The organism is Flavobacterium sp., from assembly GCF_035292545.1.
Classification (GTDB): domain Bacteria; phylum Bacteroidota; class Bacteroidia; order Flavobacteriales; family Flavobacteriaceae; genus Flavobacterium.
Window position 1 is genome coordinate 1 of sequence record NZ_DATDPV010000040.1, and the last position, 57,671, is coordinate 57,671.

A 57,671-nucleotide genomic window follows, 5' to 3' on the forward strand; every position below is an offset into this window, starting at 1 on the left:
GGGCTTAATGAAATTAAAATCGGAATTGGAGGTGTTTTCGGATACTTAATCATGATGTTCATTATTATTTATGGCAACATGGTCATGCGAAGTGTCATCGAAGAAAAAACCAATCGTATTGTCGAAATCATCATTTCCTCGGTAAAACCATTCCAATTAATGATGGGTAAAATCATTGGAACATCATTAGCAGGAATTCTTCAATTTGTAATCTGGGCAATCATCGGAATGACCTTAATGCTTGCCGCTTCCATATTTTTTGGTGTAAATATTGGACCAACAGCTAAAATTCCGCCAGAAGTAATGCAATCAGCGCAACAAGAATTAGCCGGGACAGCCCAAATGTATATTAAAGAATTATGGAATTTACCCATCGCAACATTACTCATTTGTTTTGTGATTTATTTCATCGGAGGCTACTTTTTGTACAGTTCATTCTACGCTTCTATTGGTGCCGCAGTTGATAATGAAACCGATTCGCAACAATTTCTTTTGCCTATCATCATGCCATTAATTTTGGGAGTTTACATCGGATTTTTTACAGTAATGAACGATCCGCACGGAACAATCGCCACCGTATTCTCTATGATTCCGCTTACATCACCTATTGTCATGCTGATGCGAATTCCGTTTGGCGTGCCTTGGTGGCAGCTGGCACTTTCGATTTCCATACTTTTCGGAACCTTCTTTTTTACGGTCTGGTTTGCCGCAAAAATATACCGTGTAGGAATCTTAATGTACGGTAAAAAACCAACTTGGGGCGAATTATACAAATGGCTGAAGTATTAGGAGCGAGTGGCTTGGTTTTTGTCAATAAATCATTTTCCCGCTTTCCGCTACAATCTTTTTGTCCGCCTTTTCGGCAGACAAAAAGGATTTTCACTGCAATCGGGGCTAAAAGAGGAATCATTCGAATTTTTAGTAATTTTGCAAAACAAAATAAACGAGAGTTCTTTAGAATGATAGACGAATGCTAATTAACGAATTTTGTTTTTCAAAGTTCAAATCTTAAACTTACAAAAATGTCAAGAATACTAATCATAGAAGACGAAGCTGCAATCCGACGAGTACTCACAAAAATACTTTCCGAAGAAAGCGACACGTACCAAGTAGAAGATGCCGAAGACGGTGCTGCCGGACTTGAAAAAATAAAAAACAACGATTACGATTTGGTATTGTGCGACATCAAAATGCCAAAAATGGACGGAGTAGAATTACTCGAAGCCGTCAAAAAAATAAAACCAGAAATCCCAATGGTCATGATTTCCGGTCATGGCGACATGGAAACGGCCATCAATACGATGCGTCTCGGAGCTTTTGATTATATTTCAAAACCACCGGATTTGAATCGGTTGTTGAATACGGTTCGTAACGCTTTAGATAAAAAACAACTCGTTGTCGAGAACAAAATCCTAAAGAAAAAAGTCAGTAAAAATTACGAAATGATTGGCGAAAGCGATGCCATTAACCACATCAAAATAATGGTTGATAAAGTCGCCCAAACCGAAGCACGAGTTTTAATCACCGGACCCAACGGAACGGGAAAAGAACTGGTTGCGCATCAATTGCACGAAAAAAGTGAAAGAGCTAATTTCCCATTAATCGAAGTGAACTGTGCCGCCATTCCATCAGAATTGATAGAAAGCGAATTATTTGGTCACGTGAAAGGGGCCTTTACCTCTGCAGTAAAAGACCGTGCAGGAAAGTTTGAAGCTGCTGATAAAGGAACCATTTTCTTAGATGAAATTGGCGATATGAGTCTCTCGGCACAGGCCAAAGTATTGCGTGCCTTACAAGAAAGTATGATTACCAGAGTAGGAGCTGATAAAGATATCAAAGTCGATGTTCGCGTCATTGCAGCAACCAACAAAGATTTAAAAACCGAAATCGCCGAAGGCCGTTTTCGTGAGGATTTATACCATCGTTTGGCGGTGATATTAATCAAGGTTCCAGCATTGAATGACAGAAGAGATGATATCCCGTTATTGATTTCTCATTTTGCCGAAAAAATTGCTTCCGAACAAGGAAATGCAGTAAAACATTTTTCTGAAAAAGCCATCGATTTGTTAAAAGAATACGATTGGACCGGAAACATCCGTGAACTTAGAAATGTCGTAGAACGTTTGATTATCCTGGGCGGAAATGAGATTTCTGAGAATGATGTAAAACTGTTTGCCTCTAAATAAATTTAATGATTGAAAGATTGAAAAATTCAAAGATTAATACAGAATCGAATCTTTGAATTTTTCAATTTTTTAATCTTATAATAAAAAATATGAAATTAAAAAAATTAAACGAAAAGTTACAACAAGCGTTAATTGAAAACGGTCTAACCGAAGCGAATCAGTTGCAGGAAGAAACCTTTTCAACCCTGAAAAGTGGCGCCGATTGCATTATTATTGCTCCAAAAGGAAGCGGAAAATCAACCACCATTGTGCTGAATGTGATTCAACAATTGGTTTCCGAAGGTGAAGAATCACCACGCGCTTTGATTATTGTGGAAGACAAAGCCAAAGTATTGGCAATGGAAGAACTTTTCGAAAAGTTAGGCAATTATACCGATTTGAGAGTGTATGGCGTGCATGACAAAGGCGATACGGAATATGATAAGAATTACATCTCTACCGGAATTGATGTGCTGATTGGTACACCCAATAAACTTAGTGAAATGTTTACTACAGCGGGTTATAATATAAACCGCCTAAAAATGTTTATTCTTGATGATGCGGATCCAATTTTGAAACTGCGTCATGAAACCAAAATGATGCGTATTTCGAACAGTATTACCAGAACACAACGTATTATTTTTTCGGAACAACTTACAGAAAGAATAGAAATTCTTGCTGAAAAAATGCTTGTGGAACCCTTTTTGTTTGAAATCGAGGATTAAAAATAATATAAAAAATTACAACATGGGATTAATGAAAATATTTTCAGGCAGCGAAATTTTAGCGCAAGCGTTGCAACAAAAAATCGAAGCCATTGGTGTAGAAACCGTTTTAAAAAATAACATACAATCGGCTCGACTAGCTGGTTTTGGAACTTCCGGTCAGGCAGTGGAAGTATTCATTCAGGAAACAGATTTTTCAAAAGCCAATCCGGTGATTGAGGAATTTAGGTTGAGTATTTAGGATTTTATTCTTCTAACTTTTAGCCTTTTTTATTTCTTATCTTTGCACCTTCAAAAAATCGATTGTCTATTAATCGAAAAATATAACAATACATAATAATGATTACAGTTAACGATATCTCCGTTCAATTTGGCGGAACTACTTTATTTAGCGATGTTTCTTTTGCGATAAATGAAAATGACAAAATTGCCCTAATGGGTAAAAATGGAGCAGGAAAATCAACACTTCTTAAGATAATTGCAGGTCAAAGCAAACCGTCAACCGGAAACATATCGGCACCAAAAGATGCAATCGTGGCCTATTTGCCTCAGCATTTGTTGACTACAGACGGCGCAACGGTTATGGAAGAAACATCAAAAGCCTTTGGTGAAATCTTCAGCATGAAAGCAGAAATGGATGAAATCAACGAACAGTTGACGATTCGCACCGATTATGAAAGCGATGCCTATATGAAACTGATTGAAAGAGTTTCCGATTTAAGCGAGAAATTCTATGCAATCGAAGAAGTGAATTATGAAGCCGAAGTAGAGAAAATATTAATTGGTTTGGGTTTTGTTCGCGAAGATTTTACACGCCAAACTTCAGAATTTTCCGGAGGTTGGAGAATGCGAATAGAACTGGCCAAAATACTTTTACAAAAACCGGACTTGATTTTGCTGGATGAGCCAACCAATCACATGGACATCGAAAGTATCCAATGGTTAGAGGATTTCCTGATTAATTCTGCCAAAGCGGTTGTGGTGATTTCGCACGACAGAGCCTTTGTAGATAATATTACCAACCGTACTATTGAAGTAACAATGGGGCGGATTTACGATTATAAAGCCAAATATTCCCATTATTTAGAGCTACGAAAAGACAGACGTGTGCATCAGCAAAAAGCCTATGACGAGCAGCAACGAATGATTGCGGATAACAGGACTTTTATCGATCGTTTTAAAGGGACATTTTCTAAAACTGATGCCGTTCAATCCCGTGTTAAGATGTTGGAAAAACTGGTTATTGTTCAGGTTGACGAGGTCGACACTTCGGCTTTGAAATTAAAATTCCCACCTGCTGCTCGTTCTGGTCAATATCCGGTAATCGTAAAAGATTTGTCGAAATCCTATGGTGACCATGTAGTTTTTGCAGATGCCAATATGGTGATTGAAAGAGGCGAAAAAGTAGCTTTCGTAGGGAAAAACGGGGAAGGAAAATCGACCATGATCAAAGCCATCATGAAAGAAATTGAAATCAATGGCGGAAGTTTAGAAATTGGCCACAATGCCCAAATTGGTTATTTTGCACAAAATCAAGCGTCTTTATTGGATGGAAACGCAACTATTCTCGAAACCATTGATGATATTGCCGTTGGTGATGTCCGAACAAAAATTAAAGATATTTTAGGCGCTTTTATGTTTCATGGTGACGATGTGACCAAGAAAGTAAAAGTACTTTCTGGTGGCGAGAAAACGCGTTTGGCAATGATTAAATTATTGTTGGAACCTGTTAATTTATTGATTCTTGATGAGCCTTCAAATCATTTGGATATGAAAACCAAAGACATCATCAAAGACGCTTTGCGTGAATTTGACGGAACATTAATCTTGGTTTCTCACGACCGTGATTTCTTGGACGGATTAGCGACCAAAGTTTTTGAATTTGGAAACAAACGCGTAAAAGAACATTTTGAAGATATTACCGGTTTCTTAGCCCACAAGAAAATGGAGAATTTAAGAGAAATTGAGAAATAAAAAACAGCTAAACTATTTTTAGATCATAGTTTTAAATATTGTTCATATTGATTTTTAATCTGAGTTTAAAATGGATTCTTCATTAGAACTCTTTGTTTATAGGTAAGATTGCATTTCAATAAAATATAAAAATATAATTTTAAAAATACATTTAAAGTACTGGTAATAAGTATTTTAAATGTATTTTTTTTGTACCTTAGTGAGCCTGTTTATTATCAATGTATAAAATTTAAAGTCATGAAAAAATTAATTTTATCCATGATGGTCATAGTGACTAGTTTGTTAAGTTTGCCTCTGTTTTCTCAAAACAACAATGAGCCTATAGCTTTAGGTTTGCCTGGAGACAATCTTAATTTGTATGCCGTATTGGAGGTTTTTCAAAAATCGCCTACATTGGAAGCTTTTGAAAAAGCAATTAACGATAAAGACACAAAAATCAATAATCTGGATTTGAATAATGACAATGCCATAGATTATATTGAAGTAGTTAGTTATAAAGATGGTGATTCACATTCTATTGTGCTTCGAGATGCAATAAACAGCAAAGAATATCAGGATATTGCCGTTATAGAAGTCGAAAAAAATAAATCGGGTAAAATTATTGTCCAGATTATCGGTGATGAAGATTTGTATGGTAAAAATTATATTGTAGAACCAGCTGTTATAAATATTTCAGAAACACCAAATCCAGGTTTTACTACTGAAAGAACCGTAATTATAAATAACAGTTATTCCATTACAAATTTAAATGGCAATGGCTTTCTGTATGTCAATGATTGGCCTGTAATTGTCCACTTGTTTTCTCCGGTATTTTCAGTTTATATCTCTCCTTGGCATTGGGGTTATTATCCGCCTTATTGGTACCCATGGCAACCAGTATATTATTATAATTATTGGGATTATCATAACCATTATTATAGAAATCATTTTTATCGCAGAGCGGTTTTTGTAAGAAATCCAGTTCGCTATTCTCATTATATCAGAAGCAGAAACAGTTCTCCAACAGTTCTCCAAAACAGAAGAATTGGAAGATACAATCCAACTTATCAAGGAAGAACTTATAGAAGACCAGAAACGGTACGTCCATCGAGCCCTTCAACAAGACCGGTGACTCCGAGAAACAGGCCAACGGCACCGACCACGAGACCAGTTTCGCCTTCGACAAGACCTATAGCTCCAACAACGAGACCAGTAGAACCATGAGCAAGACCAATGGCACCTTCAACCAGACCTGTAGCTCCGTCAACAAGGCCGGTAGCACCCTCATCCCGACCAACGAGAGAATTTAATGCCCCTTCGAGAAGAGACAGATGATAGCCTTATAAAAGAGTTGAAAACAAACTTCCTAGATTTCTATTATATTAAAACAAAAAAGAGATTGTAAAATAGTACAGTCTCTTTTTTTATCATGAAATTCTTGGACGGGATTTTTTTATTTAATTAAAGTCAATTTATAAATATTGGCTTTCAATTCATCGGTATCATTGTCATCACAAAGCAGGAATTCAATTTTTTCATTTGAGTTTTTAAATAAAGCCAATCCTTCAAGTTTATGGGTATCGGTTATTTTTTTGGTGAAGTCAATTTTCATGGTTTCGATGTCGATACAACCAATAAAGCTTCCCAAAACTTCGCCGTCATCATAGGTAGAAGTGGTGTCTTCGGCGGTGGCCAAAAAGTAAATTTTATTTTCGACTAAAACAGCATCGGTAAAACTGGCCCGTACTCCTTTTATTTTGGGTAGTTTATAATCGTTAGAAAGTATATTGAATTCGTTGGTTAAGTTTTTTGCATGAATGGTAAAAATGATATTTTTATTTGCCTTTCCGTTACCACGATTGAACAAAAACCAAGTTTCTCCATTGTAAATCGCTCCTTCTATATTGAAATCTTCGGGTTTTATTTTTCCGAAATTTTGCATAACCAAATACAGATCGGTTAAATCCGTTGTTGCAATGATTTCTTTGGTTTTTGGATTGATTTGTACCATTTTGTTCCGATTTTCGGTAGAGCCCGAGCCAAAAATATATAAGTCATCTCCAAAACGGGTTATTGCTTCAAAATCAGGTTTGTCTTTTTTGGGAATGTTTTCAGAGGCATTTTCAATTAATGGATGACGATTCAAATCGGATGTGTCGATATTGTATTCATAAAGGAATCCGCTGTTGTCACCGATGATAAAAAGGGAATTGTCTTTGTAAACCAATCCTGAGGCAGAACCAATTCCGATAATTTGAAAAAGCAATTCTAAGGTGAATTTTTGCATGATTTTATTTGGATAAGGAGATGCCCTAGCCCAGATAGCAGTGGAAATCCTTTGCTTGCTTTTTTAGCAAGGAAAGATTGCAACGGATAGCTGGAAATAGCTCCTAATAATTATTTATATTTGAAGATGTAAATATAAAATATTTCCTATGAAGTCTATTAATCCCGATGATTTTAAAGTTGTAAATGCAATTCAACTTTCTGAAATGCCTACGTTGCTTGATGTTGATGGCGATGATGAGGAACAGGAAGATAAATTGGCGAAGGTAAGAACCAAACTCAGCGAAATTCAGGAAGTGATGTATGCGCACAACCGTTATGCTGTGCTGATTTGCCTGCAAGGCATGGATACTTCAGGAAAGGACAGTTTGATTCGTGAAGTTTTTAAGGAAACCAATGCCAGAGGGGTTGTGGTGAATAGTTTTAAAACACCTAATTCAAGTGAACTGGAGCATGATTATTTGTGGCGTCATTATTTGGCTTTGCCGGAAAAAGGAAAATTTGGAATTTTCAACCGATCGCATTATGAGAATGTGTTGGTTACTCGGGTTCATCCGGAATATATCCTATATGAGAATCTGCCCGGAATAGAAAAGGTGGAAGATATTACGCCTAAGTTTTGGAAAAAAAGAATGAAGCAGATCAATAATTTTGAGAAACACATTGCGCAAAATGGAATAATTGTGTTGAAATTCTTTTTGCATTTAAGTAAAGAGGAGCAACGACAACGCCTATTGCGACGATTGGAGGAAGACAAACACAATTGGAAATTTTCGACTGGCGATTTGAAAGAAAGGGAACTTTGGGACGATTATATGCATTATTATGAAGAAGCAATAAATAATACTTCTACAAAAAATGCGCCTTGGTACGTGGTTCCTGCCGACGATAAGGAAATGGCGCGTTATATTGTAGGCAAAATTATTTTGGAAGAAATGCAGAAACATTCCGATATTCATCAACCCGAATTGGATGATGATATTAAAGCTAATATTGAAATGTATAAAGAAATATTGAAGAAAGAATTATAAAAAAAAAATGCTCTGAAGTTAATCAGAGCATTTTTTGTATGTAATAGAATGAATCTACAATTCAAAACCGTAAGCTAAACGCAAAGCGATTTGGTCTGTATCATATTCTGTGTAAGATTCGTAACGTAAACTAAGATCGAAATTTTTGTTAGCATATCCAATACCTGGAGCCCATAAATAAGTATCTTGTTTGTAATCATTTGTAACTGCAAAACCACCACCTAGTTCACCAAGAACATAGAATTGATCTTCCCAAACAAAAGCTTTGAAACCAACTTTTACTGGAATGAATCCTAAATCTTTCACGTCATTTTGAATGAACAAATTAGTAAAACCTGTTGTTAATACTAAAGACGTTCTTTTTGTTAAATCATATTGAAGTCTAACATCAGCACCTAAAGAATAATCGTAAACATAATCATTTGCTGGAACACCACCATTCAAACCAAATCCTAAACGGAAACTTTGATCATAATTTGTTGCTTTTGTTTCTGCAGTTTCTTGAGCAGAAACATTACTTGCTGAAAAAATTGAAATGGCTAATACTAATAATGCTTTAATCTTCATAATAAATAATTTTATTGTTAAATGTGATTTTTGGTTATATGATACTTTGATACCATCAAAAATCCGAGTGCAAATGTAAGCCAATATATCAGGTAAATGTTACACAATTATTGCGATTTGTTACATAATTATGTATTAAGGAAAAAAATTACAGTAAAAGAAAGTTTATTAATCAAATAATAAAGAATCAATCAAAAGCTTCTACTTACCTTTGCGGACTTAAAAAAACAACAAAGTGAATTTTTCTCAATACACTAAAGAATTTTCTTATAATTTAAAACTAGCTTACCCTGTAATTCTGGGAATGCTGGGTCATACCTTAATTGGAATTGTAGATAACATCATGGTTGGGAATCTTGGTTCTACAGAATTGGCTGCGGTTTCTCTTGGGAATAGTTTTATTTTTATTGGCATGTCAATTGGAATTGGTTTTTCAACTGCCATAACACCTATTATCGCAGAAGCGGATGCAGAAAATGACGATAAAAAGATTCGTACCACCTTTCACCATGGTTTGTTATTGAGTACAGTTTTAGGAGTTATATTATTTATTTTGATTGTTTTATCAAAACCGATAATGTACCTGATGCACCAGCCCAAAGAAGTAATCGATTTGGCCTCGCCTTATATTGATTGGGTTGCTTTTTCGCTAATTCCGGTTATCATCTATCAGGGCTACAAACAATTTGCTGATGGTTTGTCAAAAACCAAATATTCTATGTACGCCATTTTTATGACCAATGTGGTGCACGTTTTTTTTAATTATGTATTGATTTATGGGATCTGGTTCTTTCCTAAATTAGGAATTCTCGGTGCGGCATTAGGAACCGTGATTTCAAGAATTATGATGGTGGTTTTTATGCATTACCTGTTAAGGAATGATAAAGAAATAAGACGTTATTTTAAAAATTTCAGTTTCAAAGAAATACGAAAATCAGTCTTAAAAAAGATAATTGATTTAGGTATTCCTTCGGCTTTGCAAATGTTATTTGAAGTGGCTTTGTTTACAGCGGCAATCTGGCTGACGGGCTCTATCGGTAAAACCAGTCAGGCGGCCAATCAAATTGCACTGACATTAGCAACAACTACTTTTATGTTTGCAATGGGGCTGAATGTGACTGCCATGATTAGAGTAAGTAATCAAAAAGGCTTAAAGGATTATAAAAATCTGATAGTGGTTGCAAGATCAATTTTTTTATTGGCTATTATCGTTGAAATCATATTCGCCTTACTGTTTGTGGTTTTACATAAAGTGCTGCCTCACTTTTTCTTAAATATGAATGATACGGCACAAGCACTCGAAAATAAAGAAGTAATCCTGATTGCCTCCAAATTATTATTGGTGGCGGCTGTTTTTCAAATTTCAGATGGAATCCAAGTGGTTGTTCTCGGGGCTTTAAGAGGATTGCAAGATGTGAAAATCCCAATGTACATTACATTTGTGGCGTATTGGGTAGTAGGATTTCCGATTTCATTTTATCTTGGAAAATACACCAAATTAGAATCAGTGGGCGTTTGGATTGGACTTTTGGCGGGGCTAACAGTTGCTGCTTTATTTTTGTATATTCGCTTTCATAAATTAACAAATAGGCTCGTTAGAAATAACAGTTAATTTAACAACCTATAAATAGAGTCATTTTACATATAATTAATAGTATTACTATAATAAATCATCAAATTAACAATACATGGAATTACCAAAATTTTTACTAGGCGACAACACCGATTTTCCGGAAGATATTTTCATCGTTCATTTGGATTATCCTCGATTCATCATCAATCTAAAAGACGATGAAGTAGAATTTATCGAAGAAGCCGAAGATCTTGATGAGGCAGAATTAAATGTTGAAATGGAAGGACTTATCGAACAGGCAAATGCTTTTTACGATAGGGAAATGGAGCGTTACGAGAAAGAATAATTTTATTTTTTAAAATACTTTTCCAATAATAACTGAGCAGCGGCAAACGGTGAAATTTCATTGTTTTGCACTGCTTTTTTATTTTCTTCCAATAATTTATGGATTTCTGGATCATTGTAAAAGTTCAATTTTAATTGTTCATTGATGGTTTCTAACATCCAGTATTGGTTTTGTTCTTTTCGTTTTTCAAAAAAATATTGATTGTCTTTGGTCAGTGTTAAAAACTTCAAAATCGTTTCCCAAATAGCACTGATTCCTTCGTGAGTAATAGCACTACAGGTCGAAGTTGTCGGCGTCCAGCCAGATTTTTTAGTAGGAAATAAATGCAGTGCCCGATTAAATTCGGTTTTTGCCAAATTGGCTTTTCTGATATTATCACCATCGGCTTTATTGATAACAATCGCATCGGCCATTTCCATAATGCCGCGTTTGATGCCTTGCAATTCATCACCGGCACCAGAAATTTTCAATAATAGGAAAAAGTCCACCATACTGTGCACAGCAGTTTCGCTTTGCCCGACACCAACAGTTTCTATAATAATCGTATCAAAACCACAAGCTTCACAAAGCGTGATGGCTTCCCTGGTTTTTCGGGCGACACCGCCCAATGTTTCTCCCGAAGCCGAAGGTCTAATATAGGCATTTTCGTCTTTTACCAATTCCTCCATTCGGGTTTTATCGCCGAGAATACTTCCGTGTGAAATCGTACTGCTGGGATCAACGGCCAAAACGGCCACTTTTTTTCCTAAACCAGTCAGATATTTCCCAAAAGCTTCTATAAAAGTACTTTTTCCAACACCGGGAACACCGGTAATTCCTATGCGAACCGAATTATTGGCATGGGGCAAACACGCATTAATCACTTCATTGGCTTTTTCCAGATGCGATACCTGAGTGCTTTCCACCAAAGTAATGGCTCTGCTCAAAGCGGCAATATTTCCGGCTAAAATTCCTGAAATCAGTTCCTCCGACGAAGGCTGATGCTTCTTCAGATTTTTTATGTGTGCCACCGAAGCCGAGCTGATAATTTCAGGAGATGTAATTCCGGCTTTTTCGTGAAGTGCAGACTGTTTTTTCTTGTTGTTTTCCAAAACTTAAAATCGTTTGAGTAAAATTAGTATTTAAACATGAATTACGCTAATTGACATAAAAATATTAAATCCGAATTCTGATGTTATTAAAAATTTAAACACAGATTTCACAAACTTTCACAAATAAATCTGTGCAAATTTGTGAAATCTGTGTTCCATAAATCAACAGGAATAAATTAATAAAAATTAGTGTAATTCATATTCTCTTTTAATAGTACTTTTGCATAAAAATCACGCATAATGAAAGTTGCAACAGATATAAATGACCCAATTGAAAACCACGATTTAGCCAAAAAAACGGTCTATTCCATACTTTTTTCCATTGCTTTTGCTCATTTATTAAACGATTTGTTACAGGCAGTCATTCCGGCAGCCTATCCGATTTTAAAAGAAAATTTTAATTTGTCTTTTACGCAAATCGGATTAATCACTTTCTCCTATCAAATGGCCGCTTCCATATTGCAGCCTATCGTGGGATTGTATACGGATAAAAGGCCAAAACCATATTCCCAGATTTTCGGAATGTTATTTACCATGTCAGGAATTGTGATTTTATCTTACGCTTCCAGTTTTTCTATGATTATCATTTCGGTAATTTTCGTCGGAATAGGTTCTTCCATTTTCCATCCCGAAGCTTCCCGGATTTCATTCTTGGCATCAGGCGGAAAACGTGGCTTGGCACAGTCTATTTTTCAATTGGGAGGCAATGCCGGAACCGCTTTGGGACCCTTATTAGTAGCCTTAATTGTAGTTCCAAACACACAATATTACATTATTTGGTTTGTCGCAGTCGCCATTATCGGATTGATTGTTTTGAGTCGAATAGCGCTTTGGTATCAAAATCATTTAAGTCTTAGGTCTACCAAAAAAACAGTTATAAATTTGCCTGATTTATCACAAAAACAAATCATTGTTTCAGTAATAATTTTAATGGTTTTGATATTTTCGAAATTCTTTTATATGGCGAGCATGTCCAGTTATTTTACGTTTTATCTAATGGAGAAATTTGCACTGTCTGTTCAGGAAGCCCAGTTTCATCTGGTTTTATTTCTGGCTTCATGTGCCATCGGAACGTTAATCGGTGGTCCTTTAGGCGATAAATTTGGCAGAAAATATGTCATCTGGTTTTCCGTTTTAGGCGCCGCACCATTTACCTTATTATTGCCTTACGCCGATTTGTTTTGGACCGGGGTTTTATCCGTCATCATAGGGACCATAATGTCATCAGCTTTCCCGGCTATCTTGGTATTCGCACAAGAATTACTGCCCAAAAAACTCGGAATGGTTTCCGGACTTTTCTATGGATTTGCCTTTGGAATGGGCGGCTTAGGCTCCGCTTTATTGGGGAATTTAGCCGATCATACCAGCATAACTTACGTGTATTATTTATGTGCTTATTTACCGTTGATAGGAATTGTCGCCTTCTTTTTACCCAATTTAAAAAAGAAATAATTTTTTCAGGAGCTGTTTCCCGCTATCCGTTGCAAATGAAATTCACTGAACTCAAATGAAAAATAAAAGTATAGTGAAGTAATCTTTTCTTTTTTAAAGAAAAAAAGAAAAGGATTTCCACTTCTATCATGGCTAGGGCATTCCGGTAAATAATAAATTTTCGGTTTCTAAAATCATAAATTACAATAGAAATATACTTCTACTATTTCATTTCCATAAAATATTTATTTCAATTTTAACTTTAGTTTTAATATTTTATTACGGTTAATTCAATACCTTAGAGTGTTAATAATCAATAAAATAATATTACCATGGCAACATTACGATTAGGAGATATAGCTCCGGATTTTGAAGCAGAAACTACACAAGGTAGAATAAAATTTCACGATTGGTTAGGCAATTCTTGGGGCGTATTATTTTCGCATCCCGCCGATTTCACACCGGTTTGCACCACCGAATTAGGAACTGTTGCCAATTATTTCAAAGAATTTGAAAAAAGAAACACCAAAGTCATTGCGCTGAGCGTTGACGGATTGGATTCCCATTTTAAATGGATTAAAGACATCAACGAAACCCAAAATACAACAGTCAATTTCCCGATTATCGCTGATGAAAACAAAAGAATTGCCGAGTTGTATGATATGATTCATCCCAAAGCAAATGAAAATTTTACGGTTCGTTCTGTTTTTGTGATTGCTCCTGACAAAAAAATAAAACTAATGATGACGTATCCTGCCTCAACCGGACGGAATTTCGACGAATTGTTGCGCGTTATCGATAGTTTACAATTGTCAGCAGAATATAAGGTTGCCACTCCGGCAAACTGGAAAGAAGGCGAAGATGTTGTTATCGGACTATCGGTAAAAGACGAGGATATTCCTTTGAAATTCCCAAAAGGATCCCGAAGAATAAAACCTTATTTAAGAATGACACCGCAACCAAATAAATAGTATTTTTGAGGAATATTTGTATCGAATCGGTACTTTATTCTTGAATTTACTTTTATGAAATATACTATATTAAATAGCGAAATGATTGCCCAACTTGAAAGAATTGTAGGGCAGTCATTTCTTTTTTTAGATCAGGAAACCCGCAATCATTACGGTCACGACGAAACCGAAGATTATGTTTTTCCGCCCGCCGTCGTTTTGAAACCGGGAACTCCAGAAGAAATTTCGGCTATTTTGAAAGTAGCCAATCATTATAAAATTCCAGTTACTGCGATTGGCGGACGAACCGGTCTGAGCGGAGGCGCTTTGTCCGTCCATCAAGGCATCGGACTTTCGATGGAACGGTTCGATAAAATCCTTCATGTTGATGAGCAAAATCTACAGGTAACAGTTGAACCTGCCGTAATTACTCAGGTTTTACGAGAAATCGTATCCGAAAAAAATCTTTTTTATCCACCAGATCCAAGCAGCCAGGGCAGCTGCTGGATAGGAGGGAATGTAGCAGAAAATGCTGGTGGCGCTCGAGCTGTAAAATACGGTGTGACAAAAGATTATGTGTTGAATTTAGAAGTCGTTTTGGCCAATGGCGAAATCATTTGGACCGGAGCCAACACGCTCAAAAATTCTACAGGTTACAACCTGACACAACTCATGGTGGGTAGCGAAGGGACATTGGGTATTATCACCAAAATTGTCATGAAATTGTTGCCAAAAGTCACCAATAATATATTAATGTTGGTTCCGTTTTATTCCGCGAAAGAGGCCTGTGAAGCCGTTTCTGCTATTTTTAGAGCCGGTATTGTACCAAGTGCTTTGGAGTTTATGGAGCGCGATGCGATTGATTGGACTTTGAAATTTGTTGAGGGTATTAATGTTCAGATTAACGACGGAATTCAGGCCCATCTTCTGATAGAAGTTGATGGCAATTATCCCGATATTCTTTTTGCGGAAGCGGAGAAAATAATGGGTGTAGTAGAGCAATTTCAAATTGACGAGGTGCTGTTTGCCGATACCGAGGACCAAAAAAATGCCCTTTGGAAAATGCGAAGAGCCGTGGGTGAAGCCGTAAAATCAAACTCTATTTATAAAGAAGAAGATACCGTGGTACCAAGATATGAATTGCCCACATTGTTAGAAGGGATTAAAACGATTGGCGATAAATACGGTTTCAAATCGATTTGTTATGGTCACGCAGGCGATGGGAATCTGCATGTGAATATTGTAAAAGGCACTATGTCTGACTCCGACTGGAACACAGAAATTCCAAAAGGCATTCGGGAAATTTTTGAACTGACCGTTTCTTTAAAAGGAACTTTATCCGGAGAACACGGCATTGGTTTCGTCCAAAAAAATTATATGGATATTGCTTTCAATACAGCACAATTACAGTTGATGAAAGGAATAAAAACGGTTTTTGATCCCAATGGAATTTTAAATCCAGGCAAGATTTTTCCGGATAATTTGTAATTCTATTAATAAAAAGAAACTCCGAATCTATTTCGGAGTTTTTTGTTTTATAAAATATAGGTTGAACTTATTCTTGTTGTGATTTTGTAATAAAATCTTTAAGTATCTGATCCGGATTTTTAAAGGTTGGCGGTTGTTCGGTAATAGTTGCCAATCGTTTTTTATTCAGTTTCATTGTAATATCAGCTTCGGTGGTAAACAATAAACCCCACATAAATGGATTATTGATGTACGGCACCAACTCGGTTTCCAGATCTTCCAGTTCAATAATTTTTTCAATTTCCTCTAAACCGTCTTTATAAATTTTAAAAGTAAGAGATAATTTTAAGATATCATCTACCACAATTGTTCTCACATAAATATTTTGTAATTCAGGCTGACCAATAGTTTTGGTTAAGGTCAGTTTTGCAAAAGTACCCTCATGGATACTTGTTTTTACTTTATTGAAAAAATTAGAGTAAGTGGAACTGTTTGGCATTCGGTGTTTATAAAGTGAATAATTGTGTGATATTATTTTGCAAAATTAGCCTTTGCCTTTTAACATCAAGTATATTATGGAATATTTTTTAAATTTTTTTCAGAATCTTGCCTAAAAAGAAAACCCTTTCAAAGTTTTTAAACTCAGAAAGGGTTAGTTATTTAATCTCTTTTAGGTGTATTTTTCTTTTCTCTTTTTTCCTCTTTCTTTTCCTTTGCGGTTTTAAGAGGTTCTTTTTTTTCAGTCTTCTTTGCGTCTTGACTTTTTGCCATGATATTTGATTTTAAAGTTTTATTTTCAGTTCTTAATTTAGGTAAATGTAAAAATTATTTTCTTTAATAGGAAATAGATCTCTTTAATATGTATAAAATTTCCCTGTCATTTTTTATAAATGAGGTTTTTGTTTAATCCATAGCTTTTTCTTCATTTTTATTACCATCATTCTGCATAACTGAAAACACAAAATAAACAATAATGAAAAGGGTCACAATTCCTGTTAGCATAAACGTTACACTTGCTCCAAATTGATACCAAATCAGTCCGGCTAAGGAACTGGCCAACATGGTACAAATGCTTTGAAAACCCGAGTACATTCCGATTGCTGTTGCCGTGTCTTTTTTGTCAGTAATGTTGCTAATCCATGCTTTCGAAATCCCTTCGGTTGCAGCGGCATAAATTCCATAAAGTAAAAAGAGTCCGGCTATAACGTAACTGTTCGTGCTTAAACCCATTCCTAAATAAACTATTGCAAATAATGACAGTCCGTAAATAAACATTTTTTTTAATCCAATTTTGTCTGCAAGTATACCTATTGGAAATGCACATAAAGCATAGATCAAATTGTAAAAAATGTAAAGGCCAATAACCATAGTATCACTGAGCCCCGATTGTTTTGCTTTCAATAACAGAAAAATATCTGAACTATTAAATAGTGTAAAAGCCAATAATCCAATGACCACTTTACGATAAATTTCAGGACTGCTTTTCCAATAGTTTAAGGAAGAGAAAAAAGAGGTTGGTTTATTCTTTATCGGAATTATTTTATTTTTGTCCTTGAGCAAGAACGAAGCTAAAACTGCCAAAAGCCCCGGAATAAAAGCAACATAAAAAAGTGTTTCATAATCTTGCGGATGAAAGTATAGGTAAAGCAAAGCCAATGAGGGTCCCAAAACCGCACCTAAAGTATCCATGGAGCGATGGAAACCAAATATTTTTCCTTTTGTTTCCTGTGTGGCTTCGTCTGAAAGTATCGCATCTCTGGCGCCCGTTCGTATTCCTTTTCCAAAACGATCCACCGTTCGTGCAAAGAAAACCCAAATCGGGTAAATGAAAAATGCCATCATGGGTTTAGAGATCGCACTTAAAGTATAACCAATTTTTACAAAAGGAACCCGTTTACCTGAATTGTCGGAAAGTTTGCCAAAATATCCTTTGCTAAGTCCTGCCGTAGCTTCTGCAACACCTTCAAGAATACCGATGAGCACAATAGAAAAACCAATCGTCTTCAAATAAATAGGCATGATTGGATAAAGCATTTCGCTTGCCATATCAGTAAACAAACTGACTATTGATAAAATCCAAACCGTGCGTGTGATGTATTTCAAATTGAAGTTTTTTGTTTAATGGAATATCATCTTTTACTAAAGTTTATTATTTAAATATAGCTTATTTTAAGCAATCTAACCTTCTGAACGGTAAAGCATTTTTGAGCGATCTATATCTATAATGCCATTATCAGGAATTTCCAGAAAATAGTCCAATTGCCATTTCTGGGTTTTCTGTGCTTGCTTACTTGTAGTTATATCCCACGGCGGATAAACCCGAATGGCACGTTTACCTTCTTTAGCATTATTTGATATTATACCCTGTTCGCAAAGAATGGATTTTGGAAAAATAAATTGTCCGAAAAAGTTGTCTTTTCGGGTGCTGATAATAAATAAATCTACCGAGTCTGAAACATCATAGGGTTGAATAGGGCCTTTTCCATTTCTCTTCCATAAAGTAACAAATTGTCCTGTCTTTGTTGGAGTGATTTTAGCAGTACGAAATTTAACAGATTGACCATTAAGACCGAATTCATATGCTCCGTATTCAGCGCTTTCGGCTTCCTTTAAGGGTTGTGTACAATCAAAATTGCATATATCATAAACAAGTTCCTTCGCAGCAATCAGGTCACTGTGAATTAGATTAATGCTATCCATGGTGTATTCATTTGAAAGTGGTTGTAATTTGGAATATTTAATTGAATCAAATATAAAAAAATCCCCAACTACTTTCGTTATTTAGGATTTTTGATTCTTATTTTTTAAATCGGATATCGAATTTACGTAAAACGGAATTCAACCAGCCTGTAGTCTCAGGGGCATGAGTTCCAACGCGTCCCATTGTATCATAAAAATAGATTTTTCCATTTGCATCATACAAATAAACTGCCGAAAATGTTCCCTCTGCAAAGTATCCAAAATATAAGAATTGCTCATCCTTACTTTCAATTTTTTCTAAAAGTTCATTCTCATTAACAATCTTGAATTTGCCAGTAAAATTCTCTTTTATTTTATCTTCGCTAAATTTAGCTTTTTCTTTTTCATTAGCCAAAGCTGGTATGTCTCCTTCCCAAAGCAGTAGTGTTTTATTAGCTATAGATTCTTCGGTATTGTAGATTTTTTCAGAGTCCTTACCATTTACTTTTAGTTTTTTTAAATTTTCATTTAAAATCAATTCAGCTGTATTGTTTAATAATTTGATGTATGGAATTATTTTTGGTGAACTTAAACCTTTTTGATCCATACCAGCATAACAAATAACCATCCAATTTGCAATGGTATTAAATTTTCTTCCCACACCTCCCATTTGAATTGAAATTACTGTTGATCCATAATTAGATACATAAGTTTGAGTAAAATCCGGTGAAGTATTAGGTGTAAAAGTGTTATTTGCAACCATCTTGTATGGAGCTCGATCAGTCGTATGACTTTTGTGGGTATAAAAATCCAAAGATGCACCTACATACTGGACGTTGTGATTAAAAGTAGACACTAGTAGGAATGAATTTGCATCACTGGATTTATATTGGTCTAAATCTTTATAACTAATAAATTCGTAAGGTGTAATTTTCCAATTTTCTTCTACAGCCTTTTTAATATACTTATTAAAAGGTTCGTTATCTTCTGTTAAAACAACATAGGTTTTAGTTTTTTTTAATTTTTGAATTCCCTCAATACCATACGAGCTAAATTGAGCGTTTACAGTTAAAAAGTTTAGTATTAAGAATAGAATAATTGATATTTTTTTTTTCATTTTAAATTTAGTGATACTTTGTTTGTAAATAAAAAAAATTCTCCAGTTAATCAAACTGGAGAATTTTTAAATTAAGTTGAATTTATAAAACAACGTTCTGATTTTTATTCATTCACGATAACCCATTCTCCTGAAGCCAATAGACTTTCAGCTTTTTTGAATTTCATGGTTTCGGTTTTGCCGGTAGCAACCTGTTTAATCGTAACATTGTCATTACGGTTAATCTTTGGCATGTCTCTCACGATAGTTTCCGTAATCTGACGTGGTTGCGTTTGTCCCGCTTCACGGTTTTGTTCTGCTAATTCATCAGAATTTAAAACTTCGTCTTTAGATATTTTATAATCTTCTTTTTGACGAATTTCTTTTGCTTCCTGAATCGTTGGTGCATTTTGTTGTGGTAAATCCCCTTTGAATAAGAATGAAATCACTTCTTTGTTTACACCATTTAACATGCCGCTAAACAACTTGAATGCTTCAAATTTATAGATAAGCAAAGGATCTTTTTGTTCGTGAACGGCCAATTGAACTGATTGTTTCAATTCGTCCATTTTACGTAAGTGTTTTTTCCAAGCTTCATCAACAATAGCTAAAGTGATGTTTTTCTCGAAATCGGCGATTAGTTGTTTTCCTTCGGTTTCGTATGCTTTTTTCAGATCAGTAACCACGTTCAATGATTTTACACCATCGGTAAATGGAACTACAATACGTTCAAACTGATTGTTTTTATCTTCATAAACATTTTTGATGATAGGCAAAGCTTCTCTGGCACTACGGTCTGTTTTCTCAGCGTAATATTGAGATGCTGCTTTATAAACCTTACCGGTCAATTCTATTTCTGTCAATTTACCGAAATCACTTTCCGTAACCGGAGACGTGATAGAGAAATAACGAATCAATTCGAATTCAAAGTTTTTGAAATCATTTGCCATTTTATTGTCACCCACGATTAGTTCGCAAGTGTCATACATCATATTGGCAATATCCAGTTTTAGACGTTCTCCGTGCAAAGCATGACGACGACGTTTGTAAACCACTTCACGTTGCGCATTCATGACGTCATCATATTCTAATAAACGTTTACGAACACCATAATTGTTTTCTTCTACTTTTTTCTGAGCACGTTCGATAGATTTGGTCATCATAGAATGCTGAATTACTTCACCTTCTTTCAATCCCATTCGGTCCATTACTTTTGATACCCTTTCAGAACCAAACAAACGCATTAAGTTATCTTCCAAAGAAACGTAGAATTGAGAACTTCCCGGATCTCCCTGACGACCGGCACGACCACGTAACTGACGGTCAACACGACGTGAATCGTGACGTTCGGTACCGATAATGGCCAAACCACCGGCTGCTTTTACTTCAGCAGATAATTTAATATCCGTTCCACGACCAGCCATGTTGGTTGCGATAGTTACCACTCCCGCTTTTCCTGCTTCTTCAACGATTTGCGCTTCTTGTTTGTGCATTTTTGCATTCAATACGTTGTGGGCTACACCGCGCATTTTCAACATTCGACTTAATAATTCAGAAATCTCAACAGATGTGGTACCAATTAAAACTGGTCTTCCTGCTTGTGATAATTCCGTTACGTCTTCAATAACGGCGTTGAATTTTTCACGAGTCGTTTTATAAATTAAATCTTCTTTGTCTTTTCTCAACATTGGTTTGTTGGTAGGGATTTCTACTACATCCAATTTGTAAATTTGCCAAAGTTCACCCGCTTCTGTAACTGCTGTTCCAGTCATACCGCCTAATTTGCTGTACATTCTGAAATAATTCTGCAAGGTTACGGTAGCAAAAGTTTGCGTAGCGGCTTCGATTTTTACATTTTCTTTTGCTTCAATCGCCTGGTGTAAACCATCTGAATAACGACGACCATCCATAATACGACCGGTTTGCTCATCAACAATCATGATTTTGTTGTCCATGATCACATACTCGACATCTTTTTCGAATAAGCTGTATGCTTTTAGCAATTGCGTTAAGGTGTGGATCCTTTCACTTTTGATGCTGAAATCCTGAAATAATTTTTCTTTTTCTTCCGCTTCCGCGTCTTTGTCTAATTTTTTCTTTTCGATGGCAGCAATTTCAGTTCCAATATCCGGAAGAACGAAGAAATTGTTGTCGGTTGTATCCTGAGAAAGGAATTGGATTCCGTTATCCGTTAATTCTACCTGATTGTTTTTTTCTTCAATTACAAAATACAAGGCTTCATCGGCAATATGCATATCGCGTTTGTTGTCCTGCAAATATTGATTTTCGGTTTTTTGAAGCAATTGTCTGATGCCTTCTTCACTCAAAAATTTGATTAAAGCTTTATTTTTTGGTAAACTTCTGTAGGCTCTCAATAAATTGAAACCACCTTCTTTAGTATTTCCTTCTTTGATTAATCTTTTAGCTTCCGATAAAAATCCATTGGCTAATTGTCTTTGTAAAGCAACTAAATTTTCGATTTTCGGCTTCAATTCGTTGAATTCGTGACGATCCCCTTGTGGAACCGGACCAGAAATAATCAATGGCGTTCTGGCATCATCAATCAAAACGGAATCGACCTCATCGACAATAGCATAATTGTGTTTTCTTTGAACCAAATCCGATGGTGCATGGGCCATGTTGTCTCTCAAATAATCAAAACCAAATTCGTTATTTGTTCCGTAAGTGATATCAGCTTCGTAGGCTTTTCTTCTTTCGTCAGAATTCGGTTGGTGGTTGTCGATACAATCTACGGTCAAACCATGGAATTCGAATAAAGGCGCTTTCCAGGTACTATCCCTTTTTGCCAAATAGTCATTCACGGTTACTAAATGCACGCCGTTTCCGGTTAAAGCATTTAAATAAAGAGGCAAAGTAGCTACTAATGTTTTTCCTTCCCCCGTTTGCATTTCGGCAATTTTTCCGTTGTGAAGTACCATACCACCAATCAGCTGAACATCGTAATGTACCATGTCCCAAGTGATTTCTTTTCCGGCAGCACTCCAGGAATTGGCCCAAACTGCATGGTCGCCATCAAGTGTGATGTAGCTTTTTGAAGCAGAAAGTTCGCGGTCCTTTGCAGTCGCTGTAACTTTAATTGAAGTATTGTCTTTGAATCTTTTCGCTGTTTCTTTCACCACCGCAAAAGCTTCAGGAAGAAGATCACTTAATGTCTTTTCAGAAATTTCATAAGCTTCTTTTTCCAGCGCGTCAATAGCAGTGTAGATGTCTTCTCTTTTATCGATGTCCTCAATGCTTTCCACTTCGAGTTGCAATGCGGCAATTTTCGCATCTTTATCAGCGCGGGCTTCTTTTATTTTCTCTTTGAAATAAGTGGTTTTTGCTCTCAATTCGTCGTGAGACAATGATTCCAAGGCACTCTCAAAGGCTCTGATTTTAGTGATATTTCCTTGTAAAGCTTTAACATCTTTTTGAGACTTGTCTCCAACGAAAACTTTAAGGATGCTGTTTATGAAACTCATAATATATTTTTCTATTTCTATTTATAATAATCTAAGCAAATTTAACCAAAAAAAAAGCCTCTGATGAGACTTTTTCATTGGTTTTATTTTTTAATATTCATCCTCGTTCCAAAGATAATCTTCGTCCGTAGGATAATCTGGCCAAATCTCTTCCATCGATTCATATATCTCTCCTTCGTCCTCTATAGATTGTAGGTTTTCTACCACTTCTAGCGGAGCACCAGCTCTAATAGCGTAGTCGATAAGTTCATCTTTGGTCGCAGGCCACGGTGCATCACTTAAATAAGATGCTAATTCTAATGTCCAATACATTTGATATCGATTTTAGTTTATGCAAAAATAAATTTTTTACTGAAAAAGTCAAGTAAAAAATGATTTATTTTAAAAAAAGTTAAGAACGTAAGTTTTTGTTTAAGGTTTAAAGTTTGAAGTTTAAGGGTTTAACCAAAAAATGAGACTAAAAATGGCCTTCTGTTAACTGAATACTGAGCTGAAATTACTGCTTCTCAGGTATCCATTTTACTTCTTCGGCGTTCAGGTCATGCGACAACTTTCGTGCCAAGACAAAAAGGTAGTCAGAAAGTCGGTTGAGGTACTTAATGACGAACACATCTGTAGGTTCCATGTCATTTAAATGTACCGCCAAACGTTCTGCACGACGGCAAACGCAACGGGCGATATGACAATATGACACGGTAGTATGACCGCCCGGAAGCACAAAATGAGTCATTGGCGGTAAGGAATTTTCCATGTCATCGATTTCATTTTCAAGCAATTGAATGTCGCCTTCGATTATTTTCGGGATGTTTAGTCTTGGTTTTCCGTTTTTTAGTATTTCTTTTTCTGGCGGAGTGGCCAAAATTGCGCCAACGGTAAACAGTCGGTCTTGCACCTGAATGAGAATTTCCTTGTAATGGACATTCATTTCCTGATCGCGGATTAAACCAATGTGCGAATTAAGTTCGTCTACGGTTCCGTAACTTTCGATGCGAATGTGGTGTTTTGGAACGCGTGTGCCGCCAAAAAGAGCAGTGGTTCCGGTATCTCCAGTTTTAGTATATACTTTCATTTCTAATTTATTTGGGTATTCGTTTATTTGGTTATTCATTGAATTGAACACCAAAAAACATGTTTATTTTATTAATTCTAACATCGATTCGACAAATCTTTGAGGCGAACCTTCGCTTAAATCGAAATATAAATCGGGTTCGATGCATTCGATTTCCATTAAATACAATTCATTTTCGATGACAATTCCGTCAACTCTGGCATATAATAGTTCCTCCTTGAATGTATTTACTATTTTTTGCGCTTTTTCTGTTAATTCTAAACTAGGTTCTATTAAGGTATATTTTCCTCCAAATTGTACTTGTACTCGAAAATCACCATCCATTGGTTTCTTATTGATACAATGGGAGAATTTTTTATTGAAAAAGATGAAAGAAGTTTCGCCTAATGTTTGAATTTCAGGCATGAATTCCTGTACTAATAACTCCTTTTCGGAAGCAATCGTTTTATATTCCTGATTGATTTTTTCAATATCAGAAACCTCGAAAACAGCCGTTTGATATGAACCTCCTGAAAATGCAGGTTTGATAACCGCTTTTTTCCAATGAGAAGGAATGAGTTCCGAAAGATTAAGATTCAGTCTTTTATCAATAAAAACAGTCGGAATAATTTGTATTCCGTTTTGCTGCATTTCACGCAAGTAGAATTTGTGCTTGTTTTTTTTGATGACTTGAATTAGATTTAGGGTTTTAATGCCTAATTGTTCCATTTGGTCAAGCCAAAGATTGAATTCGGATTCTTTTTCGAAATAATCCCAGGTATTGCGGAAAACTAAATAATCAAACTCGTTCCAATTAATCCTTTTATCATCCCATATCACTGCTTTTGCAGTGATATTGTGTTTGGCTAATTCCGGAATTAAAAGTTGGTCTGCGGGAGTTAATTCAGGCAGTTTTTCGCAAGTCAGTAAAGCTAAATTCATTTTGTTTGAATTACAAAGAAACGAGTTCATTTTCAACAACGTTTTTGGTGTCACTTTCAATCAAACCATCACGTAAACGGATAATTCTATGAGCATGTTTCGCAATTTCTTCTTCGTGGGTAACTACAATAACCGTGTTGCCATTGGTATGAATTTCGTTAAATAAATTCATGATTTCTACAGAGGTTTTACTGTCTAAATTTCCTGTAGGTTCATCGGCTAAAATGATGGATGGGCTGTTTACCAAGGCCCTTGCAACAGCCACACGTTGTCTTTGTCCGCCGGAAAGTTGGTTGGGCTGATGATCCATACGGTCAGCCAGGCCAACTTGGGTCAGAACTTGTTCGGCTCTCGTTTTTCGTTCGGATTTTGAATATCCGGCATAAATCATGGGAAGCGCCACATTATCCAGAGCGGTAGTTCTGGGTAAAAGATTGAAAGTCTGGAAAACAAAACCTATTTCTTTATTACGGATTTCGGCCAGTTCGTCATCTTTCATCTGACTGACATCTTTTCCATTTAATATATAGGTTCCGGAAGTTGGCGTGTCTAAACAACCCAAAAGGTTCATTAAAGTTGATTTTCCGGAACCGGAAGGCCCCATTAAGGCAACATATTCTCCTTTATTTATTTCTAAATCAATGCCTTTTAGGACATAAACGATTTCATTTCCGAGAATAAAATCTCTTTTTATATTGGTAATTTTTATAAGTGGTGTGGTCATTTTTTTTATTTGAGATAAAAGTAAGTGTTTTTTTTAAATTTTTATAAATAAAATTTCTAACGTAAGTGTTATATAATTCCTTTATTTTATTTTATTATTGTCACATTTTTTGATAATTTTCACTTAAATATTAAATTATTATTAATTTTTTAGGTTAAATGTTGTTTACAAAACAAAATTAACTACTTTTACTTGAATAATATTTAAAAACCCAGAATTATGAAAAAAAGAAATTTGTTTTTAGGACTAGCGGTAATCGCTGTAGGATTTACATCTTGTAAAGATGAAAAAGAAACACAAGCAGAAAAATCAGTAGATACATATGTAGTATATGTAGACTCTTTAGGAAATGTTGCTGATGCAGACGCTAAAGCAAACTGGGAAGCAATTGATGCTTCATACCAATTGAGAGTTAGCGAAGCAGAAGCTGCTTTAGAAAATTTAAAAGATAGAGAAAAAGCGCAAGAAAGAATAAATGCAAGTAGAGCCAAATATGAAGCGTTAAAAGCTAAAATGGAAGCTGACATGCAAGCTGCTGCTCCTGCTGCTCCAGCAAACCCTAAGCAACAATTGAGAAACGCTTTGTTTGGTGAAGGAAAAATTGGTGACGACATGAATTTTGACTGGGTAAATAAAGACAACATCCATAGTGTTTACCAACAATTCATCCATACTGCTGAAAATAATAAAGACAGCTATACTCGTGAGGATTGGGATGAAGTAAAATTAATGTATGAAGCATTAGACAGCAGAAAAAATACTGTAGAAAAAGAAGGACTTTCTTCTGATGACAACAGAAAAATCGCTGCTTTAAAATTCAAATTTGGGCCAATGTTAAAAGCTAACAGAATGGGTGCTAAAACTGAAGAAATGAAAGAAGCTAAAGAATAAATAATTGTTAATTCAAAGTGAGAAATGACAGTCAGTAATGGCTGTCATTTTTTTATGTCCTAATTATAAAATGCTCTTTTTTCTGTTCGTATCTGAAAAACACCAATCCCCATTGAAAAGTATCGATGGTAACGGTAACTTTTGGATGCTTTTTTATTAATTTCCAAGCGTCCTCCATTTCGGATGACCAATGAATATCATCGAATATCCAAACTGTTTCGTTGGTTATCGTTGGAAGTAATGATTCGAAATAATCGAGTGTCGCTTGTTTTTGATGATTGCCATCGAAGTAAATGAGTTTAAAGTTTGAAGTTTGAAGATTATTCAAATAATTATTGAATTCTGTCACTTCTAAATTTATATTGGTTAAACCAAATGATATGAATTGCTTTTGAGCAATTTTTGCCGTTTCCGGACAACCTTCCAGCGTCGTAATTTTAGCTTTTGTCCCGACACTTCGGGATCCCAATGATAGGGCAGAAGTCGCCAATCCTAAAGAAGTCCCAATCTCTAAAAGACTTTCCGACTGAAAATAATTTGTGATTCTGAATAATAATTCCGCACGTTTCGGAGAAATACCAGCGGTTTTAGCGATCTTAGAAATTTCTCGGGTATTGGATTTAAAAACTTTCGAACCCGCACCAAAATCAGTGACTTCAATTGTTTCTTTGTTTTGTAAAAGCGAGTTTCTGTACTTTTTTAAAATAGCATATTCCGGTTTTAATTTTTTGTCATAAAAACATTTCGTCAACAAACTAAATACAAACGGCGAATGTACCGCATGCTCATTTTTAGAGTGCCAAAGAAATTGCAGGTAAGATTTTATTTGGAATAACATAAAATTCAAATAGGGTTTGTCAAATGACTGCGAATATACAAAGATAATATTGAGAAGTAAATAGCGAGAATTCGGGTATTGTACTTCTCATAATTTTACGATTCACATTTCACTTTTAACTTTAAAACTTTAAAGACTATATTTGCGGCCTTGGAATTTATACCAGAAACAATACCCGTTTTTTATGATGATGAAGGAAGAAATAGAACTTAATATTGCAATAACTTCGGAAGAAATTGATAGATGCATCGCTATTTTAGCACAATTGAATACCGATACAGACCAAATATTTGATATCCCAAAAGACCAACGAACGGCCTTAATCAAAGCGGCAGGAATGTTTTCCCGACCCGACCGTGACGAGCTTTTCCGTAGAAAAAAAGACGGAAAAGTAGCTGCCAAACGCAAAATGGAAAAACGGGACAGAACCGCCCGAAAGGAAACCGGAATCCGTTATGCCCGTGAAGCGAGTGTTTTTATGGCACCCAAATTATTAGCTTTTAATGATCTCGCTATTAAAGAACAATTAGAACTGGAAACTCCCAGAAATTGTTACGTTTGTAAAACAGAGTTTACCAAAATGCATCATTTTTACGATACAATGTGTACGGATTGTGGCGATTTTAATTATGCCAAACGTTTTCAAACCGCAGATGTAAAAGGACAAGTGGCCGTTATTACTGGTTCTCGCCTAAAAATTGGTTATCACATCACTTTAATGCTTTTGCGCGGAGGCGCTACAGTTATTGCAACGACTCGTTTTCCGGTGGATTCGGCCTTGCGTTTTTCTAAGGAAGAGGATTTCATGGAATGGGGGCATCGCCTAAAAATTCACGGATTGGATTTACGACATATTCCCAGTGTGGAGATTTTTTGCAATTTTATCGAGCAAAAATACGAACGTTTGGATATTCTGATTAATAATGCGGCACAAACCGTAAGACGTCCTGCGGGTTTTTATACCCATTTAATGGAAAATGAAGAGCGTCCGATAGCTTCTTTACCCAAACAAGCACAAGATTTATTACTGGATCATACCAATTGTCTGGATGAATTAAAAGAATTGACCGCCGGAGCTTCCTCCAATCAAAATATGCCGGTAACCTGGCACGGTCCTGAACCTGGAATAGGTTTAAGAGCTTCTGCCAAATTATCCCAAATTCCGTATTCGTTTGATAATGCACTGGTGGCGAATGAAGTTTTCCCGGAAGGGGAACTCGATGCCGATTTACAACAAGTAGATTTGCGAAAAACCAACAGCTGGCGTTTGCGATTAGGACAAATTGAAACAACCGAAATGATTGAAGTGCAGCTCGTGAATTCGGTGGCGCCTTTTGTATTGTGTAATCGACTTTCGGAAGTCATGAAGAAAGACAACACCGGACAAAAACACATCATTAATGTTTCGGCTATGGAAGGGAAGTTTCACCGTTTTTTTAAGGAAGACCGCCATCCGCATACCAATATGGCCAAAGCCGCTTTGAATATGCTGACGCACACTTCCTCAGGAACTTTGGCAAAGGACGGTATTTTTATGAATGCGGTAGATACGGGTTGGGTAACTGATGAAGATCCGGCAGAATTAGCCAAAAGAAAACAAGAAGAGGAAGATTTTCAACCGCCATTAGACATTGTGGATGGTGCTGCAAGGGTTATGGATCCGTTGTTTGACGGAATCAATACGGGAAAACATTGGTGCGGGAAGTTTTTAAAAGATTACAATCCGATTCCTTGGTAAAACCTGTAATTTATAAAAATAAAAAACCACAACAGAATTATATTTTGTTGTGGTTTTTTTGTTTTAGGTCATATCGTTTCGGACAAGAGCAGTGAGTTCACAAAGACAGTAAAAATCAATGTAGACATTCATCCGAAATTGTGGATATCTATTTTAGGAATGGTGGATTTATTTTTCTTTTAAATCTATCTTTGACTTCCTTAAAAAAAATAAAGATGAGCACAACTTGGTACGAATGCAAAGTAAAATATAGAAAAACAAATGATACTGGAGTACAAAAGATTACAACAGAACCTTATTTGGTAGATGCTTTATCCTATACGGAAGCAGAAACCAGAATTAATGAAGAGATGTCTGCCTATATCAGTGAAGAATTTAAAATCACGAATATAAAAGTGGCCAATTATGCAGAGATTCATCCCTTCGAAAATGCGGATCGTTGGTTTAAATCAAAAGTTTCTTTATTGGCTTATGACGAAGAAAGCGGCAAAGAACGAAAGTCGAATATGTATTTATTAGTGCAGGCCAACGATGTAAAAGAAGCTTTTGATAACACGACCAGTGTAATGAAAGGTACCATGGGTGACTATACCATACCCGCTATTTCGGAATCTCCGATTATGGATGTTTTCCCTTATTTCAGTGGCGAAGAAGGAGAACTGGAACAATTAGAAAAATTTAATGCGCTCAAAGGTTCTAAACCTGAAACAAGTGAAGGAGCAGAAATAGTAGATCATATGGAATTTGATACTGCTATTGTAGGGTAACTTTAAGTATTTAATTTCCATTGTTTGCAATTAATTTTTAATTTAAATTATTCATAAAAAATGGAAATTACCGCACTTTTTTAGCCAGCCTATTTTCCATAGCGATAATAATAAGAAATCCTACAATATAAGTTAGGAAATCAATCCAGGAGAACGAATTCCCGAGGACCACATTGGCCAATTTTGATTTTTCCAAGCCGATTTTTGCAACGATATTAAATCCCTGCAGTATTTCAATAAGAAAGGCCACAGACAAAACAAATAATGCCACGGGAAGAACTGGCAGATTCGCAAAAGATTTACAAAAGCAATACATTAAAATGACAACCAATACATCGCCAATATAAGGTCTTATAAAAGCATCATGAACAAAAAGTGCAATTAGCACTTCCGTGAAAAACAGTAAGATTGTCAGACCAAAATAGTTAATGTTGAATTGGAGCATGATGTTTTAAAAGTTGTGTTTTTATTGTTATTTTGAACAAGACTATTGAAATTATTTAATAATTACTGTTGTAGTATGCAAGGGAAAATCGCAAAGCTAGCAATCTTGAGACACGATTAGTCAATCATGTCCCCAAGGTCACTCACACCTAACGTGAACCAGATAATGACGATGCCTAAAATAATTTTTACTGCCAGCGGAATTGAGAAACCACACCTTTTCTTGAGAATCTCATTTACCGGTGGAAAGTAAACAAGAGACAGAAGAATGCAAATGACTCCCGGAACGGCGTGTACTAAAAATAAATTCAAAACGCCGATAGCAAAAACAACCAGGCCAAATAGCCAGCTGATTATAGATGATGTGATGTTGTCTTTCATGGTTTTTCTGTCTAAGATCCGGCGAAAGGTGTCCCGAAAAGGCCGACTGCAAGTTCAGCCCAAATAAGAAAGAGCACTGCGAGAATAACTGCAATGATACCGATTCGTTGCCCGGTTTTGGTTGCCTTCCTCATTACAAACTCACACAGGAGGCCTGTGCCGAGCAACAGGATACCCGCGACAACAAAATCGGACAGGGTCCAGTTCACTTCAGCTGTGAACTGCATCGCTATTAAAGGGATGCACAATAGAAGTGCTACTGTGATCACAATGCCGAAAAGTCTTTTCTCTTCCATAATCATAATTTTTTTTGTTATTAATAATTTGTTAGTAAATATCCGAAAGTATAGTTCTTAAATTTTTAATAAGTTTCATTCCGGATTTTTGTTTTACAAATATACATAACTTTGAAATACAAAGTACTTTTGATTTGTGAATTTTTAGTAACTTTGCAAAAAAACAATTTTACTTATGCAATTATTTGTCGAAAAAAAATCGGTAGTTAGGAAAATCTGGGGCAAGAGCGACACCGTACTTTTTATTTTTGCGGGTGCCGCTGCTGAATTTGCCCTTAATAAAGCTGTGGACTGGCTTTACTTTACCGGCAAGTTGCCTTCCGATCCCTTAGGCAGGCTGTTCTCCACGGTCAGGTATGCTAGAAGGATTGTTTTTTCGTCAATGGATGAAGCCAATAAAGCTATTGACACCATGCGGCAAATACATAGTACGGTTGAACAAAATCGTGGCGCAACAATACCAGACTGGGCTTACCGTGATGTGCTGTTTATGCTGATACATTATTCCATTTCCGCCTACGAACTGCTCGAAGAAAAATTAAGCAATGAAGAAAAGGAAGAAGTATACAATGTTTTTTATCGTGTTGGCGCGAGGATGGGATTGGTAGAGTTGCCGCTTACTTATATCGAATGGCTACCCGTGCGACAGGCACATTTATTGGAAGACCTGCAAAAGAGTGAATACACAGCCGATCTTTTTAAACAATATAAAAAGCACCTTGGCGTCCTACGATTTAAGGTGTTGATTGAAGGTCAAAAATTAGTGGTTCCCGATAGAGTAAAAGACCTATTGCATTTTAGAGATTTTTCCTTGCTTACACCTTTAATACCGTTGTATAAAATCAGCAGGCTAATGAAGATGGACTGGTTGCTAAAAAGTATCTTGCTCCCTTCGGATTATAAAGACCAAATAAACGAACTGGATGTGCACTCGGATTAAAAAGCTAATCTCGACATCGTCTGATGCAATATTTAGACTCTCAGTGAGCCGCGAAATGCCCTGGCAGCATAGTAAGATTCCGCACCGTTATGATACACGAAGACAGTGCCATAGCGGTAGTCAGCAAAGATGGCACCACCAAGTTTTCTAATCTCAGAAGGTGTTTTCAACCAGCTCGATGTTTTCGTATCGAAATTTCCAAATTGCTGCAACCCTCTATATTGCTCTTCCGTTAAAATTTCAATGCCCATTGCAGTAGTCATATCAATTGCGTTATTTGCAGGTTTATGTTCTTTCCTTGATTTCAGCGCTTCATTGTCGTAACAAACACTTCTGCGGCCTTTAGGGCTTTCCGATGAACAATCATAAAAAATGTATTCGCCCGTTTTTTTATCATGACCTACAACATCCGGTTCACCTCCAGTCCTTTCCATTTCATTGAGCGACCACAGTTTTTCAGTATTAGCTTCCAGCTTTGCTTGTATTTTATCCCATTCAAGGCCTTTGTGGCGATCCATGTTTTTCTCAAAACGACCTTTTAATACTCTGAGCAGTTCTTCAGGTTGCTCTGACGACAACTCCTTTTTATTTCCCATTGTCATAATGTGTTATAGTGATTTACGTACAATTTTAAGTTTGTTTTATCTCAAAAATATATAAAAGAAACTAAAAATCATCAAAAAACTATATTTCGGCTTTTCGTATCATTTAGAATCTCTTGTTTTTTATCCAAAAATCAACCCCAACATTTTCAGCATTACACTAAAAAACATTGGGGTTGTAAATAATAAAACTAGATTTCTCCTTCGTCGAAATAACACGTTATCCTTCTATCTTAGCAGAAAGATCAAACCAGCGTTCTTCTTTCTCTTCAATTTTAGAGATTATATTTTGCAATTCATTTGCTTTTTTCTCAATATCGGCATCCGAAACAGTTCCGTCAGAAAATAATTGTTCGATAGCGATTTTCTGAACCTCTAAATCTTTGATTTCCTTTTCGATTTTCTGAAATTCTTTTTGCTCGTTGAAAGTCAGATTTCCTGTCGGATTATTTTGCTTCCAGTCTTTTTTCTCGGCTTTGTTTTCCTCTTTCTGCGCTACGTCGGCACTATCTTCATAGGCTCTGAAATCGGAATAATTTCCTGGAAAATCTTCAATAACCCCTTCGCCTCTAAAGACGAATAAGTGATCCACAATTTTATCCATAAAGTATCTATCGTGCGAAACCACCAATAAACAGCCTGGATAATCCAAAAGGAAACTTTCCAAAACATTCAACGTCACGATATCTAAATCGTTCGTTGGCTCATCGAGAATTAAAAAGTTCGGATTTTGAATCAAAACTGTACATAAGTACAAACGTTTCAACTCACCACCGCTCAATTTTTCTACAAAATCATATTGTTTTTTGCTGTCAAAAAGAAAACGCTCCAATAATTGCGAAGCTGAAATGATTTTTCCTTTCGTCAATGGAATGTATTCTCCGTATTCCTTAATCACGTCAATGACGCGTTGTCCCGGTTTCGGATTAATACCGCTTTGGGTATAATAGCCCATTTTTATGGTTTCACCAACCACCACTTTTCCGCCATCTAAAGGAATAGTTCCTGTTAATAGATTCAGGAAAGTTGATTTTCCGGTTCCGTTCTTTCCAATAATTCCGATACGTTCACCACGTTGAAAATCGAAACTGAAATTATCTAAAATCACACGGTCTTTAAACTTTTTGGAAATCTTGTGAAGCTCAATAATTTTGCTTCCCATGCGTTCCATGTTAATCTCCAGTTCCACTTTGTTTTCACGTCGGCGGCTTTGTGCTTTTTCCTTAATTTCATAAAAATCGTCCTGACGCGATTTACTCTTACAAGTTCTCGCTTTCGGCTGGCGGCGCATCCATTCCAATTCTTTCACAAACAGGTTTTGGGCTTTGTCCACACTCGAATTTTCGGATGCGATACGTTCCTCTTTTTTCTCTAAATAATAAGAGTAGTTTCCTTTGTATTGGTATAATTTCCCGTTGTCCAATTCAATGATTTCGTTACAAACACGCTCCAAAAAGAAACGGTCGTGCGTTACCATAAACAACGTAATGTTTTCTTTGGCAAAATAACTTTCCAGCCATTCAATCATCTCCAAATCCAAGTGATTCGTAGGTTCATCCAAAATCAATAGATCCGGACGATTAATCAAAATGATAGCCAGTGACAAACGTTTTTTCTGTCCACCCGAAAGGTTTTTTACTTTCAGTTTAAAGTCTTCCAACTTCAATTTAAACAAAATTTGTTTGTATTGTGTTTCAAAATCCCAAGCATTATGCTGGTCCATTCCGTCAAAAGCTTTTTGGTAGGCTTCAGCATCATCAGGATTTTCCAATGCTTTTTCATAGGCCTCAATCACTTTCAGCGTCTCGTTATCCGAAGCAAAAATGCTTTCTTCAATCGTCAATTCGTCCTGAAGGTTGCCTACTTGCGACAAAAACGCCATTTTTATGCTTTTTCTCAGAATCACTTGCCCGGTGTCGGGTTCGTCAAAACCATTAATGATATTCATGATTGTCGTTTTACCAGAACCATTTTTGGCGATAAAAGCGATTTTCTGGTCTTTATTAATTCCAAACGAAATGTCTTTAAAAAGCGTACGCTCACCAAAAGATTTCGAGATATTTTCAACAGATAAGTAATTCACAAGAAGTAATTTTTTGCAAAAGTAAGCTATTTAAATTATGAATTAAAAATTACGAATTGCGAATTGTTTTTGAAGCGAAAAGTTTGGGATTTATTTAGGAATCTTTTTCCCGCTTTCCACTACAATCTTTTTGTTCTTAAAGAAAGAACAAAAAGGATTTTCACTGCAATCGGGGCTATTTAATAAATGTCTTTTGTGTTTTACATTTTGCTGCTCAGAACCTTTGCAACTTTAATACTTAAAATATATCTTTGAAAAATGCAACTATCCGTCATTATTCTCAACTATAACGTTCGCTATTTTTTAGAGCAGTGTGTTTTAAGTGTCCAAAATGCACTCGAAACTATTGACGGCGAAATTATTGTAGTCGATAATAATTCTTCGGATGACAGTTGCGCCATGATGAAACAACGATTTCCAAACGTTAAACTCATCGAAAACAAGCAGAATTCAGGTTTTCCAAAAGGCAATAATATTGGTGTTGCTATTGCCAAAGGCGAATACATTTGCATTCTTAATCCTGATACTGTTGTTGCCGAAGATACTTTTACAAAAGTGCTGGCTTTCGCTAAGCAACAAACCGAATTAGGAATTGTAGGCTGTAAACTCATTGATGGGACGGGAAATTTTCTTCCAGAAAGTAAACGCGGCGTTCCGACACCTTGGGTAGCTTTTACCAAAATCACGGGTTTATATAAAGCTTTTCCAAAATCAATTCTTTTTAATAAATATTATGCTCAATATTTAGACGAAAATGAAACGGGTAAAGTCGATATTCTGGTGGGTGCTTTTATGGTCATGAAACGCGACTTATATCTCGAAGTAGGCGGATTCGATGAAAATTGTTTCATGTATTCCGATGATATTGATTTGTCCTATACCGTGTTGCAAAAAGGAAAATCCAATTATTATTTCCACGAAACTTCGGCGATTCATTATAAAGGGGAAAGCACGGTAAAAGACGGAACCTATATGAAACGGTTTCGCGAAGCAATGCATTTTTTCTATCAGAAACATTTCCATGTATCGTTCCTGTTTGATGTTTTCATGCGATTGGGAGCCTTCTTTTTTGCCTTAATAAAGAAAAATCAGGCGAAACAAATCCATTTAAGTATTGATGAATATGTCTTGTACTCTTCGGATGAGAATCTAAAAAATAAAGTAGAAAAACAGTTGCAAAAAAAGCTTCATTGGGTAACAAACATTGATGAAAATACGTTATTTTCGCATTTAAATTCAAAAGGAAAACAAATTGAAATTTTGTTGGATAACAACAGTTTTTCATTCAAAAAAATCATTGCTTTTCTGGAAAAAAACAGAAGTCAGTCCCGAGAATTCGGGATTACGTTTAAAATTATTCCTCAAAATACTTCTTTTATGATTGGAAGTAATAGCAGTAATGATAGAGGTGAGATTATTAAAATTGATTAAAAAATTACATTTTGTGGAATTATAATTTAAAATAATTAGTAATTTTGCAAACCAAATACGAAAAAACAACTTTAGTTTAAAGATATGGCAAAGTTTGAATTGAAATTACCCAAAATGGGAGAAAGTGTTGCAGAGGCAACCATTACCAACTGGTTGAAACAAGTAGGTGAAAAAATTGAAGCCGATGAAGCAGTACTTGAAATCGCTACTGATAAAGTAGACAGCGAAGTGCCATCGGAAGTATCGGGTATATTAACTGAAATCCTTTTCAATATAGATGATGTGGTACAAGTAGGTCAAACCATTGCAATCATTGAAACAGAAGGCGGTGCTGTTGAAGCTCCTGCAGCAGCAACTCAAGCGGTAGAAACAATTGCCAAAACAGTAGAAACTGCTAAAGACGCAGTTGCTGTTCCGGTAAATTTTGCCGATTCCGAAAAATTCTTTTCACCATTAGTAAAAAACATTGCTAAAGAGGAAAATGTTTCTGTTGCCGAACTGGAAGCTATCAGCGGTGCAGGAAAAGACGGAAGAGTGACCAAAAACGATATATTAGAGTACGTTAAAAATAGAGCAAGTCAACCAGTAGCAGCAACGCCAGTTGCGGCAGCTCCAAAAGCAGCTTCAGCTCCAGTGGCTCAAAAAGCGGCTCCGGTTTCTGTAAACGGGGGTGACGAAATCGTGGAAATGGACAGAATGCGTAAGCTGATTGCCGGTTACATGGTAGCGTCAGTTCAAACTTCGGCTCATGTACAGTCATTCATCGAAGTCGATGTGACGAACATCTGGAAATGGAGAGAGAAAAATAAAAATGCTTTCGAGAAAAGAGAAGGTGAGAAATTAACTTTCACGCCAATCTTTATGGAAGCCGTGGCAAAAGCCTTGAAAGATTTCCCGGGAATGAATATTTCTGTAGATGGCGATTACATCATCAAAAAGAAAAATATCAACTTAGGAATGGCAGCTTCATTGCCAAACGGAAATTTAATCGTTCCTGTTATTAAAAATGCAGACCAATTGAACTTGGTTGGTATGGCAAAAGCAGTAAACGATTTAGGAAGCCGTGCAAAAGCAGGTAAACTAAAACCAGACGATACACAAGGAGGAACTTATACTGTGACTAACGTTGGGACATTCGGAAGTGTTTTCGGAACGCCAATTATCAACCAGCCACAAGTGGGGATTCTGGCTTTGGGTGCGATTCGTAAAGTACCGGCGGTTATCGAAACACCGGAAGGGGATTTCATCGGAATCCGTAACAAAATGTTCTTGTCGCACAGTTATGACCATAGAGTTGTAGATGGTGCGCTTGGAGGTTCATTTGTGAAACGCGTAGCGGATTATTTAGAAGCTTTTGATGTAAATAGAGATTTCTAAAATCAGATAAAATTATTTAAAAAATGACCTCAATTTGAGGTCATTTTTTTTTGTAATTAATTGATTGTCAGTATTTAAAAAATCGTAAATTAGTAGTTATCAAAAGAATAGAAATCATGAAAGAAATTATACCTTTTTTTTTAGTTGTATTTTTATTTAATTCTACTGTCGCATTTGCACAATATGGAAGTCTTGACCCCACTTTTGGAGACCAGGGGAAAGTAATTACTCATTTTGGACAATATGAATCTGATGTCAGGGCTTTAGCTATACAACCTGACGGGAAAATAATAGCAGCTGGGAATGTTTTTGATCACAGTGGTTATAATCAACATGGTTTGGCCAGGTATAATATGGATGGTTCCCTTGATAGTACTTTTGGTACTAATGGGAAAGTGATAGGTGATGTTTTGGGATTAATGTTGCCCTTAAATTCTGAGTCTGTACTGCTGCAAACAAATGGTAAAATTATTGGCGGAATAGCCAGTACAAGTTTTAATGCTGGTTTAATAAGATATAATCTAAATGGGACTTTAGATACTAGCTTTGGAGTTGGTGGAATAGTTATGAAAGATTCCGTTAGATTTAATTCTTTAGCAGCCCAGTCTGATGAAAAAATCATCGCTGCCGGATTTTTATTTGAGGGTTCCAATAGGAATTTTGGATTAGTTCGATACAGTAAAGATGGTGTTTTGGATACTAATTTTGGTACAAATGGAGTAGTTGCAACATCAATAGGAGGGAAAGATTTTGGACATGCAGTAACGCTACAGTCTAATGGAAAAATTATTGTTTCGGGATCTACTTCGTCCGATGGTGGTAATAGTAGCGATTTAGCGATTGTAAGATATAATACTAACGGTGCATTAGATACTACTTTCGGAACTAACGGAATAGTAATCATTGATATTGATGATAATGACAGTGCTACGCATGTAAAAATTCAATCTGACGGGAAAATAGTATTAACGGATTATTCGTACCATCAGGAACCACTTTATTCTTTTATTATTTCTACTAAATTGTTGCGCCTTGAGTCTAATGGGGATTTAGATACCAGTTTTGGGATAAATGGAAAAGTTACAGCGCCCTTTGTGGGTGCATTAACTATCCAATCCGATGGTAAAATAGTAGTAGCCGGATCTTATGAGAATGCTGAGAATTATAATGATATTGCCTTGGCGCGTTATCTAATCAATGGAGATTTAGATGTTACTTTTGGAAGCAATGGTGTTGTTATTACATCTATTGGAGAGAGTACCAGAAGCTCGGCAAGTGCAGTGGCCTTGCAATCCGATGGTAAAATTGTGGTCGGTGGAGCAAAAAGTGAAGCGTTTCTTTCCTCTCATCCTCATTCTGTTTTGTTGCGGTATAATTCGGGAGTGCAATTGTCTAATCCTGAATTCAGTATTCAAAAAAACACCTTTTCAGTTTATCCAAATCCGGTAAATGAAATGGTGAATTTAGATTTTAATCTAAAGGAATCTGAAGAATTATCCATCGATTTGTTTAATATTAATGGAGTAAAGATTGCTAATTTAATAAAAGGCAAAACATTTCAAACCGGCTATCATTCCCAAAAATTAGAATTGCCGGAAACGTTATCCAAAGGTATTTATTTCTTGAATATATCTAACGGCAGCACTGCTTCAAATGTTAAAATTGTTAAGTAATAAAGTAAAGAATGTAACAAAGTTGTCAGTTTCCCACCTGACGGGTTTTTGTTTTTATATTGTTTTATATTAAAGTATATTTGCGTTTCATAAAACCTAAAAATGGAACTGAAATTAAACAAACCAATTTGCTTTTTTGACCTTGAAACTACTGGAATTGAAGTGGCTAAAGATCGAATTGTAGAAATATCGATATTCAAAGTTTTTCCAAACGGAAATAAAGAAAGCAAAACCTGGCTGGTTAATCCAACGATCCCAATTCCGCCACAAACTACCGCAGTTCATGGAATTACCGATGAAAAAGTGGCTAATGAACCCACATTCAATGAGCTGGCTTCGCAGGTTTATACCATGATTAAAGATTCCGATTTAGCAGGATTCAATTCAGATCGATTTGATATTCCGTTACTAGCCGAAGAATTGCTTCGTGCCGGAATAGATTTTGACATGAAAAACCGCGTTTCTGTTGATATTCAAACGATTTTCCATAAAATGGAAGAACGCACTTTGGGTGCAGCATTAAAATTCTATTGCGGTCAAAACTTAGAAAACGCACATTCAGCCGAAGCCGATACCATGGCGACTTACGAAATCCTGAAAGCCCAATTAGACCGTTACCCGGAATTGGAAAATGATATGAAATTGCTGTCGGAATTCTCGACCAGAAAAAAAATTGCCGATTTTGCCGGAATGATAGCCTTTGACAAGGAAGACGAAGAGATTTTTACTTTTGGGAAACACAAAGGAGTAAAAGTAGAAAAAGTACTTGAGAATGAACCGGGCTATTTCAGCTGGATTCAAAATGCTGATTTTCCGCTTTATACCAAAAAAGTATTGACGGCCATTAAACTTCGAAAACTGAATAATAAATTAAGCTAGAATAAAAATAGCCCTGATAGAAGTGGAAATCCTTTTTTGTTTTTTCTTTAAAAACAAAAAAGATTGCAACGGATCGCGGGAATAGCTCCAAGAAAAGAAATGAAAATCATCTGTATCGGTAGAAATTATACCAAACATATTGAAGAATTACAAAACGAAAGGCCACAAGAACCGGTAGTTTTCATGAAACCGGATTCGGCTGTTTTATTAAAACAACATCCGTTTGTGATTCCGGAATTTTCGGAAGACATTCATCATGAACTTGAAATTATTGTAAAAATAAATAAAGTCGGGAAATATATTGATGCTAAATTTGCCCATAAATATTATGATGAAATTGGAGTAGGAATCGATTTTACGGCGCGAGATTTACAACAAAAACTGAAAGACAAAGGATTGCCGTGGGAAAAAGCCAAAGCATTTGACGGCTCAGCAGTTATTGGAGAATTTTTACCAAAAAGTAATTTTAGTTCACTAGAAAATCTTACATTTGAATTAACCAAAAATGGGGAAACAGTCCAAAAAGGGAATTCCAGTCATATGTTGTGGAAAATTGATGAACTTATATCCTATGTTTCTCAATATTTTACGCTAAAAATTGGAGATATTATTTTTACCGGAACACCGGAAGGTGTTGGGATTGTGAAACCAGAAGATGTTTTAGAAGGATTTTTAGAGGGAAATAAACTATTTAGAATACACGTAAAATAATGGCTTTACATTACAACCTAGCAAAAGTGTACGCACTTTCAGATAACGATCCGGAATTTGTATCAGAAATCATTAATTTGTTTGTCACAGAAGTGCCTTCAGATTTGGAACAGGTTAAAGACGGAATCGAAGAAAAAAACCACAAAAAAGCCTATAGTTATGCGCATAAAATCAAGCCTTCTCTTGATTTATTGGGACTGAATGTGGCTTATGAAGAAATTCTGCAAATAGAAGCCTGGACAAAAACCGAAGGCAAAAAGAAAGAGATCAAAGAAATCTATAAAAGTGTAGCCCACCAAGTAGAGAAAGCGGTCAAAGAAATCAAGAAAGACTTCAGTTTATAGTCATAAATCAATTAGAAAGACAAAAAGTATCAGTTGATAATTTTTGTCTTTTTTCTTTATATCCAACATACATCAAAAAATGAAAGCAACCATAGTTACTATTGGTGATGAAATTCTGATAGGCCAAATTGTCGATACCAATTCAGGATTCATTGCAAAATCATTAGATCGAATCGGAGTAGAAATCCACGAAATGATTTCTATTTCAGACAGCAAACAACATATCTTAGATACTTTAGCCCAATTGCAAAATCAAGTCGATTTAGTCATTATTACCGGAGGTTTAGGTCCAACAAAAGATGATATTACCAAAAAAACCTTGTGTGAGTATTTCGGAGATACTTTAGTAGTGAACAAAGACGTGGAAGCTCATGTAATCGATCTAATCGAGCGCGTGATGAATCGCCCGGCTTCGCAAATGAATAAAGACCAGGCACTGGTTCCTTCGCAATGTACGGTACTTCACAATAAAGTGGGAACGGCTCCAGGAATGTGGATGAAAAAAGAAAATACCGTTTTTATTTCGTTACCCGGCGTTCCGTATGAAATGAAATATTTGGTCGAAAACGAAATCATCCCAAAAGTTATCAAAGAATACAAACGACCATATATCATTCATAAAACAATTCTTACCTACGGACAGGGCGAAAGCCTTGTGGCAGAACGTATTGAAAACTGGGAAAATAATTTACCTGAATTTATCAAACTAGCCTATTTGCCTAGTCCGGGAAAAGTGCGTTTGCGACTTTCGGCAAGAGGAACCGATAAAGAATTCTTAGAAAAAAAGATTGAAGAAAACGTGATTTCGTTAACCAAAATCATCGGAGATATTATCGTTGGTTTTGAGGATTCGGATACGATAGAAGTCGTTCTCGGACGATTATTAACTCAGCAAAAGAAAACCCTTGCGACAGCCGAAAGTTGCACCGGCGGTAAAATTGCACAGGTTTTAACGGCAGTTGCCGGCGCTTCCAATTATTTCAAAGGAAGCGTGGTTTCGTATGCGACAGAAACCAAAATATCCGTTTTAGGACTTTCGGAAGCATTGGTAAAAGAACATTCGGTAGTCAGTGCTCAGGTAGCAAAAGAAATGGCCATCGCCATAAAACGACTCATGAAAACCGATTACGCAATTGCCACAACCGGAAACGCCGGACCGTCAAAAGGAGACGAAAATGCCGAAATCGGAACCGTTTTTATCGCTTTGGCCACACCAAACGAAGTTATCGTCGAAGAATTTAATTTTGGTCAACCCCGTGAAAAAGTGATAGATAGAACCGTAAATAAAGGATTGGAAATGTTGCAGAAAGAAATTTTAAAAAATCTACTTTAATTATTTTGTATTATAGGTTTATTTTTTGTTACTTTGCACCCTCGATTTGAATAACGATAAAAGATAAGATAATGTCAAGAGTTTGTGACCTTACAGGTAAAAGAGCGATGGTAGGAAATAACGTTTCTCACGCTATGAATAAAACTAAGAGAAAGTTTTCCGTTAACTTAGTTAAAAAGCGTTTTTATCTTCCTGAAGAAGATAGATGGATTACTCTTAGAGTAGCAGCATCTACAATAAAAACAATTAATAAAAATGGAATCGCTGCAGTTTTGAAAAAAGCACAGTCAGAAGGATTTATTAAATAATCCATTCCTAATAAATATATAGCAAGATGGCAAAGAAAGGTAATAGAATTCAGGTAATTTTAGAATGTACAGAACACAAAACATCAGGTGTTCCGGGGACTTCTAGATACATAACAACAAAGAACAAAAAAAATACTCCAGACAGATTAGAGATTAAGAAATTTAATCCAATCTTGAAACGTGTAACAGTTCATAAAGAAATTAAATAATAATTAGTCATGGCAAAGAAAACCGTAGCATCGTTACAAACCGCTTCTAAAAGATTATCAAAAGCCATCAAAATGGTGAAATCTCCAAAAACTGGTGCATATACATTCGTAGAATCTATTATGACTCCTGAAGCAGTTGATGAATTCTTGAAAAAGAAATAATTCACAATACATTATATAGAAAAGCTACTTTCATTCGGAAGTAGCTTTTTTATTTTTTATATTTACCACTTGAAAGAATTAGGAGCAGAAAATTCGGGCTTTTTCAATAAATGCAATACCCGCTTTCCGTTGCAATCTTTTTTGTTCTTAAAGAAAGAACAAAAAAGGATTTCCACTCCAATCGGGGCTAAAAGACCAATGATTCGCAGACTATTCAATTTCGGGTTCAAAAACATATAAACAAAAGCAAGAATGAATTTTTTTAAAAAAATATTTTCTTCAGAAAAAAAAGAAACATTAGACAAAGGTCTCGAAAAATCGAAAACCACGTTTTTTACCAAACTAACCAAAGCCGTAGCCGGAAAATCCAAAGTCGATGACGAAGTGCTCGATAACCTGGAAGAAATCCTCGTGGCCTCAGATGTCGGTGTCAATACCACGCTGAAAATCATCACCCGAATAGAAAAACGCGTTGCCGAAGACAAATACTTAGGAACCGATGAACTCAACCAAATCCTCAGGGATGAAATCGGAGGTTTGCTTTCGGAAACCAATTCCGGTGAAGCCACCGAATTTGTCATTCCAATCAATACAAAGCCCTACGTTCTTATGGTAGTTGGGGTCAACGGAGTCGGGAAAACCACAACAATAGGAAAACTAGCGTATCAATTCAAAAAACAAGGCTACAAAGTAGTTCTTGGCGCCGCGGATACTTTTCGTGCCGCAGCCATCGACCAATTGCAGGTTTGGGCCGATAGAGTAGGTGTTCCTTTGGTAAAACAAAATATGGGGAGCGATCCGGCTTCCGTAGCCTTTGATACATTGCAATCTGCTGTTGCCCAAGATGCCGATATCGTAATTATTGATACCGCCGGACGTCTGCACAACAAAATCAATTTAATGAACGAATTGACCAAAGTAAAACGCGTCATGCAAAAAGTCATAGACGAAGCGCCTCACGATGTATTATTGGTTTTAGATGGCTCAACAGGACAAAATGCTTTTGAGCAGGCCAAACAATTCACTGCCGCTACCGAAGTGACCTCACTCGCCGTAACCAAACTTGACGGAACAGCAAAAGGTGGCGTAGTCATCGGAATTTCCGACCAATTCCAGATTCCGGTAAAATACATCGGAGTAGGAGAAGGCATCGAAGATCTTCAAGTGTTTAATAAGTACGAATTTGTAGATTCCTTTTTTAAGTAAAATAAATATGGATTTTTTTAAAAATATAAAACCCATTCAGCTCTATATGGGCAGTATTATCTTTTTTGTACTTTCCAGTTTAGCCAGAAAAGAGTATCATACTTTATACCTCCTTTTTCTGATACTTGGAGTAGTATTGTTCTTTTTAGGAATCATCAAAAGAATCAAGAAATAGTAAACATCCTTAAAATTTTTGTCATTGGTTATATCGAAAAATTTGACCGGATTTAGATAAATAAAAACCCATTTCGCCTTGAAATGGGTTTTTTGTTTTTTTGGAATTTATTGATGACGATGTTGTTAAATGAGGTCCGTATTCGTAAGAATATAAAGGTGAATTGATCTTTATATCCTCTGCAATGAGCTTTAAACGTTAAAATTAAGTATTTTGTCGATTAAATGTGTATTTTTAAGACATAATTATGTGTTTGTTAATATTGGTCTTAGCTTATAAGGAAGCGGAAATAATGTTGATTTTTATACATTTAAAAATATTTGCTTATGAAATTCTCTACCCTCACCAAATTCCTGCTTGCCTTTACATTTCTGTGGTCTTCCGTGCTTTTTTCTCAAGGGAATCCGCAAATTTTTGTAAGTTATGGCAATCCTGCGATTAATATTACGAACGGTGGAACCATAAGTTTTGGTGCCTCAACAGAAATTTCATTTACGGTTACTAACGTTCCAACTAATGGGAATTCTTCCTTGGTTTTGCAAAATCCGCCAATTACTTTAAGCAATACTAATTTTGTAATTTCATCTCCGCCTTCAAGATTTAATATTAAAAGAGATGAATTTAGTGTTTTTAAGATAAGAAAAAATAATTTCAATTGCAATTCCGTTCCAGAATCTACGGTGGTTACAATCTATTCTAACGCGAATAATTATCCAATATTTACTTTTACAATAAATTTTACCAACGCTCCATTAATTTCTGTGTTGGGTGGTACACCAACACAACCTGTTCCCAACGGACAAACTATTCCTACTTCAACTAATGGAACCTTATTTGGAACTGTTACTGTCGGAGCGACAACAACGAGAAATTATTTAATTACTAATACTGGGACCTGTGCTCTAACGCTGGGTTCATTAACCTGTTTCGGCTACAACCCCGTAACTGGGATACAATCTGTGGATTTTACGATAATTATTCAACCAACACCATATCCTTCTGCTGCCGGTACTCCTGCTTCGAACATAATTGCACCTGGAGGTGCTTCCTATTTTGTCGTTTTGTTTCATCCGACATCTCCGGGCATTAAATTCGCCATAATTTCAATTCCTAGTAATGATGTAACAAAAAACCCCTATACTTTTGTCGTAAGTGGTGAAGGATTTAATCCAAGCGTCACGGGACCGGGTGGTGGAAATCCAGACTTTAGACTATGGCTTAAGTCTACCAGAGGAATTACTTTACCTCTAGGTGTTAGTACGAATTACAGTGTTCCGCTATGGAGAGATTTGGGATCAACGGGTAAAGATGCAACACAAACTACAGTTGCAAATCAACCTACTTATGTTGATGCAACAATTGGAAACATCAATTATAATCCTGTGGTAAAGTTTCAAAATAATGGAACATCACTTAATCAATTTATGTACAACACAGATAACGGGTATTACACGCATGAAACTTTTATTGTTATGGAACCGGAAGCTGCCATAGACGGAACGACATCGCCCATGACTATTATTTCAGGAACTTCAGCTTCAAATCCTACATATCCAATTATTGCAAACGAGCATACAGGAATTGGTTTTGGTGATTTTACGACACGTTTTGCCAATGAAAGATTATGGTTCAGTCAGTGGCAAGATAATAGTGGAAGTTTTTATAGCGTTGCAGATAATGTTGGAGATTATTCTAAAGCAGGTATTATCAATACTCGTAATAAAACGACTACTGCTTCAGATGGTGTAGATTTGTTGTTTAATACTAATGTTATAGGAACTATAACTAGCAGTTTGTCCTATTCTAATTTGGGTTTCAACGATGGTTCTATTTGGAAAGGAACCCCTTATAATATTGGGAAAAATATAAATAGCGGTACTGCTTATGGAAATCTTAATGGTAGAGTAGCGGAGATAATTTCTTACGCTTCTCGTGTGCTTGATGTGAATCGTCCTAAGATAGAAACCTATCTTGCTATAAAATATGGTATCACTTTAGGATTAAACGGAACTAGTCAAAATTATCTTGATTCTGGAGGAAACATTATTTGGGATATTTCTAATAATGCGGGTTTTAACTATAATATTGCAGGAATTGGTAAGGATGTAGCTTCTGATTTATATCAAAAACAGTCTAAAAGCAGTAATGATCCCAATGAAGTAACTATAGGTTTAGGAGTTATTGCATCAACAAACAATGCTAATATAAATGAGTTTAAAAAAGATCGTGATTTTTTGGTATGGGGTTCTGATAATGGTACTTATACAGCAAGTGGTTCTAATACCACCACAATAAATAGCGGACTAACTACCTCGACAACCCGAATCAATAAGAAATGGAAAATTGTTGAAACTAAAACGGATGTAGACGGTGATGTTGAAAATGTATTTGTAGGTATCCCGGTAACAGCTTTCAGTGCATTTCCAAAACTTGCCAATGAAGAATATGCTTTAATTGTTAGTGACAACGCTAATTTTAGCGATGCAGATATTATTGATATCATACCATTGAAAATAAATGTAAATGCACTTGGAGTTCCAATATTAAATAAAGAAGGAAACCAAACGTATCAAACTTGGTATGATTTTGATGGTGTTAAGTATTTTACTTTTGGGAAAGCGCTTAAAGTTACCGTAAAAGAGGCTGTAAATATTCACGCTATTGATAATTTTTTAGTTGGGGAGTATGCCTTAAATCTTAATAGCGGTTCATTTACAATAGGTTGTTGGTTAAGAAATGATGGGAGCAGCACTGCTAATAGAACTATAATTAGTAAAGGGGTTAATTTAGAATTACGTTTGAATGCGCAACATAAAGTGGAGGCATATTGGGATGGTGTTTTAAGATTTCAATCAACTACTCCGGTTGCTGATGGGAAATGGCATAACATCGTTGCCGTGTATTATGCAGGAGCGGCGGACTTTTATGTAGACGGAGTGATAGAATCATCCACATTTAATCTTTCAAATCCATCCCCGAATTATTCCAGGTTTTCAGTTGGCGCGCTTTATGTTAATAAAAATGATATTAGAACGCCTTTTAATGGTGAAATTGACGAAATCAATATTTGGAACATGGCATTAACGTCAGACCAGGTAAACTATATCATGAATCAGGAAATTGAAAAACATGCAAACGGTAATGTTAATGGTAAAGTAATCCCACAATCAATTACTAAAAATGAATTTAAAACAATTCCTTGGAGCCAACTTAAAGCATATTATGATTATAATGTGTATTATGGTACTACTATAGAGGGATTAACAGATGACCGCAATTTTTTACGAATAAAATATCTAAAAAAAGATAAACAGATTTTTAATGCTCAAACAGCTCCATTACCGTATGAAACTATAGGGGATGGTGCATGGGAAAATTCTGCAATTTGGAATAATGGTGCTTTGCAAACTATTCCGAATAATACTTCCATAATCAGTGCTGGTAAATCAGTAAATGGAAATATAGTTAATATCAAACACAATATTACGTCTACTGGAAACAAAACTGTTTTAGGATTGTTTGTGGAAGGTACTGATGCGGTAACCTACAAAACCTTATCGGCAAATAATGATACTAAGGTACAAGTTTCCCACTATTTAAAATTAGACGGTTTAATTGACTTACCAGGCCGTTCTCAACTGATTCAGACTCTCGACAGCGAATTGGATCCCACAAGTAAAGGTTTCATAAAAAGAAGCCAACAAGGAACCATTAATAAATATAACTATAACTATTGGTCGTCACCCGTAGGCCCGATAAATGCGGTTACAAATAATAATGATTATACCGTAAATGGAGTATTTAAAGATGGTACAACAGCCACACCTTTAAACATTAACTGGATTGGTGGATATAACGGTTCATCTGGTACGCCAATTAGTTTAGCCAGATACTGGTTATATAAATTTGCAAATGGTACACAATATGCCAATTGGCTTCAAATTAATGAAAATTCTCCTATCCGTCCTTCCCAAAGTTTCACTCTAAAAGGAAATGGACCGGTAGATCCAACCAATACGATAACCCAAAATTATACCTTTGTAGGGAAACCATATAATGGTTTTATAAATAGTACTTCAATATTAGCAGATAATTTATTTTTGGTAGGAAACCCATATCCTTCAGCTATAGATGCTTTCGAATTTATAAAAGATAACATATCGGTAGCTAACTTCGGATATCACCCAACGGGCATTATTACGGGAGCACTTTATTTTTGGCAACATTCCCCTAATAACAATTCTCATTACGTCGCGGGGTATACGGGCGGTTATGCGATGTTGACGCTGGTAGGTGGAACTCCTCCAATTGCGCCCGCTGGTATTAGTGGTGTTGGAACGGGGACTACTAAAGTTCCATATCAGTATATTCCTGTTGGTCAAGGATTTTTTGTGAGGGGAGAAATTGGAATCAGCGGCCCTGTACCTATTCTGTTCAACAATAATCAACGATCTTTTATTAAAGAAGATGCCTTTGACGATGCCAGTCTGCAAATTTCTAATACGATGTTCCGTAATAATGCCAGCAAAACAGTTGACCGTTTTTCTGATAATGCTAACGATCCGGTTTATAATTTTAAAAACCCAAAAATTAGGCTAGGTTTTGATAACACTACTAATTTGCACAGACAATTATTAATTGGGTTTATGAATGAAAATGCAACAGACGGTGTAGATAAGGGATATGATGGTCATCAATTGGATACCCAGAGTAGCGATCTTTATTTTATCATTAATGATAAGGAATTCACTATTCAAGGTGTGGGCGCATTTGATGTTGGGAAAAAATATCCGTTAGGGGTAAAAATGAATATAGCAGGTCAGGTTAAGTTTATGATTGATGGTACAGAATTCTTGCCTGCAAATCAAAAAATATACATCTACGATAAGCAAACTTCGATTTATTATGATATTACTGAAACACCTGCTGAAGTAAAATTAGCTGCAGGGACTTATAATAATCGTTTTGAGCTAACTTTTCAAACAAACAGGCTAGGAGAAGATGAATTACCGGAAGCTAAGTTACAGATTTACAATAATGACTTAAAAAATAAATTGTATGTCGTTAAAAATAAGGCCGTTGAAATAAGAGAAATTTCAGTTTATGATATTAACGGAAGGCAACTGATTAACATGAAAAAAGTGCCAAACATTAAATCAATTGAAATTCCATTCTATGCGGCTCCAGGAGTTTATTTAGTTAATGTGACTACCTCTAAAGAAGTAATCAGTAAAAAAATACTGAAACAATAACCCATAAAGCGCTGTATCATTCATACAGCGCTTTTATTTTTACCCACAAATCATTATCAAAAGTAGATAAGGCCGCGTTCACTTCATCGGCGGCATCTCCCATACGGATAACGACCATTTTTTTACTCGGAATTACATATATTTTTTGATCATTTTTACCCAAAGCCATGAACATGTCATTTGGTGCTGAAGGGATAATACTCCCGGAAAACTGATATTGAGATTGCGGTAAATGATAACTGGGCTTTCCGTTCAGCCACCATAAATAGCCATATCCCAAATTGATATTTTGAGAAGTGGTTGTAGCCTGCGTGAAATAATTTTCATTCAGAATCTGCTCATTTTTCCATTTTCCTTTGTTTAAATTCAATAATCCAAATCGGGCCATACTTCGGGTAGTACTCCAATACACAATGTTATTTCCGGAGGCAAACCAAGTGCCATTCATACCAATTTTATCTCTCAATTTTGCATTGAAATAAGTATTCCAGGTTTCTCCGCTTGCTTGTGCGACAACATCTTGCAATTTTACGTAAACGTTATGATAGGCCCAACGTGTTCCTGCATCGGCAACATATTCAAGACTCGCAGGGTCAACAGCATCACCATTGGTAATATCTTCTATTCCTGAGGTCATTGTGAGAAGGTTTTTGCAAGTGATTAAATTTTCCTGGGCTAATGTTTCACTGGTCCAACCCGTGCCGATATAATCGGAAACTTTATTATTTATGTTGAGCAAACCTTCTTGTTCCCCAATGCCAACCATGGTTGAGGTCAATGTTTTTCCGGCACTTGCCCAATACCAATTAGTTGAAGCAGAATGACCGTTGAAATAATTTTCCATTACGATTTTTCCGTCGACCAAAATGATAAACCCTTTGGAATGTTTCAATTCAAGATAATCCAACAGCGGCTGTACGGCAGTTTCATTCCAACCTAAATTGACAATCGATTTGGTTTCCCAAGTTGCACTTCCATCAGTTGGTGGAAAATACGTGCTTTCGGTTGTTGAAGCATTTTCTTCGGAACTACATCCTACAAAAAGGATAAGGAATAAAAAAGGGAAGTGTATTTTTCTCATAGTAAGAAGTATATTCTTTTAAGACTTTAAAAATAGAAAATAGTTTAATAGGAATGGATTTGTTTATAAATAAATGCAGTTTTAAAAACTTTAAAAAGTAAATTTGTAAAAATTATAATTCGGATGAATAAAATATATACACTGCTGTTTCTTTTGATATTGACTTCATGCCACCAAAAGGTTTCAGAAAAAGATATTTCAAAATTAAACGGATATTGGGAAATTGAAAAAGTCATTCTTCCGAACGGAAATGAAAAAAAATATACCATCAATGAAACTTTTGATTACTTTCAGATAAAAGCCAATAAGGGATTTCGAAAGAAAGTTAAACCACTATTAAACGGAAGGTTTGAAGTAGATGAACAATCCGAAAAAGTGGAAATTGTTTTTGAAAAGGACAAGACCTATATGGTTTACACCACGCCTTATGCAAAATGGAAGGAAGAATTACAATCACTTTCCGACGAAAAAATGGTTATTGTCAATACTGCAAAAGCGGAATATCATTACAAAAAAGCAATACCAATAAATCTTCTGGGCGATGGCAAAAAGACTAAATAACGAAAGTTCTATCGGGGATGTTCTGAAACAAATCATTGAGGTAAATAAGCTTCAACCCGGAATGGATCAGATTTCGGTAAAAGAAGCCTGGGTTTCATTAATGGGAAACGGAGTGAATAGTTATACCAAAAATGTAGTCCTAAAAGGAAGTACGCTTTATGTAGAATTGACTTCTGCAGTTTTGCGTGAAGAATTAAGCCACGGAAAATCAAAAATAATTACCATGATTAATGAAGAGTTGCGAAGAGATCTCGTTAAAGAAGTTATTTTAAGGTAAAGACATAAAAAAAAGCCTAACAAATTTAAAATCTGTTAGGCTTTTTATATTTCCGAATAAATCCGTTAATTATTTTGAGTTGACTAGAACTGCTCTCTTCCAGCAAAATGGAAAGCACCTTCGATAGCTGCATTTTCATCGCTATCAGAACCGTGAACCGCATTTTCTCCGATAGAAGTTGCGTATGCTTTACGGATTGTTCCTTCAGCAGCATCAGCAGGATTTGTAGCACCGATTAAAGTTCTGAAATCTTCTACTGCGTTGTCTTTTTCTAAAATAGCAGCAACAATTGGACCTCTTGACATGAATTCAACTAATTCTCCGTAGAAAGGTCTTGCAGCATGAACAGCATAAAATGCTTGTGCATCAGCTATTGTTAATTGCGTTAATTTCAAAGAAACAATTTTGAAACCTCCGTCTGTAATCATTGCTAAAATGTTACCGATGTGTCCGTTAGCGACAGCATCTGGCTTAATCATTGTAAATGTTCTATTTGTTGCCATTTTGTGTATTTTTTAATTTTGTGCAAAAATATACTTTTTTTATGGATTGATTTTAATAAATCAACAATTTAAAGATGATATTCTATTGGTAAATGCTATTTTTCAGTACTTATACCTTAAAAATTAATTTGTTTTTGTAAAAAAGCCATAATATAAAAGACCACAAGATTACATTTAGTATTGCAAATACCAAAGATGCCGACATTGGATTATTAAAAAAAGGAGCAATACAGGAGCTGTAAAAATAGTCCTGAAGATTAATTGTTTTTGCTGTTATTTCTGGATTTTTAAATTCGATCATACGCAATACTTTTGGAATAATTCCCGAAAAGAAAAACACGATCATTGGGTTTACGCCCCAAATTAAAAACAATGTACTCCATCTTTTATAGTTTGCGACATCAATAACATAGTATAAAACGGTTAAACACAATATTGCTAATCCAGATGTATATAGCACGTAAGAACTCGTCCAAAGGGATTTATTTATAGGGAATATTGTGCTCCAAACAATGCCTAAAACAGTAATCGTTAGACCTCCGATTACCATCTTTTTGATGATTTCCAACTGTGGCAAAGAACGATTAAGCAATTGCCCGATGAGAAGCCCGCTTATCCCTGAAGCAATTGCAGGTATTGTACTCAAGATACCCTCCGGATCCCAAGTTTTTGTATAAACCCACAAATGGCCTGGTAATAATTCATTATCCAACCAAGCCGCCAGATTGGTGTTTATTTCAAAATTTGCTGTTCCAATTCCAGGAACCGGGACCAAAGCCATTATCCCCCAATAAACTAATAACAGTACGGAAGCAGTAAGTAGTTGTGTTTTTTGAGTGGTTTTTAAATACAATAGTGAAACAAAGAAATAGACAATTCCGATTCGTTGCAACACTCCTGGGATTCTAACTTCCCGATATTCTTCGATGCCGCTAAAAGCCAAAAATAGTAAAATACCAAAAATAGAAAGTGCCAAATAAGTTTTTACCTTTAGGCTGAAGTTACCCATAAGCGCATAGCTTACCCCGAATGTTATTGCTAATCTGCCGAATAATAATGGAATTCCTTCCAAGCTAAAGAGTTCTATTTTACTAAAAAAATTCAGAAATAACCCCAAACAAAAAATCCGTAAAGAACGTACGATTATTTTGTTGAAAGCAGCATTGTCAAACGTTTTGGCAGGCATGGCAAAAGGGATAGCCGTTCCCATTATGAAAATGAAGAAAGGAAACACCAAATCGGCAGGTGTACAACCGTTCCAGTCTGCGTGCTTTAAAGGAGGATAAATAAAGGACCAACTGCCAGGATTATTTACAATAATCATAAATAAAATGGTAACCCCTCTAAATACATCCAATGAAATTAAACGTTCCTTAATCATTGTCTTCGGTTGATTTTAGTGAATATGAATTATGAAAATCAATTATTTGGCTCGTAAACTCCTATTTTTAAGGAAGTGCAATTACGTTAAATTTGGTTTCTAATGGATTAAGTAGGTTTATCAAAGTAGGAATCAAATTTTCTCCGTTTTCCAAATAAAATTCAGAAAAATTAGCTGTTCGTTCCTGCAAACTATGATTTGGAAATAGTTCGTTTTGTAAATCGGTGATTCGTTCCAAGGCTTCGCTGTGTTTTCTTTTTTGTGCTTTCAGCAAACGTTTTTCCAGATTTTCCAATCCTTTTATTTGTTTAGCTTCTTGTGCTTTTACAGCTCCCAAAAAAGATTGATCCGTTTGATTCGCAATTTGATATAAATGGTCAAACTGTTGCTGTAAAACTGCTTTCTGTGATGAAAAATCAATAGGGAATTCTGAAAACTCTTTTACTTTTAAATTCACTAAATCGGCTTGTTTCGAAAATAAATCCATCCACGACAATTCTAATTTGTCTGCTTTTTTGGCTTGTTTTCCGGTTGCTAATAAAACGGAATTACGAAGTAAAAGTATCGGAAAAGTAATATTTACTTTCTCAAAATATGATTTCAACTCTAACCAATAAGCAATTTCTCCGCCGCCACCAATGTAGCACAGATTGGGTAAAATCACCTCCTGAAATAACGGACGCATTATTACATTGGGGCTGAATTTTTCAGGATGATTTTCTATAACATTTAAAATTTCATCTTCTGAAAATTCAATTTTAGTGTTATTCACTTTATAAATTCCATCTTCCAGAATAATGCGTTCTCTCAAATTATTTTCTAAATAAAACAAATTGATTTCCCGTGGATTTACCTGAATGGGATAATCTTTCAGTTTTTCCGTGGTTTCCAAAACGCATCTATTTGAAGTTTGATGCAATAATTCTTCTTTTACAAACGGTATAAATTCTCTTTTCAAATAGGAATCATCTGCATCTAAAATCACCAAACCCGCTTCTCCAAAAAGTTGATTGGCTAAATAGCGAGTCGCATCAGCTAAGTTTTCATGATTTAAATACGCCTCCTGAAATAATTTTTTAATGGAATTGGCATTGTTTCCAGAACCTAATTCCAATGAAAAAACTTCGAAAATTTTATTTAATCCTTCTGTAGATAACCTTCCTACAGGGCCTGAACTTGGCGTATTCCAACGGATTTTTTTGCCTTTAAAATTGAAATAATTGATTTCTTCAAAATCGTGATCTTCCGTCGCCATCCAATAAATGGGAACAAAATCATACGTTGGATATTTTGCTTTTAATTCCTTTGTTAAATTGATGGTGGAAATAATTTTATACAAAAAATACAACGGCCCGGTAAACAAATTCAACTGATGTCCCGTTGTGACGGTGAATGTATTAGAATTAGATAGGGATTCAATATTTTGTTGAGTCAAATCTGAAGTTTGAATATTTTGATATTGTTTTTGTAAAACAGAGACCAAAACCTTTCGATGACTATCATTGAAATTATCTTGTTTTTCAAGAATTTGTCCCTCAAAATTTTCGAGTGTTGGAAAACGATTGTAAAGTGACAGTAAAGCTGGTTTTTGGTCCAAATAATCAACAATTATTTTAGAGAAATATCCGGAATTTTGGTAGCTGATACAGTCGGTTGGCATGGTTTACTTTTTTTGCTAAATTAACAAAAATAAAGGTATCGAAATTTGGTTTAACATTGAGTTAAGGAATGTGTACTTTTATCTTTTTAAAGTGAAATGACCTCTATGTTCTTTTCCATTGGCTCTGGTAACCACAAACCAGTAATCGGTAGATGGAAGTTCCTGACCATTATAAGTACCATCCCAAGAGGTATTATGAAATAATTCTTTGATAAATTTCCCATAACGATCCATGATTTTAACTTTTAGGCCAGGTTCAAAATAAGAGAATTTAATACTCCAGAAATCATTATAACTATCGCCATTTGGAGTAAAAAACGTAGGATACATTAATAAAAAAACGTCTTCTTCCATTGTTCCACATTCATTTTTATCGTGGACATATACCGTATAACTTCCGCTATTTAGGCCATAGAAAATATTGCTGTCCTGATAATGAATCCCATCTATAGAGTATTCGTAATTTCCAATACTTGATTCCGAAATTAAGATAGTTATAGTGTTTTGATTGTCGGTCCAGTCACTGGTAATTATATTGGTAATTGTAGCACTATTTGAAGCAACAACGGTAAAATCTTTTCTTGTAGAACAAAGCAATGGATTATGATTTTGGCTAACCGTTACCCAATAATTACCCGGCTGATTAACAGTAATTGATGGGGTTGTCGCAAGAGTTGACCATAAATAAGTGAAGCCAGAGCTGGAACCAGCCGTAATTGTAATACTGCTATTCTCGCAAAAACTATAAGTGTTTTGCATATTTACGGTTGGAGAAGCAATAAGGGTTAATTTCAATTCTACCACTTTGTAGCAAGAAGTGTTAGAAACAATTCTAACAAACACTTTATTAACACCTAAATTCAAGGGGTAATTACTGGAATTATTAATTTGATCAGAAACCAATTCATTTTCAGCACCTATAAGAGTCGTGTAATAAGCAAAACTATACGCCGAAGCATTAGAAATATGGTAAGAATTATAGCTGTTTAAATCTACTGTTTCGGAACCATCGTTTAAATTATCACATAATGATGCTGCATAATTATTTGCAGGTAAAGAGGTTGTAAGTGAAATAGTAACGGCCAATCTAATTATGCTTTCACAACCATTAATTGTTTGTGAAACGTAATAAGTTACTCCATTTGTTAGCAGGGTCGAAACTGCTAAAATAGTACCACTGGTAAAACTATCATACCATATTAGATTTGTACCCGAAACAACTACGTTATTCAAAGTTGGATTTAGACTAGTACAAAAAGTTTGAGATGAGCTTCCGGTTGGAGGTTGCGTGTTTTGGATGTTTATTAAAATAGGAACTCTAATACTCTCACAACCACCAATAGTTTGCGAGGTATAATAGGTTGTGCTATTTTGTAATAAAGTAGTATTTGGTAAAAGATTTCCACCCATTAAAGCATCATACCATTTGATGTTTTGACCTACAATAATTATTTCATTTATAGTTGCATTTTGTTGTATGCAAAAAGTTTGCGGGGAAGTTACACTTGGTGTTGGCGGAAAATTAGTAAATGGAATAATAATAGCCGTTGTAGCATTAGAAATGCATCCAACTGTATTTTTAATTTTAATTAAATAAGTACCTGGATTCAAATTCCCTAAAGTCGCTGTTGTACCCCATGTTATACCATTATCAAAACTAAATTCTGTAGCAATGGAATTTACCGTTATAGTTCCTTTTGGATTGGAACAATTCGGTTGTATTATACTAACTGTTGGTGCAAGTGGGTAATCTGTCGGAGCGTTTATTGTTACAGTAACTGGTTGTGACTCACAGTTTGAACTGTTTTTTACTTTAACCAGGTATGTTCCTATGGCTAATAATCCTGAATTAGGATTACCAGAATAAGTTACTCCATTGTCAAAGCTATATAAGAGAGCAGAACTTGTTACATTTATTGAACCAAAAGGATTACTACAGCTACTAGGTTGTATTACTGATAATATGGGATCTAACGGGGTTTCTGGTGAAGGATTAATAACAGCTGAAGAAGCAAGTGAAATACAACCTACGCTATTTTTAACTTTTAGCAAATATGTTCCTTGTATTAATCCTGATTGTACATTTGTAGTCGACCAGGTAATTCCATTATTAAAGCTATATTCAGTAGCTATAGAATTAATGGTAATTGCTCCGGTAGAAAAACTGCAATTCGGTTGAATAACAGTATAAGTAGGTACATTAGGTATAGAAATCAGATTTATAATAGCTGAATTTGCTAAGGAAATGCATCCCAAATTATTTTTTATTTTTATTAAATAAGTACCAGCCACCAAACTAGACTGTGAATTTGAAGTTGACCATGTTACGCCATTATCAAAACTATATTGAGCCGCAACAGTATTGATTGTAATTGTTCCGGTAACCAAACTACAATTTGGTTGTACAGTTGTAAACGTTGGCGCCACAATTACATTATTAGATCCATTTAATGTAACCGTTGTTGCAAGAGATGGACAGCCATTATTAGAGTCTTTTATTCTTATTAAGTAAGTGCCATCACCTAAAGAATTTAAAGAGGAACTGGTTCCCCAAGTGACACCGTTATCAAAGCTAAAAAGCACACCAAAACTATTAATTGTAATACTACCAT

At 35.6% G+C, this 57,671-nt stretch carries 54 protein-coding genes (1 of these 54 running past the window's edge); 31 read left to right on the top strand and 23 right to left on the bottom strand.

Annotated features, from left to right (window positions below):
* The 6 genes from VI621_RS06650 to VI621_RS06675 form a co-directional block, all read left to right on the top strand.
* Positions 1–789: ABC transporter permease (locus VI621_RS06650; protein WP_324217602.1), on the top strand; the 789-nt coding region annotated here is incomplete at its 5' end.
* A gap of 233 nt (positions 790–1,022) precedes the next feature.
* Positions 1,023–2,186, top strand: coding sequence for a sigma-54 dependent transcriptional regulator (locus VI621_RS06655; protein ID WP_324217603.1), 1,164 nt, complete (start codon positions 1,023–1,025; stop codon positions 2,184–2,186).
* A gap of 89 nt (positions 2,187–2,275) precedes the next feature.
* On the top strand, positions 2,276–2,890 hold the full coding sequence (locus VI621_RS06660; RefSeq protein ID WP_324217604.1) for a DEAD/DEAH box helicase: 615 nt from the start codon (positions 2,276–2,278) through the stop codon (positions 2,888–2,890).
* A gap of 22 nt (positions 2,891–2,912) precedes the next feature.
* A complete protein-coding gene (locus VI621_RS06665; RefSeq protein WP_324217605.1) occupies positions 2,913–3,131 on the top strand; it encodes a putative signal transducing protein in 219 nt (72 codons plus the stop codon).
* Between the two features lie 98 nt (positions 3,132–3,229).
* Positions 3,230–4,864, top strand: coding sequence for an ABC-F family ATP-binding cassette domain-containing protein (locus VI621_RS06670; protein ID WP_324217606.1), 1,635 nt, complete (start codon positions 3,230–3,232; stop codon positions 4,862–4,864).
* 237 nt (positions 4,865–5,101) lie between these two features.
* The gene (locus VI621_RS06675; RefSeq protein WP_324217607.1) at positions 5,102–6,067 is read left to right on the top strand and encodes a hypothetical protein; all 966 of its coding nucleotides are present in this window, start codon (positions 5,102–5,104) and stop codon (positions 6,065–6,067) included.
* Positions 6,068–6,296: 229 nt separating this feature from the next.
* Here VI621_RS06675 and VI621_RS06680 read toward each other — a convergent pair whose 3' ends face one another.
* Complete coding sequence (locus VI621_RS06680) at positions 6,297–7,130, bottom strand: DUF6929 family protein (protein WP_324217608.1); 834 nt, start codon at positions 7,128–7,130, stop codon at positions 6,297–6,299.
* A gap of 148 nt (positions 7,131–7,278) precedes the next feature.
* Here VI621_RS06680 and VI621_RS06685 point away from each other — a divergent pair, with 148 nt between their 5' ends.
* Complete coding sequence (locus tag VI621_RS06685; RefSeq protein WP_324217609.1) at positions 7,279–8,160, top strand: PPK2 family polyphosphate kinase; 882 nt, start codon at positions 7,279–7,281, stop codon at positions 8,158–8,160.
* A 54-nt stretch (positions 8,161–8,214) separates the two neighbouring features.
* Here VI621_RS06685 and VI621_RS06690 read toward each other — a convergent pair whose 3' ends face one another.
* The gene (locus VI621_RS06690) at positions 8,215–8,727 is read right to left on the bottom strand and encodes a hypothetical protein (protein ID WP_324217610.1); all 513 of its coding nucleotides are present in this window, start codon (positions 8,725–8,727) and stop codon (positions 8,215–8,217) included.
* A gap of 235 nt (positions 8,728–8,962) precedes the next feature.
* Here VI621_RS06690 and VI621_RS06695 point away from each other — a divergent pair, with 235 nt between their 5' ends.
* Together VI621_RS06695 and VI621_RS06700 are read left to right on the top strand one after the other, a co-directional pair.
* Positions 8,963–10,339, top strand: a complete 1,377-nt coding sequence (locus VI621_RS06695) for an MATE family efflux transporter (RefSeq protein WP_324217611.1) — start codon at positions 8,963–8,965, stop codon at positions 10,337–10,339.
* 76 nt (positions 10,340–10,415) lie between these two features.
* A complete protein-coding gene (locus VI621_RS06700; RefSeq protein WP_324217612.1) occupies positions 10,416–10,646 on the top strand; it encodes a hypothetical protein in 231 nt (76 codons plus the stop codon).
* A 2-nt stretch (positions 10,647–10,648) separates the two neighbouring features.
* Here VI621_RS06700 and meaB read toward each other — a convergent pair whose 3' ends face one another.
* A complete protein-coding gene (meaB, locus tag VI621_RS06705) occupies positions 10,649–11,737 on the bottom strand; it encodes a methylmalonyl Co-A mutase-associated GTPase MeaB (RefSeq protein ID WP_324217613.1) in 1,089 nt (362 codons plus the stop codon).
* A 240-nt stretch (positions 11,738–11,977) separates the two neighbouring features.
* Here meaB and VI621_RS06710 point away from each other — a divergent pair, with 240 nt between their 5' ends.
* The 3 genes from VI621_RS06710 (at position 11,978) to VI621_RS06720 (ending at position 15,606) form a co-directional block, all read left to right on the top strand.
* Positions 11,978–13,189 carry an MFS transporter gene (locus VI621_RS06710; RefSeq protein ID WP_324217614.1) on the top strand — a complete coding sequence of 404 codons (1,212 nt, stop codon included), beginning with the start codon at positions 11,978–11,980 and terminating at the stop codon, positions 13,187–13,189.
* A 311-nt stretch (positions 13,190–13,500) separates the two neighbouring features.
* On the top strand, positions 13,501–14,139 hold the full coding sequence (locus VI621_RS06715; protein ID WP_324217615.1) for a peroxiredoxin: 639 nt from the start codon (positions 13,501–13,503) through the stop codon (positions 14,137–14,139).
* A gap of 54 nt (positions 14,140–14,193) precedes the next feature.
* On the top strand, positions 14,194–15,606 hold the full coding sequence (locus VI621_RS06720; RefSeq protein ID WP_324217616.1) for an FAD-binding oxidoreductase: 1,413 nt from the start codon (positions 14,194–14,196) through the stop codon (positions 15,604–15,606).
* 67 nt (positions 15,607–15,673) lie between these two features.
* On the opposite strand, the gene VI621_RS06725 is transcribed toward VI621_RS06720, so the two are convergent.
* From VI621_RS06725 to VI621_RS06765, 9 genes are all read right to left on the bottom strand, one after another.
* On the bottom strand, positions 15,674–16,084 hold the full coding sequence (locus VI621_RS06725) for a hypothetical protein (protein WP_324217617.1): 411 nt from the start codon (positions 16,082–16,084) through the stop codon (positions 15,674–15,676).
* A 404-nt stretch (positions 16,085–16,488) separates the two neighbouring features.
* Positions 16,489–17,688 carry an MFS transporter gene (locus tag VI621_RS06730; RefSeq protein ID WP_324217618.1) on the bottom strand — a complete coding sequence of 400 codons (1,200 nt, stop codon included), beginning with the start codon at positions 17,686–17,688 and terminating at the stop codon, positions 16,489–16,491.
* Positions 17,689–17,763: 75 nt separating this feature from the next.
* Positions 17,764–18,285, bottom strand: a complete 522-nt coding sequence (locus tag VI621_RS06735) for a MepB family protein (protein ID WP_324217619.1) — start codon at positions 18,283–18,285, stop codon at positions 17,764–17,766.
* Positions 18,286–18,382: 97 nt separating this feature from the next.
* Positions 18,383–19,381, bottom strand: a complete 999-nt coding sequence (locus VI621_RS06740) for a hypothetical protein (protein ID WP_324217620.1) — start codon at positions 19,379–19,381, stop codon at positions 18,383–18,385.
* A 104-nt stretch (positions 19,382–19,485) separates the two neighbouring features.
* Positions 19,486–22,842 (bottom strand): preprotein translocase subunit SecA, encoded by a 3,357-nt coding sequence (gene secA / locus VI621_RS06745; protein ID WP_324217621.1) that lies wholly within the window; start codon positions 22,840–22,842, stop codon positions 19,486–19,488.
* Positions 22,843–22,932: 90 nt separating this feature from the next.
* A complete protein-coding gene (locus tag VI621_RS06750; RefSeq protein WP_022828503.1) occupies positions 22,933–23,154 on the bottom strand; it encodes a DUF2795 domain-containing protein in 222 nt (73 codons plus the stop codon).
* Positions 23,155–23,338: 184 nt separating this feature from the next.
* Complete coding sequence (locus VI621_RS06755) at positions 23,339–23,911, bottom strand: cob(I)yrinic acid a,c-diamide adenosyltransferase (protein ID WP_324217622.1); 573 nt, start codon at positions 23,909–23,911, stop codon at positions 23,339–23,341.
* A gap of 63 nt (positions 23,912–23,974) precedes the next feature.
* A complete protein-coding gene (locus VI621_RS06760) occupies positions 23,975–24,832 on the bottom strand; it encodes a hypothetical protein (RefSeq protein WP_324217623.1) in 858 nt (285 codons plus the stop codon).
* A gap of 10 nt (positions 24,833–24,842) precedes the next feature.
* Positions 24,843–25,556: an ABC transporter ATP-binding protein gene (locus tag VI621_RS06765; protein WP_324217624.1), complete on the bottom strand. Its 714-nt coding sequence runs from the start codon at positions 25,554–25,556 to the stop codon at positions 24,843–24,845.
* A 219-nt stretch (positions 25,557–25,775) separates the two neighbouring features.
* Between VI621_RS06765 and VI621_RS06770 the strand changes: the two genes are divergently transcribed.
* The gene (locus tag VI621_RS06770) at positions 25,776–26,447 is read left to right on the top strand and encodes a hypothetical protein (RefSeq protein ID WP_324217625.1); all 672 of its coding nucleotides are present in this window, start codon (positions 25,776–25,778) and stop codon (positions 26,445–26,447) included.
* A gap of 52 nt (positions 26,448–26,499) precedes the next feature.
* Here the strand turns inward: VI621_RS06770 and VI621_RS06775 are convergent, their stop codons facing one another.
* The gene (locus VI621_RS06775) at positions 26,500–27,285 is read right to left on the bottom strand and encodes a class I SAM-dependent methyltransferase (RefSeq protein WP_324217626.1); all 786 of its coding nucleotides are present in this window, start codon (positions 27,283–27,285) and stop codon (positions 26,500–26,502) included.
* A gap of 187 nt (positions 27,286–27,472) precedes the next feature.
* On the opposite strand from VI621_RS06775, the gene VI621_RS06780 reads away from it, so the two are divergent.
* Positions 27,473–29,023: an SDR family oxidoreductase gene (locus tag VI621_RS06780; protein WP_324217745.1), complete on the top strand. Its 1,551-nt coding sequence runs from the start codon at positions 27,473–27,475 to the stop codon at positions 29,021–29,023.
* 215 nt (positions 29,024–29,238) lie between these two features.
* Complete coding sequence (locus VI621_RS06785; RefSeq protein WP_324217627.1) at positions 29,239–29,790, top strand: DUF4494 domain-containing protein; 552 nt, start codon at positions 29,239–29,241, stop codon at positions 29,788–29,790.
* Positions 29,791–29,857: 67 nt separating this feature from the next.
* Here the strand turns inward: VI621_RS06785 and VI621_RS06790 are convergent, their stop codons facing one another.
* The 3 genes from VI621_RS06790 to VI621_RS06800 all read right to left on the bottom strand — a co-directional run bounded on the left by VI621_RS06790 (position 29,858) and on the right by VI621_RS06800 (position 30,911).
* Positions 29,858–30,235: a DUF2809 domain-containing protein gene (locus VI621_RS06790; RefSeq protein ID WP_324217628.1), complete on the bottom strand. Its 378-nt coding sequence runs from the start codon at positions 30,233–30,235 to the stop codon at positions 29,858–29,860.
* Positions 30,236–30,351: 116 nt separating this feature from the next.
* A complete protein-coding gene (locus tag VI621_RS06795; RefSeq protein ID WP_324217629.1) occupies positions 30,352–30,615 on the bottom strand; it encodes a hypothetical protein in 264 nt (87 codons plus the stop codon).
* An 11-nt stretch (positions 30,616–30,626) separates the two neighbouring features.
* Positions 30,627–30,911 carry a hypothetical protein gene (locus tag VI621_RS06800; RefSeq protein ID WP_324217630.1) on the bottom strand — a complete coding sequence of 95 codons (285 nt, stop codon included), beginning with the start codon at positions 30,909–30,911 and terminating at the stop codon, positions 30,627–30,629.
* Positions 30,912–31,086: 175 nt separating this feature from the next.
* On the opposite strand from VI621_RS06800, the gene VI621_RS06805 reads away from it, so the two are divergent.
* The gene (locus tag VI621_RS06805) at positions 31,087–31,851 is read left to right on the top strand and encodes an oxygenase MpaB family protein (protein WP_324217631.1); all 765 of its coding nucleotides are present in this window, start codon (positions 31,087–31,089) and stop codon (positions 31,849–31,851) included.
* Between the two features lie 32 nt (positions 31,852–31,883).
* On the opposite strand, the gene VI621_RS06810 is transcribed toward VI621_RS06805, so the two are convergent.
* Positions 31,884–32,447, bottom strand: a complete 564-nt coding sequence (locus VI621_RS06810) for a DUF4256 domain-containing protein (protein ID WP_324217632.1) — start codon at positions 32,445–32,447, stop codon at positions 31,884–31,886.
* Between the two features lie 226 nt (positions 32,448–32,673).
* Positions 32,674–34,536 (bottom strand): ABC-F family ATP-binding cassette domain-containing protein, encoded by a 1,863-nt coding sequence (locus VI621_RS06815; protein WP_324217633.1) that lies wholly within the window; start codon positions 34,534–34,536, stop codon positions 32,674–32,676.
* Positions 34,537–34,794: 258 nt separating this feature from the next.
* Between VI621_RS06815 and VI621_RS06820 the strand changes: the two genes are divergently transcribed.
* The 13 genes from VI621_RS06820 to VI621_RS06880 all read left to right on the top strand — a co-directional run bounded on the left by VI621_RS06820 (position 34,795) and on the right by VI621_RS06880 (position 49,596).
* Positions 34,795–35,967, top strand: coding sequence for a glycosyltransferase family 2 protein (locus tag VI621_RS06820; RefSeq protein WP_324217634.1), 1,173 nt, complete (start codon positions 34,795–34,797; stop codon positions 35,965–35,967).
* Between the two features lie 84 nt (positions 35,968–36,051).
* Entirely contained in the window at positions 36,052–37,344 is a 1,293-nt protein-coding gene (locus tag VI621_RS06825; protein ID WP_324217635.1) for a dihydrolipoamide acetyltransferase family protein, read from the top strand.
* A 116-nt stretch (positions 37,345–37,460) separates the two neighbouring features.
* A complete protein-coding gene (locus tag VI621_RS06830; RefSeq protein WP_324217636.1) occupies positions 37,461–39,017 on the top strand; it encodes a T9SS type A sorting domain-containing protein in 1,557 nt (518 codons plus the stop codon).
* Between the two features lie 102 nt (positions 39,018–39,119).
* Positions 39,120–39,896, top strand: a complete 777-nt coding sequence (locus VI621_RS06835) for a 3'-5' exonuclease (protein WP_324217637.1) — start codon at positions 39,120–39,122, stop codon at positions 39,894–39,896.
* A 99-nt stretch (positions 39,897–39,995) separates the two neighbouring features.
* Positions 39,996–40,607 (top strand): fumarylacetoacetate hydrolase family protein, encoded by a 612-nt coding sequence (locus tag VI621_RS06840; protein WP_324217746.1) that lies wholly within the window; start codon positions 39,996–39,998, stop codon positions 40,605–40,607.
* Positions 40,607–40,951 (top strand): histidine kinase, encoded by a 345-nt coding sequence (locus tag VI621_RS06845; RefSeq protein WP_324217638.1) that lies wholly within the window; start codon positions 40,607–40,609, stop codon positions 40,949–40,951. The genes VI621_RS06840 and VI621_RS06845 overlap by 1 nt, the downstream gene beginning before the upstream one ends.
* Before the next feature lie 79 nt (positions 40,952–41,030).
* Positions 41,031–42,284: a CinA family nicotinamide mononucleotide deamidase-related protein gene (locus VI621_RS06850; RefSeq protein ID WP_324217639.1), complete on the top strand. Its 1,254-nt coding sequence runs from the start codon at positions 41,031–41,033 to the stop codon at positions 42,282–42,284.
* A gap of 71 nt (positions 42,285–42,355) precedes the next feature.
* Positions 42,356–42,592, top strand: coding sequence for a 50S ribosomal protein L28 (rpmB, locus tag VI621_RS06855; RefSeq protein WP_024980263.1), 237 nt, complete (start codon positions 42,356–42,358; stop codon positions 42,590–42,592).
* A gap of 26 nt (positions 42,593–42,618) precedes the next feature.
* Positions 42,619–42,801, top strand: a complete 183-nt coding sequence (gene rpmG / locus VI621_RS06860; RefSeq protein ID WP_008253902.1) for a 50S ribosomal protein L33 — start codon at positions 42,619–42,621, stop codon at positions 42,799–42,801.
* 9 nt (positions 42,802–42,810) lie between these two features.
* Positions 42,811–42,963 (top strand): DUF4295 domain-containing protein, encoded by a 153-nt coding sequence (locus VI621_RS06865; protein WP_151107925.1) that lies wholly within the window; start codon positions 42,811–42,813, stop codon positions 42,961–42,963.
* Positions 42,964–43,215: 252 nt separating this feature from the next.
* A complete protein-coding gene (ftsY, locus tag VI621_RS06870; RefSeq protein WP_324217640.1) occupies positions 43,216–44,169 on the top strand; it encodes a signal recognition particle-docking protein FtsY in 954 nt (317 codons plus the stop codon).
* A 7-nt stretch (positions 44,170–44,176) separates the two neighbouring features.
* Positions 44,177–44,344: a hypothetical protein gene (locus VI621_RS06875; RefSeq protein WP_324217641.1), complete on the top strand. Its 168-nt coding sequence runs from the start codon at positions 44,177–44,179 to the stop codon at positions 44,342–44,344.
* Positions 44,345–44,670: 326 nt separating this feature from the next.
* A complete protein-coding gene (locus VI621_RS06880) occupies positions 44,671–49,596 on the top strand; it encodes a LamG-like jellyroll fold domain-containing protein (RefSeq protein ID WP_324217642.1) in 4,926 nt (1,641 codons plus the stop codon).
* A gap of 16 nt (positions 49,597–49,612) precedes the next feature.
* Here VI621_RS06880 and VI621_RS06885 read toward each other — a convergent pair whose 3' ends face one another.
* Positions 49,613–50,677: a serine hydrolase gene (locus tag VI621_RS06885; RefSeq protein ID WP_324217643.1), complete on the bottom strand. Its 1,065-nt coding sequence runs from the start codon at positions 50,675–50,677 to the stop codon at positions 49,613–49,615.
* Between the two features lie 123 nt (positions 50,678–50,800).
* Here VI621_RS06885 and VI621_RS06890 point away from each other — a divergent pair, with 123 nt between their 5' ends.
* Positions 50,801–51,238: a lipocalin family protein gene (locus VI621_RS06890; protein ID WP_324217644.1), complete on the top strand. Its 438-nt coding sequence runs from the start codon at positions 50,801–50,803 to the stop codon at positions 51,236–51,238.
* Complete coding sequence (locus VI621_RS06895; protein ID WP_324217645.1) at positions 51,219–51,515, top strand: DUF721 domain-containing protein; 297 nt, start codon at positions 51,219–51,221, stop codon at positions 51,513–51,515. The genes VI621_RS06890 and VI621_RS06895 overlap by 20 nt, the downstream gene beginning before the upstream one ends.
* 83 nt (positions 51,516–51,598) lie before the next feature.
* On the opposite strand, the gene VI621_RS06900 is transcribed toward VI621_RS06895, so the two are convergent.
* The 4 genes from VI621_RS06900 to VI621_RS06915 form a co-directional block, all read right to left on the bottom strand.
* Positions 51,599–52,018: a nucleoside-diphosphate kinase gene (locus VI621_RS06900; protein WP_324217646.1), complete on the bottom strand. Its 420-nt coding sequence runs from the start codon at positions 52,016–52,018 to the stop codon at positions 51,599–51,601.
* A gap of 109 nt (positions 52,019–52,127) precedes the next feature.
* Positions 52,128–53,399, bottom strand: coding sequence for an acyltransferase family protein (locus VI621_RS06905; protein ID WP_324217647.1), 1,272 nt, complete (start codon positions 53,397–53,399; stop codon positions 52,128–52,130).
* Between the two features lie 67 nt (positions 53,400–53,466).
* Entirely contained in the window at positions 53,467–55,059 is a 1,593-nt protein-coding gene (gene bshC / locus VI621_RS06910; protein WP_324217648.1) for a bacillithiol biosynthesis cysteine-adding enzyme BshC, read from the bottom strand.
* Between the two features lie 78 nt (positions 55,060–55,137).
* A protein-coding gene (locus VI621_RS06915; RefSeq protein ID WP_324217649.1) for a T9SS type B sorting domain-containing protein crosses the window boundary here: on the bottom strand, positions 55,138–57,671 show its 3' portion. Its footprint extends 3,289 nt past the window's final position; the window shows 2,534 of its 5,823 coding nt (coding positions 3,290–5,823); its start codon lies off the right edge, out of view; it ends in the stop codon at positions 55,138–55,140.

What these genes read in the sequence shown, in the direction of transcription:
- VI621_RS06655 (WP_324217603.1), top strand. Translation starts at nt 1,023, where the DNA reads ATGTCAAGAATACTAATCATAGAAGACGAAGCTGCAATCCGACGAGTA.
- VI621_RS06660 (WP_324217604.1), top strand. Translation starts at nt 2,276, where the DNA reads ATGAAATTAAAAAAATTAAACGAAAAGTTACAACAAGCGTTAATTGAA.
- VI621_RS06665 (WP_324217605.1), top strand. Translation starts at nt 2,913, where the DNA reads ATGGGATTAATGAAAATATTTTCAGGCAGCGAAATTTTAGCGCAAGCG.
- VI621_RS06670 (WP_324217606.1), top strand. Translation starts at nt 3,230, where the DNA reads ATGATTACAGTTAACGATATCTCCGTTCAATTTGGCGGAACTACTTTA.
- VI621_RS06675 (WP_324217607.1), top strand. Translation starts at nt 5,102, where the DNA reads ATGAAAAAATTAATTTTATCCATGATGGTCATAGTGACTAGTTTGTTA.
- VI621_RS06680 (WP_324217608.1), bottom strand. Translation starts at nt 7,130, where the DNA reads ATGCAAAAATTCACCTTAGAATTGCTTTTTCAAATTATCGGAATTGGT.
- VI621_RS06685 (WP_324217609.1), top strand. Translation starts at nt 7,279, where the DNA reads ATGAAGTCTATTAATCCCGATGATTTTAAAGTTGTAAATGCAATTCAA.
- VI621_RS06690 (WP_324217610.1), bottom strand. Translation starts at nt 8,727, where the DNA reads ATGAAGATTAAAGCATTATTAGTATTAGCCATTTCAATTTTTTCAGCA.
- VI621_RS06700 (WP_324217612.1), top strand. Translation starts at nt 10,416, where the DNA reads ATGGAATTACCAAAATTTTTACTAGGCGACAACACCGATTTTCCGGAA.
- VI621_RS06710 (WP_324217614.1), top strand. Translation starts at nt 11,978, where the DNA reads ATGAAAGTTGCAACAGATATAAATGACCCAATTGAAAACCACGATTTA.
- VI621_RS06715 (WP_324217615.1), top strand. Translation starts at nt 13,501, where the DNA reads ATGGCAACATTACGATTAGGAGATATAGCTCCGGATTTTGAAGCAGAA.
- VI621_RS06720 (WP_324217616.1), top strand. Translation starts at nt 14,194, where the DNA reads ATGAAATATACTATATTAAATAGCGAAATGATTGCCCAACTTGAAAGA.
- VI621_RS06725 (WP_324217617.1), bottom strand. Translation starts at nt 16,084, where the DNA reads ATGCCAAACAGTTCCACTTACTCTAATTTTTTCAATAAAGTAAAAACA.
- VI621_RS06735 (WP_324217619.1), bottom strand. Translation starts at nt 18,285, where the DNA reads ATGGATAGCATTAATCTAATTCACAGTGACCTGATTGCTGCGAAGGAA.
- VI621_RS06740 (WP_324217620.1), bottom strand. Translation starts at nt 19,381, where the DNA reads ATGAAAAAAAAAATATCAATTATTCTATTCTTAATACTAAACTTTTTA.
- secA (WP_324217621.1), bottom strand. Translation starts at nt 22,842, where the DNA reads ATGAGTTTCATAAACAGCATCCTTAAAGTTTTCGTTGGAGACAAGTCT.
- VI621_RS06750 (WP_022828503.1), bottom strand. Translation starts at nt 23,154, where the DNA reads ATGTATTGGACATTAGAATTAGCATCTTATTTAAGTGATGCACCGTGG.
- VI621_RS06755 (WP_324217622.1), bottom strand. Translation starts at nt 23,911, where the DNA reads ATGAAAGTATATACTAAAACTGGAGATACCGGAACCACTGCTCTTTTT.
- VI621_RS06760 (WP_324217623.1), bottom strand. Translation starts at nt 24,832, where the DNA reads ATGAATTTAGCTTTACTGACTTGCGAAAAACTGCCTGAATTAACTCCC.
- VI621_RS06765 (WP_324217624.1), bottom strand. Translation starts at nt 25,556, where the DNA reads ATGACCACACCACTTATAAAAATTACCAATATAAAAAGAGATTTTATT.
- VI621_RS06770 (WP_324217625.1), top strand. Translation starts at nt 25,776, where the DNA reads ATGAAAAAAAGAAATTTGTTTTTAGGACTAGCGGTAATCGCTGTAGGA.
- VI621_RS06775 (WP_324217626.1), bottom strand. Translation starts at nt 27,285, where the DNA reads ATGTTATTCCAAATAAAATCTTACCTGCAATTTCTTTGGCACTCTAAA.
- VI621_RS06780 (WP_324217745.1), top strand. Translation starts at nt 27,473, where the DNA reads ATGATGAAGGAAGAAATAGAACTTAATATTGCAATAACTTCGGAAGAA.
- VI621_RS06785 (WP_324217627.1), top strand. Translation starts at nt 29,239, where the DNA reads ATGAGCACAACTTGGTACGAATGCAAAGTAAAATATAGAAAAACAAAT.
- VI621_RS06790 (WP_324217628.1), bottom strand. Translation starts at nt 30,235, where the DNA reads ATGCTCCAATTCAACATTAACTATTTTGGTCTGACAATCTTACTGTTT.
- VI621_RS06795 (WP_324217629.1), bottom strand. Translation starts at nt 30,615, where the DNA reads ATGAAAGACAACATCACATCATCTATAATCAGCTGGCTATTTGGCCTG.
- VI621_RS06800 (WP_324217630.1), bottom strand. Translation starts at nt 30,911, where the DNA reads ATGGAAGAGAAAAGACTTTTCGGCATTGTGATCACAGTAGCACTTCTA.
- VI621_RS06805 (WP_324217631.1), top strand. Translation starts at nt 31,087, where the DNA reads ATGCAATTATTTGTCGAAAAAAAATCGGTAGTTAGGAAAATCTGGGGC.
- VI621_RS06810 (WP_324217632.1), bottom strand. Translation starts at nt 32,447, where the DNA reads ATGGGAAATAAAAAGGAGTTGTCGTCAGAGCAACCTGAAGAACTGCTC.
- VI621_RS06820 (WP_324217634.1), top strand. Translation starts at nt 34,795, where the DNA reads ATGCAACTATCCGTCATTATTCTCAACTATAACGTTCGCTATTTTTTA.
- VI621_RS06825 (WP_324217635.1), top strand. Translation starts at nt 36,052, where the DNA reads ATGGCAAAGTTTGAATTGAAATTACCCAAAATGGGAGAAAGTGTTGCA.
- VI621_RS06830 (WP_324217636.1), top strand. Translation starts at nt 37,461, where the DNA reads ATGAAAGAAATTATACCTTTTTTTTTAGTTGTATTTTTATTTAATTCT.
- VI621_RS06835 (WP_324217637.1), top strand. Translation starts at nt 39,120, where the DNA reads ATGGAACTGAAATTAAACAAACCAATTTGCTTTTTTGACCTTGAAACT.
- VI621_RS06840 (WP_324217746.1), top strand. Translation starts at nt 39,996, where the DNA reads ATGAAAATCATCTGTATCGGTAGAAATTATACCAAACATATTGAAGAA.
- VI621_RS06845 (WP_324217638.1), top strand. Translation starts at nt 40,607, where the DNA reads ATGGCTTTACATTACAACCTAGCAAAAGTGTACGCACTTTCAGATAAC.
- VI621_RS06850 (WP_324217639.1), top strand. Translation starts at nt 41,031, where the DNA reads ATGAAAGCAACCATAGTTACTATTGGTGATGAAATTCTGATAGGCCAA.
- rpmB (WP_024980263.1), top strand. Translation starts at nt 42,356, where the DNA reads ATGTCAAGAGTTTGTGACCTTACAGGTAAAAGAGCGATGGTAGGAAAT.
- rpmG (WP_008253902.1), top strand. Translation starts at nt 42,619, where the DNA reads ATGGCAAAGAAAGGTAATAGAATTCAGGTAATTTTAGAATGTACAGAA.
- VI621_RS06865 (WP_151107925.1), top strand. Translation starts at nt 42,811, where the DNA reads ATGGCAAAGAAAACCGTAGCATCGTTACAAACCGCTTCTAAAAGATTA.
- ftsY (WP_324217640.1), top strand. Translation starts at nt 43,216, where the DNA reads ATGAATTTTTTTAAAAAAATATTTTCTTCAGAAAAAAAAGAAACATTA.
- VI621_RS06875 (WP_324217641.1), top strand. Translation starts at nt 44,177, where the DNA reads ATGGATTTTTTTAAAAATATAAAACCCATTCAGCTCTATATGGGCAGT.
- VI621_RS06880 (WP_324217642.1), top strand. Translation starts at nt 44,671, where the DNA reads ATGAAATTCTCTACCCTCACCAAATTCCTGCTTGCCTTTACATTTCTG.
- VI621_RS06885 (WP_324217643.1), bottom strand. Translation starts at nt 50,677, where the DNA reads ATGAGAAAAATACACTTCCCTTTTTTATTCCTTATCCTTTTTGTAGGA.
- VI621_RS06890 (WP_324217644.1), top strand. Translation starts at nt 50,801, where the DNA reads ATGAATAAAATATATACACTGCTGTTTCTTTTGATATTGACTTCATGC.
- VI621_RS06895 (WP_324217645.1), top strand. Translation starts at nt 51,219, where the DNA reads ATGGCAAAAAGACTAAATAACGAAAGTTCTATCGGGGATGTTCTGAAA.
- VI621_RS06900 (WP_324217646.1), bottom strand. Translation starts at nt 52,018, where the DNA reads ATGGCAACAAATAGAACATTTACAATGATTAAGCCAGATGCTGTCGCT.
- VI621_RS06905 (WP_324217647.1), bottom strand. Translation starts at nt 53,399, where the DNA reads ATGATTAAGGAACGTTTAATTTCATTGGATGTATTTAGAGGGGTTACC.
- bshC (WP_324217648.1), bottom strand. Translation starts at nt 55,059, where the DNA reads ATGCCAACCGACTGTATCAGCTACCAAAATTCCGGATATTTCTCTAAA.